The 57,671-nt window shown below is 40.4% G+C and carries 50 protein-coding genes, 1 pseudogene and 1 riboswitch (1 of these 52 only partly in view); of the genes and pseudogenes, 23 read left to right on the forward strand and 28 right to left on the reverse strand.

The features are described from left to right. The first annotated feature begins 126 nt into the window (after window positions 1–126). Both SR187_RS01175 and SR187_RS01180 read left to right on the forward strand, forming a co-directional pair. Window positions 127–834 carry a response regulator transcription factor gene (locus tag SR187_RS01175; protein ID WP_120171256.1) on the forward strand — a complete coding sequence of 236 codons (708 nt, stop codon included), beginning with the start codon at window positions 127–129 and terminating at the stop codon, window positions 832–834. After that, the gene (locus SR187_RS01180; protein WP_145981828.1) at window positions 818–2,131 is read left to right on the forward strand and encodes a HAMP domain-containing sensor histidine kinase; all 1,314 of its coding nucleotides are present in this window, start codon (window positions 818–820) and stop codon (window positions 2,129–2,131) included. Before SR187_RS01175 ends, SR187_RS01180 begins: the two co-directional genes overlap by 17 nt. A gap of 141 nt (window positions 2,132–2,272) precedes the next feature. On the opposite strand, the gene SR187_RS01185 is transcribed toward SR187_RS01180, so the two are convergent. The 6 genes from SR187_RS01185 to rnhC all read right to left on the reverse strand — a co-directional run bounded on the left by SR187_RS01185 (window position 2,273) and on the right by rnhC (window position 8,952). Continuing rightward, complete coding sequence (locus SR187_RS01185) at window positions 2,273–2,905, reverse strand: TlpA family protein disulfide reductase (protein WP_120171258.1); 633 nt, start codon at window positions 2,903–2,905, stop codon at window positions 2,273–2,275. Between the two features lie 40 nt (window positions 2,906–2,945). Then, window positions 2,946–3,641, reverse strand: coding sequence for a cytochrome c biogenesis CcdA family protein (locus SR187_RS01190; protein ID WP_024531587.1), 696 nt, complete (start codon window positions 3,639–3,641; stop codon window positions 2,946–2,948). A 364-nt stretch (window positions 3,642–4,005) separates the two neighbouring features. Then, entirely contained in the window at window positions 4,006–4,758 is a 753-nt protein-coding gene (locus SR187_RS01195; protein ID WP_120171259.1) for a CPBP family intramembrane glutamic endopeptidase, read from the reverse strand. Window positions 4,759–4,874: 116 nt separating this feature from the next. Further along, entirely contained in the window at window positions 4,875–7,370 is a 2,496-nt protein-coding gene (recD2, locus tag SR187_RS01200) for an SF1B family DNA helicase RecD2 (protein WP_120171260.1), read from the reverse strand. Between the two features lie 53 nt (window positions 7,371–7,423). After that, window positions 7,424–8,050 (reverse strand): signal peptidase I, encoded by a 627-nt coding sequence (lepB, locus tag SR187_RS01205; protein WP_029751262.1) that lies wholly within the window; start codon window positions 8,048–8,050, stop codon window positions 7,424–7,426. A gap of 14 nt (window positions 8,051–8,064) precedes the next feature. Further along, window positions 8,065–8,952, reverse strand: a complete 888-nt coding sequence (rnhC, locus tag SR187_RS01210) for a ribonuclease HIII (protein ID WP_120171261.1) — start codon at window positions 8,950–8,952, stop codon at window positions 8,065–8,067. A gap of 307 nt (window positions 8,953–9,259) precedes the next feature. Here rnhC and SR187_RS01215 point away from each other — a divergent pair, with 307 nt between their 5' ends. Beyond that, entirely contained in the window at window positions 9,260–10,564 is a 1,305-nt protein-coding gene (locus tag SR187_RS01215; RefSeq protein WP_120171262.1) for a LysM peptidoglycan-binding domain-containing protein, read from the forward strand. A gap of 229 nt (window positions 10,565–10,793) precedes the next feature. Here SR187_RS01215 and treC read toward each other — a convergent pair whose 3' ends face one another. Then, window positions 10,794–12,425, reverse strand: coding sequence for an alpha,alpha-phosphotrehalase (gene treC / locus SR187_RS01220; RefSeq protein WP_120171263.1), 1,632 nt, complete (start codon window positions 12,423–12,425; stop codon window positions 10,794–10,796). Window positions 12,426–12,547: 122 nt separating this feature from the next. Then, window positions 12,548–14,551 carry a PTS system trehalose-specific EIIBC component gene (gene treP, locus SR187_RS01225; RefSeq protein ID WP_120171264.1) on the reverse strand — a complete coding sequence of 668 codons (2,004 nt, stop codon included), beginning with the start codon at window positions 14,549–14,551 and terminating at the stop codon, window positions 12,548–12,550. Window positions 14,552–14,774: 223 nt separating this feature from the next. Between treP and treR the strand changes: the two genes are divergently transcribed. From treR to SR187_RS01245, 4 genes are all read left to right on the forward strand, one after another. Continuing rightward, window positions 14,775–15,488 carry a trehalose operon repressor gene (gene treR / locus SR187_RS01230; RefSeq protein WP_120171265.1) on the forward strand — a complete coding sequence of 238 codons (714 nt, stop codon included), beginning with the start codon at window positions 14,775–14,777 and terminating at the stop codon, window positions 15,486–15,488. A gap of 55 nt (window positions 15,489–15,543) precedes the next feature. After that, a complete protein-coding gene (locus SR187_RS01235; protein ID WP_024531596.1) occupies window positions 15,544–15,855 on the forward strand; it encodes a hypothetical protein in 312 nt (103 codons plus the stop codon). Continuing rightward, complete coding sequence (locus SR187_RS01240) at window positions 15,852–16,400, forward strand: CvpA family protein (protein ID WP_024531597.1); 549 nt, start codon at window positions 15,852–15,854, stop codon at window positions 16,398–16,400. The genes SR187_RS01235 and SR187_RS01240 overlap by 4 nt, the downstream gene beginning before the upstream one ends. A gap of 126 nt (window positions 16,401–16,526) precedes the next feature. After that, window positions 16,527–18,860 carry an endonuclease MutS2 gene (locus tag SR187_RS01245; RefSeq protein WP_120171266.1) on the forward strand — a complete coding sequence of 778 codons (2,334 nt, stop codon included), beginning with the start codon at window positions 16,527–16,529 and terminating at the stop codon, window positions 18,858–18,860. Window positions 18,861–18,996: 136 nt separating this feature from the next. Here the strand turns inward: SR187_RS01245 and SR187_RS01250 are convergent, their stop codons facing one another. Genes SR187_RS01250 through SR187_RS01260 form a run of 3 tightly spaced genes read right to left on the reverse strand, consistent with a single transcriptional unit; the run spans window position 18,997 to window position 20,154 of the window. Further along, window positions 18,997–19,221, reverse strand: a complete 225-nt coding sequence (locus SR187_RS01250) for a hypothetical protein (RefSeq protein ID WP_120171267.1) — start codon at window positions 19,219–19,221, stop codon at window positions 18,997–18,999. A gap of 8 nt (window positions 19,222–19,229) precedes the next feature. Next, the gene (locus SR187_RS01255; protein ID WP_145981829.1) at window positions 19,230–19,754 is read right to left on the reverse strand and encodes a hypothetical protein; all 525 of its coding nucleotides are present in this window, start codon (window positions 19,752–19,754) and stop codon (window positions 19,230–19,232) included. 7 nt (window positions 19,755–19,761) lie between these two features. Beyond that, window positions 19,762–20,154, reverse strand: coding sequence for a hypothetical protein (locus tag SR187_RS01260; RefSeq protein WP_120171269.1), 393 nt, complete (start codon window positions 20,152–20,154; stop codon window positions 19,762–19,764). Between the two features lie 193 nt (window positions 20,155–20,347). Between SR187_RS01260 and trxA the strand changes: the two genes are divergently transcribed. The 5 genes from trxA (at window position 20,348) to SR187_RS01285 (ending at window position 26,524) form a co-directional block, all read left to right on the forward strand. Continuing rightward, window positions 20,348–20,662 (forward strand): thioredoxin, encoded by a 315-nt coding sequence (gene trxA / locus SR187_RS01265; RefSeq protein ID WP_024532380.1) that lies wholly within the window; start codon window positions 20,348–20,350, stop codon window positions 20,660–20,662. A gap of 214 nt (window positions 20,663–20,876) precedes the next feature. After that, window positions 20,877–22,406, forward strand: coding sequence for an AMP-binding protein (locus SR187_RS01270; RefSeq protein ID WP_024532379.1), 1,530 nt, complete (start codon window positions 20,877–20,879; stop codon window positions 22,404–22,406). Window positions 22,407–22,797: 391 nt separating this feature from the next. Then, entirely contained in the window at window positions 22,798–23,736 is a 939-nt protein-coding gene (msrB, locus tag SR187_RS01275; protein ID WP_120171270.1) for a peptide-methionine (R)-S-oxide reductase MsrB, read from the forward strand. A 107-nt stretch (window positions 23,737–23,843) separates the two neighbouring features. Next, window positions 23,844–24,010, forward strand: a riboswitch (glycine riboswitch). Between the two features lie 166 nt (window positions 24,011–24,176). Next, window positions 24,177–25,508 carry an alanine/glycine:cation symporter family protein gene (locus SR187_RS01280; RefSeq protein WP_024532376.1) on the forward strand — a complete coding sequence of 444 codons (1,332 nt, stop codon included), beginning with the start codon at window positions 24,177–24,179 and terminating at the stop codon, window positions 25,506–25,508. A gap of 179 nt (window positions 25,509–25,687) precedes the next feature. After that, window positions 25,688–26,524, forward strand: coding sequence for a mechanosensitive ion channel family protein (locus tag SR187_RS01285; protein WP_120171271.1), 837 nt, complete (start codon window positions 25,688–25,690; stop codon window positions 26,522–26,524). 139 nt (window positions 26,525–26,663) lie between these two features. Here the strand turns inward: SR187_RS01285 and gdhA are convergent, their stop codons facing one another. Then, window positions 26,664–28,010 carry an NADP-specific glutamate dehydrogenase gene (gdhA, locus tag SR187_RS01290; RefSeq protein WP_120171272.1) on the reverse strand — a complete coding sequence of 449 codons (1,347 nt, stop codon included), beginning with the start codon at window positions 28,008–28,010 and terminating at the stop codon, window positions 26,664–26,666. A gap of 324 nt (window positions 28,011–28,334) precedes the next feature. Here gdhA and SR187_RS01295 point away from each other — a divergent pair, with 324 nt between their 5' ends. Further along, window positions 28,335–29,270, forward strand: a complete 936-nt coding sequence (locus tag SR187_RS01295) for a dihydroorotate oxidase (protein WP_120171273.1) — start codon at window positions 28,335–28,337, stop codon at window positions 29,268–29,270. 339 nt (window positions 29,271–29,609) lie between these two features. Here SR187_RS01295 and SR187_RS01300 read toward each other — a convergent pair whose 3' ends face one another. The 8 genes from SR187_RS01300 to SR187_RS01335 all read right to left on the reverse strand — a co-directional run bounded on the left by SR187_RS01300 (window position 29,610) and on the right by SR187_RS01335 (window position 36,261). Next, the gene (locus SR187_RS01300; protein WP_120171274.1) at window positions 29,610–30,392 is read right to left on the reverse strand and encodes an ABC transporter permease; all 783 of its coding nucleotides are present in this window, start codon (window positions 30,390–30,392) and stop codon (window positions 29,610–29,612) included. A 2-nt stretch (window positions 30,393–30,394) separates the two neighbouring features. Then, complete coding sequence (locus SR187_RS01305; protein ID WP_120171275.1) at window positions 30,395–31,174, reverse strand: ABC transporter permease; 780 nt, start codon at window positions 31,172–31,174, stop codon at window positions 30,395–30,397. Continuing rightward, window positions 31,167–32,150, reverse strand: coding sequence for an ABC transporter ATP-binding protein (locus tag SR187_RS01310; protein WP_120171276.1), 984 nt, complete (start codon window positions 32,148–32,150; stop codon window positions 31,167–31,169). The genes SR187_RS01305 and SR187_RS01310 overlap by 8 nt, the downstream gene beginning before the upstream one ends. A gap of 130 nt (window positions 32,151–32,280) precedes the next feature. Next, the gene (locus SR187_RS01315) at window positions 32,281–32,787 is read right to left on the reverse strand and encodes a phosphatidylglycerophosphatase A family protein (protein WP_120171277.1); all 507 of its coding nucleotides are present in this window, start codon (window positions 32,785–32,787) and stop codon (window positions 32,281–32,283) included. A 283-nt stretch (window positions 32,788–33,070) separates the two neighbouring features. Further along, entirely contained in the window at window positions 33,071–34,141 is a 1,071-nt protein-coding gene (locus SR187_RS01320) for a DUF4097 family beta strand repeat-containing protein (RefSeq protein ID WP_120171278.1), read from the reverse strand. Beyond that, window positions 34,138–34,902: a DUF1700 domain-containing protein gene (locus tag SR187_RS01325; protein ID WP_120171279.1), complete on the reverse strand. Its 765-nt coding sequence runs from the start codon at window positions 34,900–34,902 to the stop codon at window positions 34,138–34,140. The genes SR187_RS01320 and SR187_RS01325 overlap by 4 nt, the downstream gene beginning before the upstream one ends. Next, the gene (locus SR187_RS01330; RefSeq protein ID WP_120171280.1) at window positions 34,889–35,215 is read right to left on the reverse strand and encodes a PadR family transcriptional regulator; all 327 of its coding nucleotides are present in this window, start codon (window positions 35,213–35,215) and stop codon (window positions 34,889–34,891) included. Before SR187_RS01330 ends, SR187_RS01325 begins: the two co-directional genes overlap by 14 nt. 245 nt (window positions 35,216–35,460) lie before the next feature. Next, window positions 35,461–36,261, reverse strand: coding sequence for a formate/nitrite transporter family protein (locus tag SR187_RS01335; RefSeq protein WP_120171281.1), 801 nt, complete (start codon window positions 36,259–36,261; stop codon window positions 35,461–35,463). Between the two features lie 288 nt (window positions 36,262–36,549). Between SR187_RS01335 and SR187_RS01340 the strand changes: the two genes are divergently transcribed. Continuing rightward, window positions 36,550–38,070, forward strand: a complete 1,521-nt coding sequence (locus SR187_RS01340) for a helicase HerA-like domain-containing protein (protein WP_024532157.1) — start codon at window positions 36,550–36,552, stop codon at window positions 38,068–38,070. 191 nt (window positions 38,071–38,261) lie between these two features. Then, window positions 38,262–38,876: an NUDIX hydrolase gene (locus SR187_RS01345; protein ID WP_120171282.1), complete on the forward strand. Its 615-nt coding sequence runs from the start codon at window positions 38,262–38,264 to the stop codon at window positions 38,874–38,876. A 352-nt stretch (window positions 38,877–39,228) separates the two neighbouring features. Here the strand turns inward: SR187_RS01345 and SR187_RS01350 are convergent, their stop codons facing one another. The 5 genes from SR187_RS01350 to SR187_RS01370 form a co-directional block, all read right to left on the reverse strand. After that, a complete protein-coding gene (locus SR187_RS01350) occupies window positions 39,229–40,077 on the reverse strand; it encodes an IS3 family transposase (protein ID WP_120171283.1) in 849 nt (282 codons plus the stop codon). A gap of 31 nt (window positions 40,078–40,108) precedes the next feature. Beyond that, window positions 40,109–40,429, reverse strand: coding sequence for a transposase (locus tag SR187_RS01355; protein WP_120171284.1), 321 nt, complete (start codon window positions 40,427–40,429; stop codon window positions 40,109–40,111). An 88-nt stretch (window positions 40,430–40,517) separates the two neighbouring features. Next, on the reverse strand, window positions 40,518–40,925 hold the full coding sequence (locus tag SR187_RS01360) for a hypothetical protein (RefSeq protein ID WP_120171285.1): 408 nt from the start codon (window positions 40,923–40,925) through the stop codon (window positions 40,518–40,520). Between the two features lie 16 nt (window positions 40,926–40,941). Beyond that, window positions 40,942–41,781, reverse strand: a complete 840-nt coding sequence (locus SR187_RS01365; RefSeq protein ID WP_120171286.1) for a hypothetical protein — start codon at window positions 41,779–41,781, stop codon at window positions 40,942–40,944. Window positions 41,782–41,796: 15 nt separating this feature from the next. Continuing rightward, window positions 41,797–42,756 carry a hypothetical protein gene (locus SR187_RS01370; protein ID WP_120171287.1) on the reverse strand — a complete coding sequence of 320 codons (960 nt, stop codon included), beginning with the start codon at window positions 42,754–42,756 and terminating at the stop codon, window positions 41,797–41,799. Window positions 42,757–43,180: 424 nt separating this feature from the next. Between SR187_RS01370 and SR187_RS01375 the strand changes: the two genes are divergently transcribed. Both SR187_RS01375 and SR187_RS09995 read left to right on the forward strand, forming a co-directional pair. After that, window positions 43,181–44,239 carry a hypothetical protein gene (locus SR187_RS01375; RefSeq protein WP_323131749.1) on the forward strand — a complete coding sequence of 353 codons (1,059 nt, stop codon included), beginning with the start codon at window positions 43,181–43,183 and terminating at the stop codon, window positions 44,237–44,239. 17 nt (window positions 44,240–44,256) lie between these two features. Next, window positions 44,257–44,568 (forward strand): hypothetical protein, encoded by a 312-nt coding sequence (locus SR187_RS09995; RefSeq protein ID WP_231996440.1) that lies wholly within the window; start codon window positions 44,257–44,259, stop codon window positions 44,566–44,568. A 385-nt stretch (window positions 44,569–44,953) separates the two neighbouring features. On the opposite strand, the gene rpmG is transcribed toward SR187_RS09995, so the two are convergent. Next, entirely contained in the window at window positions 44,954–45,103 is a 150-nt protein-coding gene (rpmG, locus tag SR187_RS01385; RefSeq protein ID WP_002262412.1) for a 50S ribosomal protein L33, read from the reverse strand. A gap of 15 nt (window positions 45,104–45,118) precedes the next feature. Next, window positions 45,119–45,301: a 50S ribosomal protein L32 gene (gene rpmF / locus SR187_RS01390; protein WP_002937589.1), complete on the reverse strand. Its 183-nt coding sequence runs from the start codon at window positions 45,299–45,301 to the stop codon at window positions 45,119–45,121. Between the two features lie 615 nt (window positions 45,302–45,916). Here rpmF and hisS point away from each other — a divergent pair. Then, window positions 45,917–47,197, forward strand: coding sequence for a histidine--tRNA ligase (hisS, locus tag SR187_RS01395; protein WP_120171288.1), 1,281 nt, complete (start codon window positions 45,917–45,919; stop codon window positions 47,195–47,197). 646 nt (window positions 47,198–47,843) lie between these two features. After that, window positions 47,844–48,035 (forward strand): annotated as a pseudogene (locus SR187_RS01405) (IS1182 family transposase); the annotation flags it as partial. A 91-nt stretch (window positions 48,036–48,126) separates the two neighbouring features. On the opposite strand, the gene adhP reads toward SR187_RS01405, so the two are convergent. Then, a complete protein-coding gene (adhP, locus tag SR187_RS01410) occupies window positions 48,127–49,152 on the reverse strand; it encodes an alcohol dehydrogenase AdhP (RefSeq protein ID WP_024532149.1) in 1,026 nt (341 codons plus the stop codon). Between the two features lie 452 nt (window positions 49,153–49,604). Between adhP and adhE the strand changes: the two genes are divergently transcribed. The 4 genes from adhE to SR187_RS01430 form a co-directional block, all read left to right on the forward strand. Further along, window positions 49,605–52,256, forward strand: coding sequence for a bifunctional acetaldehyde-CoA/alcohol dehydrogenase (adhE, locus tag SR187_RS01415; RefSeq protein ID WP_120171290.1), 2,652 nt, complete (start codon window positions 49,605–49,607; stop codon window positions 52,254–52,256). A 1,326-nt stretch (window positions 52,257–53,582) separates the two neighbouring features. After that, window positions 53,583–55,067, forward strand: a complete 1,485-nt coding sequence (gene thrC, locus SR187_RS01420; protein ID WP_120171291.1) for a threonine synthase — start codon at window positions 53,583–53,585, stop codon at window positions 55,065–55,067. Window positions 55,068–55,253: 186 nt separating this feature from the next. Beyond that, a complete protein-coding gene (locus SR187_RS01425) occupies window positions 55,254–57,017 on the forward strand; it encodes an ABC transporter ATP-binding protein/permease (protein WP_120172447.1) in 1,764 nt (587 codons plus the stop codon). Continuing rightward, window positions 57,010–57,671, forward strand: partial view of an amino acid ABC transporter ATP-binding/permease protein gene (locus SR187_RS01430; RefSeq protein ID WP_120171292.1) — the 5' portion only. It continues 1,027 nt past the right edge of the window; only the first 662 of its 1,689 coding nucleotides appear in the window; the start codon lies at window positions 57,010–57,012; its stop codon lies beyond the right edge, outside the window. Before SR187_RS01425 ends, SR187_RS01430 begins: the two co-directional genes overlap by 8 nt.

Here is a 57,671-nt window from a genome sequence, read left to right on the forward strand (position 1 = left end):
ATATTGCTATAAAATGTAAATTTGCTGAGTCCAGTTGAGTTCTGGGTTCAGTTTTTTCTTTACGTTGAGGGGGAGGTATGCTATTCTAACTATTGAAAAGACCATAGAGACAAGTGGGGGTAAAAGATGCAAGATACCATTTTACTCATAGAAGATGATGCTAGTATTCGTGAAGGTGTTAGGATATTATTAGAAAGTGAGGGGTTCTCAGTAAAAGAGGCTGCCAGTGGTGAAGAAGGGTTAGACTATCTGACACCAACGATTGATTTGGTGATTTTGGATGTGATGATGCCAGGCATGTCTGGTTTGCGGACTTGCGAACAAATTAGAAAGCAGTCAACGGTTCCAATTCTTTTTCTATCCGCTAAGGCTCAGGAGTCTGATAAGTTAATTGGGTTGATGGTTGGTGGTGATAGCTATTTGACAAAACCATTTTCTTATTCGGAACTTTTGGGACAGGTCAAGGCTTTGATACGACGGTTTAAGGTCTATCAGGGTCAGGGGGGAGTGGAAAGCGAAGAACTTCCCTATATTGAATTGAGCGGTGTCAGGGTTCATAAGCGTTTCAATGAGGTTTTTGTGGATGGAAAAGAGATAGAGCTGTCAGAAATTGAGTACCAGATTCTTCTATTGCTAATGTCTCATCCTCGCAAGATCTTCTCAACGCAGAATATTTACGAGAGTGTATGGGATGATCTGTATTTTTACAACTGCAATAGTACGGTCATGGTGCATATTCGTAAGCTAAGGGTTAAAATGGAGCAAGATCCTAAGAATCCAAAGTGGATTAAGACTGTTTGGGGGAAAGGGTACAAGTTTGAAACGGGAGAATAAGGGGCATACGTCGATTTATGTGCAACTCGGGCGCTTATTATTGCTGAGTTCGGTATTGGCAGCAATCTGTTATGTTGTGCTAGATCGGATTGGAATGAGCGTGATAGATTATTATATCTATGATGGGAGATATGTTGAGGAACAAAATGCCCACTACATTTCCAAACTAGTAGAATTTGTAGATAAGGAAAAAATAGCGACAAGTGATAGCAAGAAGTTGGATGCCTGGGTAAAGGAGCAGGAAATCTTAACCTTGGAGATTTACAAGGACAATATTCAGGTATTCACCTCCAATGATCCTAACAAGGAGGAGTCAGCCAACAGGATAGAAATGTCTGAGGAATCTTGGATTGGTTACGCCCAAGTCCAATTTGCGGATGGGGCGGCTGATGTGATGGTGACAGGGATATATAGTTACCAACTGCGTCTCTATACTAGGATTTTTGTGATTATATTATCCTTTATCTTCCTAATAGTCGTTGTTTTGTTGGGAATTCGTCGAAAGGTAGAGGATATTCGTCGTCTGAGTCATGATTTGGAGATTTTAGAAGGTGGAAATCTTGACTATCAGATCCATGTGAAGGGGCGGGACGAACTGGCTGATTTGGCTCAGGGGGTTGAGAGTATGCGACTGTCTTTCCGAAATCTTGTGCAGACAGAGGCTGATATTGTGAAGAAAAATCAGAAGGTGATTACAGAGATGTCTCACGATCTTCGTACACCGGTCACCTCAATCTTACTCTATCTTGAAATCATCAAGAATAAACCAAACATGGAGCCTGATTTGCTCCAACATTATCTGGGGATTATTGAGCAGAAAGCGCAACAGATGCGTCAGGTTTCAGAAAATCTTTTTTCTTATTCCTTGGTTGCTGAGGAAATGACTCTTACACATCTTCTTCCTCTTTCTCATGCGGTGGAAGTGATGTGTGAAGGATTGACTCTTCAAGGGTTGAGTGTTGAGGTAGTGGCTGAAGAAGAACTGATGGACATTGAGTTGCCATCAGATAGTATCCTTCGGATTATGGATAATCTTCAATCAAATATTATCAAATATGGAGATCCTGCTTTTCCTGTCCGAATTGGCTTAAAGGAAGACGAGAAATGGCTGGAGCTATCTGTTTCAAATAAAATTGGGGAGCGTTCTCTATCTGCAAGTAATGGAATTGGTTTGCAGAGTATCGAACGGATGGTGGTCCAACTGGGGGGAGATTATGCTGTTCATGAAGAGCAGGGGTGGTTCTGTGTTTGCATTCATTTTAGTAAGTCGCAAGGAGAACTTCAACATCTTTCCTAGGTGGGACAAAAATAAAAAGGAGGCAGGTGCTTCCGATGATTGTAGTATAGAAGTATTTTTAAGTACTGTATGAAAACATAGCAAAGTGCGTTCTCAAATTACGAGAACGCACTCTTTTTTATATTCGCAGGATGTAACGGGTTATTTTAGAGCTTTCAGGCCTGCTTCTAGGGTTTCTTGATTTAATTCGCCGGCAAATACTTTGTTAACAGTTCCATCGCTATTGATGAATACGTGGCTAGGGAAGGCACGCAGAGAGTAGCTATTCAGAGCGCCATTATTTTGGTCATAAAGAACTGGATAAGTGATACCTGCTGCTTTTGCTGTTTCAAGGATTTTTTGTTCGCTGCTATCTGTTGATGAGGTGTTGCCATACTTGGCATCATTTGGTGCTACTACACTCAAAAAGGCGTAGTTTGGATCATTTTTGTATTTTTGATACACTTTTTCTAGGTGAGGCATTTCATCCTTACAAGGTTCACACCAGCTAGCCCAAAAGTTTAGGTAGATTTTCTTGCCTGCATAGTCTGCTAGGCTAACGTCTTTTCCATCTTTATCTTTTAGTTTTAATTCGGGTGCTTTCTGTCCTTCAACAACAGATTGTAAACCATTGTCGTTGCTATCACTTTGCGCATGTTGCTCGTGAGATTTTTCTGTTTTTTCCGTCTTCTGTTGGCTCATGTTAGTATCTTTGTTTTTACTGTTAGCATTGTTGACAGAGCATGCGGTTAATAAGCATAAGCAAGTTCCTAGGGTGAGGTATTTTTTTAACATAATATTGGGTTCTCCTTATATTGTAAATAGTGTTTGATGGTTATCTTCTGATTTTAAACAGGGTGCCGAAGCTTCCTGTTAGGATAGAAATACCGATAATGATGAGTATAACTGCTGAGATGGTCTTGGTGTACTGTAAGAAACGAGTCTGTTTTTTGAAGTAATCCAAGAGTTTTTGAGAAAAGATGGCAACCAGGATGAATGGCAGGATAAAGCCGATGCAATAAACGGACAGTAGGGCAATGCTCCAGATGCCTGATTGGCTACTTGCGTAGAAAAATACGCTGGCTAGGATAGGGCCGATACATGGAGTCCAAGAGAAACTGAAAGTAAAGCCCATCAGAAAGGCGATGATAGGTGTCACCGTTTTTCCAGCTTGGTAAACTTTTGTTTTAGCTGAAAGTTCTTTTGACAACATTGGTAGGCGAATCCAGCCCAATTGAAACAATCCCATGGCGATAATCAAAATACCGCTGATAATCTGAACAACTCGGATGTGTTGGTTCAGTAGACGACTGAGGAAACTACTGGTAAAGGCCAGTAGAAAGAAGGTCATTGCAATTCCCAAGACAAACATGGAAGTGTTAATCACAGTACGCATACGGTTGTTTTGAGAATGTTCACCATTATTCCCTCCTAGAACACCTATGTACACTGGTAAAATAGGAAGGATACAGGGGGAGAAAAATGACAGTAGCCCTTCTAGGAATAAAGCAAATAGCTTGAACACAATAATGTCCCCTTTCTTTGTTATTGATTAACTGTTAGGGTTATGATACAGTTAAAAGCTTAAAAAAGTCTAAATTGTAAATAGCTATTTTTGCTATGCCTAAAAACAGGCTATGTTTAGCTGTTTATTCAAACGGTAAAGAATGGTAAAAAGAAGTGTTCAGTCGCTATTTTGTGAGGACAATCTATATTTTTTCAGATCTTTATGATAGAAAAAAAGCCTTGCTTATGCAAGACTTGGGTTTGTGATTCGCTTCAAGAAGCTTATCAATATCTCTGTATATTTGCTGTGTTACGTTCTGTTAGAATACATGGCACAAGGTCTGCCTGTGATAAGTGGTATTAATGATGTCGGTTCTTTATTTCTACTTTTATTCCTTTGTCAACTCTGTTTGATTGGTTGTGTGTTGTTCTTGCAATAGTTGTTTTACACGGCGAGCCATGAGCAAGACCAGCACGATTTCCAATATATTCTGAAGAAAGAGTAGTCCAGAGAAGAGGGGGTGGAATTGTTTAGAAACACTAATTGCGATATAATCCCATAATCCATGGCTGACGATGCACCAGGAAATCTTTCTTGTAAAAATATAAAGATAACCGTACAGCATTCCCATGATGCTGGTTAGGATGACTTGGTACACTACTTGTCCGAATCCACTACCTGCAAAAATATTGATTGCATGAAATCCACCGAAGCACAAGCCAGATAGGACAACTGCCTTTTGAAGGGGCATTTTTTCTAAAAAATAGACGAGTAAGATGCGTCTAAATAGCAGTTCTTCACCGATTCCAACTAGGAGGGTTGCAAAAAGTGTTATAAAAAAGGTCTCATTGAGCTGGAAGTGCTCGAACCAGTAGGCTATGATCACTAGCAGTAAGGGGATAAAAAGGGCTAAGAAATAGCGTTTATCAATGGGAAGGAAGGTTTTCAACTGCAATGTTGCTCGATTTTTGATAACGTAAGCGATTGTTATTCCTGCTAAAACGAGTAGAAAGGGGAATTCTGAGGCTAAAAAACCATCGGATCCATAGCGAATCCCTCGCATGTAGTAGGTGTAGATGTAGCTTAGTAGCATGATTCCTACATAAAGTCCTGTGATAGTGTAAACTGATTTTGCTTTCATGTTGTCTCCGTTGCTTTGTATTTAACAGTGATAAAAAGGAAATAAATTAAAAAGTGTCTTTGTTACAGTGTGTTGATAACTGCGTGAGTATTGTGTGAAAGATGGAAGCTACTTATTCAGCTATCTATTTTGAAAAAAGTGGCGAGATCTGTCTGACTGATTCCGATCATAGGGTCAATGGTCAGGATATTCTCTGCGGTCAGGATGAATTCTTTGGGCTGGGAAGTGGTTGTTTCTGGTTGTTCTTCCTCAAGAAGGGAGAGTTGATGATGGGTTTGTTGTGGACGACTTGATTCTTCTTGAGTGACTGGTTGAGCAGGTGTTGGAGTCGAGTTTGCTTGAGCAGTTTTGCTGAGTTGACCGTCTGAGGGTGTTGTTTCGTTTTCCTGCTCAGCCATTTCCCCTTGGAAACGTGGGACTAGGTAAGTCTTGCGACTAGTTCCGGTGTTTTTGACGGCATAGTCAAAGGCGGCAATCTCACCTAGTAAAATGAGCTTGCTCCTAGAACGGGTAATGGCTGTGTAGATGAGGTTGCGTTGGAGCATACGGTGGCTGGAGCGAGTGATGGGGAGGATAACCACCTGAAACTCACTTCCTTGTGATTTGTGAATAGACATGGCGTAGGCCAGTGTGATTTTGTACCACTCGTTTCGAGGATAGGTGACTTCACTTCCGTCAAAGTCAATAGTGATTTCGTCCTGCTTAGAATCGGTATACTTGGCTGGAAGGAGGTCTGTAATATATCCTAAGTCTCCATTGAAGACATTGGCTTCGGCATCGTTGACTAAATGGATAATCCGATCTCCACAGCGAAAGACCAGTTCATTGTGAGTAAATTCCAATTCTCCTTCTTCTAAGGGATTTAGTAGAGTCTGTGTCATGGTATTGAGCTGGTCGATACCTGCTGCTCCACGGTACATGGGTGCAAGGATTTGCACCTCATTGGCTGGAATGCCGGACTTGATGGCAGCTCCGACAATTCGTTCAATCATAGCTGGGATTTGCTCGTTTTGGGCTTCAAAGTAGGATCGGTCGGCCTTTTTTTCTCGGAAGTCATCAGGCAAATTTCCTTGACGGATCTGGCTGGCTAGTGTGACAATGGTTGAGTCATCTGACTGGCGATAAATACGTTCTAGGGTAATACTTGGGAGTTTGTCAATCTTTAATAGATCGGCAAGGACTTGGCCGGGACTGACTGATGGGAGCTGTTCGGCATCTCCGACAATGAGAACCTGAGTCTGGGAGGAGATATTCTGGAAGAGCTGGTTGGCTAGCCAGGTATCTACCATAGAAAATTCATCAATGATGACAAAATCAGCTTCCAGATAGTCATCTCGGTAAGAGTCTTCCTGTCCTTCGACCAAACCTAGGTGGCGATGGATGGTCGCAGCTGGTAGACCTGTCAATTCGTTCATCCGTCTGGCGGCTCGTCCGGTCGGAGCGGCTAGGAGGACAGGGCATTCTTCGCGACTGCGGGTGAGGTCAATCTTGTGTAAGATAGCATAGACAGCGATAATTCCATTGATAACAGTAGTTTTTCCGGTTCCGGGTCCACCAGTTAGGATAAAGATGGGATTGGTAATGGCTTGAACAATGGCCTCTTTCTGAATAGTATCGTAGGTCAGGTCAGACATGGTTTCTAGTTCTGCTATGGCCGCTTCAACCTCCTTTCGTGGAAAGGGTTTGAAACCATTTTTTCCCATCAGGCGGGTAAGATTTTTATGGATGCCATGTTCGGCAAAGTAGAGGCTGTTGTCAAAAATTTTCGTTCCTTCTTGCTGGACTTTTTCATCTACAATCAGACCTGTCAATTCTTTGGCAACGGCGGCAGGGTCCAGTTCGATATGGCGGGATTTTTCTAGTAATTCCAGGGTTGCTTCCAATAAATCTCTAGCCTCAACATAGGTATCACCTGTTTCCATGGAGCGATGGATGAGGCTAAAGAGCATACCCGCTCGAAAGCGTTGAGGGGAGTCGCTGGCAATGCCCAGATTCTCCGCGATTTTGTCGGCAATGGTAAAGCCTAAACCTTGCACATCCTCGACGAGCTGATAAGGATTTTCTTCAATGATTTTTAGTGTTTTTTCCTTATACTGGTCTTGGATTTGGAAGGCTAGTTTATTCGGGATGCCGTATTCTGCCAGTTTGGCTAAGATCATTTCGGTGCCGTAATTGAGACGGAGCTTTTCAATAAAGGCCTGCTTATTCTTACTGGAAAGCCCTGTAATCTGGGTCAGTTTTTCTGGTTCGGCTAGTATCTTGTCGATGGTATCCTCACCGTAGAGTTGGACGATTTTCTCTGCTGTCTTGCGACCAATTCCTTTAAAATGCTCGCTAGAGAAATATTTGACTAGACCGGATGCAGTTGGTTTGCTGCGTTCGTAGCGTGTGATTTGAAGTTGTTGACCGTATTTTGGATGGGTGATTAGATTGCCATAGAAGCGGTAATCTTCTCCTTCGATAATATCTGCAATGGTTCCTGTAACAATAATTTCATAATCGTCATATTCGGTATTGGTTTCTTCAATTTCGAGGAGGAGAATTTTGTAAAAATTGCTAGGATTTTCAAATATAATCCGGTCAATAGTTCCGGTGAAATAGATTTCATCCATAGTTTATTTTCCTTGTGAAAGGTGTTTCACCTTTATTGAGTATCTGTGCAGTGCTATTTGATTGTTCCGATTCGGTTGAGTGGCCACATACGAAAGACGACTTCACCTTTAATATTTTCCCGTGTAAATGATCCAACACTTCGGCTATCGAGGGATACGAGGCGATCATCTCCCATTAGGAAGTAATGACCTTCTGGGACAGTGACTGTAAAGCTCGCATAGCCTTTAGCATCTCTGGTAAAGGCATTGGCAGACTGAGCGATAGCTTGGAATTGTTTGTTGTAGGAGTAGATGGTTTGTAGCTTGTCTTTTTTAAAGGCAGTCAGATATTCGGCTAAATAAGGCTCATCCACTTGTTTATCATTGACATAGAGGACATCGTTTTCGTAGCGGATGGTGTCTCCTGGCATGCCGATCACTCGTTTGACAATCAGTTTTTCACTGCCATTTTGATCGGTTTCGCCAGCTACGACAATATCAAAACGGTCGATAGAAGTTGTTTTTAGCATAATCAGTTTTTCTTGGTGCTGAAGGGTTGGATCCATGGAATGACCGTCAACCGACACAGGACTCCAGATAAAGTAGCGGCTAGCAAAAAATACCAACATGAAACATATAAAAAAGCCCCAGTCTGCTAAAAAATTCATCAATGGTGAGCGATTGGTCTGTTTTTTTCTCATAAATTTGGTTTTCCTCATTTCAGTAGTTTTTGTGCTTTTTTTGTGTTGGCAAAGTGGAGTTTTGCGGTTTCGTTTAAACCTGTCATGCCATATTTGTCCAAGATACGGGCAGCTACTTGATCAGATTTACTACCAGCACCGGACGGTAGGTTGATACCAAGTTTTTGGCTTAGTTGAGCAAGGTTTTCCAAAAACATGGCTCTGGCGATGATGGATGAAACAGCTACTGCCAGATACTTGCCTTCGGCCTTTTCTTCTAAAGTGACTGGCTTGGTAACATGATTGGCTTCATTCTTTAGATATTTGTTATAGTTCTTGTTGGTTGTAAAGGCATCAATGACAATCTTCTCGGGTTTGACTCCCTTTTGCAGGAGTAGGTAGATGGCCTGATTGTGCAGAGCCACCTTGACGGATACGGCATTGTAGCCTTGCTCAATGACCTCGTTGTATTTTTTCGGAGACAATAGCAGAGCCTGGTGGGGAATTTTTTCTTTTAAGAGCGGGGCGATCTGGCAGATTTTTTGATCTGTCATTTTCTTGGAATCATCTACGCCAAGTGACTTCAAAAAAGCATGGTCTTCTGGACAGACAAAACTAGCAACCACCGCTAGTCCTCCAAAATAAGAACCATTACCAACTTCGTCTGTTCCGATCATAGGCATATTTTGACCCATGGGTACTTGTTCGGACTGTTCTGGCTCGTAGCCCCAGAGTCTTGCTTCCTGCTCTGCCATTTCCCCTTGGAAGACGACTTTACCAGAGGTATAGATTGACAAGCTGGTGGTAGCAAGTTTGAAAAATGCTTGGATATAAGGATTTTTGCTGGTCTGCCGATAACAAGCATAATGGTTTATCATAGCTTCTCTTTGTTGGGCAGATACCTTTAGTACGACAGTATTCATGTTCTTATTGTATCACAAATGTTAGTGGGAGTGTGCAGAAAAGACTGTCCTTACTATAACAGTAGAAGAAAATGAGAAAGTCTGTAGAATAGTACGTATTATAAGTAGTTGACGGTAGGGATATTGGTCGTTGTGTGCAGTGGGGAAAGATTATGACAGACCTGTGACAATTGTATTAGTTGCATGACAGAAATCATCTAAGATTACATGGTGGAGTCAGTTTGTTTAAAAGATGAATTAGGTCCTTGTTTTTCAGTTTTGTTTCAGCTAAGATAGAACCATCTCAAAAGAAAAAGGAATAGGCATCATGAAGCGCAAGCGAACAAACAAACCAACTCACATGAGACGGAAGAGAAAAACACCGATCATAAAGACAAATAAGAAGATACTTTATACATCTTCACTGGCTCTCTCCTTGCTTACTACTGCCATGGTATCACCAAATGTATTGGCTATTGAATGGACTCCGCGTACGGTAGCTGACATCAGTCCAGAAATTATTCGAGAAGATGGGAAAGTAACCTATACTGTAAAGTATGGGGATACCTTGTCTGCAATTGCCACTGCGATGAATGTTGATATGAATCTACTGGCAAAAATCAATCAAATTGCGGATGTCAATCTGATTTTCCCCAACACAGTCTTAACAACGATTGTTGACCAAAATAATCAGGTAAGGCAGGTAGAGGTTGAGGCACCTGTTCAGGGTGGCGCAAGCGAACCCGTTCAAGCAAGGGTTGATTTGACGACTAATCAAATGACTGTTGATGACACCGTTATTCAACTGGACCAAGTACCATCAGTTGATGCTACTTCAACATCGACGGAGCCTTTAGTCCCTGAAGCCGATTCACCGGTTTCAGCTCCTGCGGCACTTACCAGTCCAACCTCAGAAGAGTCGTCGGTAGAGTCATCAGCCGATTCACCGGTTTCAGCTCCTGCGGTAATTACCGATCCGACCTCAGAAGAGTCGTCGGTAGAGTCATCAGCTGATTCACCGGTTTCAGCTCCTGCGGCACTTACCAGTCCAACCTCAGAAGAGTCGTCGGTAGAGTCATCAGCCGATTCACCGGTTTCAGCTCCTGTGGCACCTACCGATCCGACCCCAGAAGATTCACAGGTGGAGCAACCAAAGAATCACGTAGCAGTACCTTCGACTGAAGCAGAGCTACCGTCTGAGAAGGCCGATGAAGCGCTCGTTGAAACATCGAGTCAAGAATCCCCAGTGTTGGCTGTTGCTCCTGCTGTAGCAACGAACACCAGTCCGTATGATATTGGTTTACAACCACAAGTTGCTGCCTTTCGTTCAGAAGTAGCAAATGCTTTCAATATTACTTCTTTCTCAGGTTATCGTCCAAATGATCCTGGTGATCATGGTAAGGGATTAGCTATTGACTTTATGGTGCCAGAACGTTCCATCCTAGGCGATCAAGTCGCTGCTTATGCGATTGATCGTCTTCATGCCAAGAATATCAATTATGTCATTTGGAAACAACGTTTCTATGCACCCTATGATAATATCTATGGACCGGCCTATACTTGGAATCTGATGCCAGACCGAGGCAGTGTGACTGAAAATCACTATGACCATGTACATGTATCCTTTAAATAAAGCCGAAAAAAGCCATTTCAGTTTCATCTGAAATGGTCTTTTTGTGTGATATGTGATTCGTGCAGGCAAAATTCGTGTTCTCTTATAACCAAATTAGCCTGTTATATTATTTTAAAAGATAGATTAGGAACTTTTCCTAAAGGGTTCCCTAGTAGGGTTTGTCGCGACTATGTATGTATAAAACAGTCAGTGCAGGTAGGCTAAGAGAAGGCTACCTTTTTTCAGCGAATTAGTCCAAACTCACCAAAATCGCTAATGATTGATAAGGGTTCAAGGTAATTTTTTTACCGAGCTTATCAATGGGATAATTGCTGATGAGAGGTTGTCCATGAGCATAGTCGTCTGCTAATTCTAACTCGACTTTGTCTGCGAAGAAGTTGTTGAGGACGAGGAGTTTTTCATTCTGCAATAAGCGTTCAAAGGCATAGACTTTATCGCTATCATGATAGGCGGCTCTGTAGTCACCTTCAGCAATGATAGGCATTTCTTTACGGAGTTGGATGAGCTTTTGATAGAAGGTAAAGATGGGACCGGTCTTTTCCTTTTCAACATTGATCGTTTGGTAAGATTTTCCGACTTTCAACCAAGGTGTGACCGTTGAAAATCCTGCGTTCTGACTGGAGTCCCATTGCATTGGTGTGCGGGAATTATCACGGGACTTTGCTCGGATAATCTGGAAGGCTTCATTAGGTGTGTGACCTTGATTGAGAAGCATTTGGTAGGCATTGAGTGATTCAACATCAACGTAATCGTCCATAGAGTCGTAGTCGGGATCAATCATCCCAATTTCTTCCCCCATGTAAATGTAAGGGGTACCGCGTGAAAGGTGGATGGAAGCTGCTAGCATGGTCGCACCTTCCTTACGGAAATTCTCCACATCAACAAAGCGATTAAGGGCGCGTGGTTGGTCGTGGTTGTTATAGAAAAGGGCATTCCATCCATTGCCAACCGCCATTTCTTCTCCCCAGGTATGGAAGAGGCGCTTGAGTTCCTCAAAATCAAAGTTCATAATGGTCCATTTTTGACCATCCTTATAATCCACCTTTAAGTGATGGAAGTTGAAAGCCATGGACAATTCTTCTCGTTCAGGTGCTGTATAAAGGATGCAGTTTTCAATGGTTGTAGCAGACATTTCGCCAACGGTCATGAAGCCTTCCTCAGTACCAAAGGTCGCATTGTTCATCATTTTGAGATAGTCATGTGTAATTGGTCGGTCGGTGTAGGCTGGCTTTCCATCGTTGATAGGGCAGTCTTCTAGCACCTCGTCTTTACCAATCAGGTTAATCACGTCAAAGCGAAACCCTGTTACTCCCTTGTCTTTCCAGAAGTTAACGATTTTGAAAAGTTCCCTGCGAACATGGGGATTGCGCCAATTGAGGTCAGCTTGGGTTACATCAAAGAGGTGAAGATAATATTTTCCAGTGTCTCCAAAGGGGGCCCAAGCATTTCCACCAAACTTGGAAACCCAGTCAGTGGGCTGATTGCGCAGGATAAAGAATTCTTGGTAGTATGGATCGCCAGCCAGCGCTTTTTGGAACCATTCGTGGTCGGTAGAGCAGTGATTGAGAACCATATCCAGCATAAATTCAATACCCAGTTCTTTTCCTGTAGCAACCATTTCTTCAAAGTCGGTCATCGTCCCAAAATCAGGATTGATAGCTGTGTAGTTCGCAATATCATAACCATTGTCTCGTTGAGGACTTGGATAGAAAGGATTGAGCCAGATCATATCAATGCCCAGTTCTTTCAAATAGGGAAGTTTCTCGATAATTCCTCGTAGATCTCCCATACCATTTCCAGTTGTGTCTTTATAGGACTTTGGGTAAATTTGATAAACGACTTTTCGTTTGTCTATTGTCATGATGTAAGATACCAAGAACGTTGAGCCAGATCCGGTGAATGGACCATAACGTTCTGTTCCTTTCTTATAATGAAGTTACACAAGGATAGGAGGTGCAAGCTATCTTGCGCCCTCCTATGTCACTAATTCTTTTTGATTGTTAGAATCGTTTCACCTTGTGAAGTGGCACGTGGGAGACTTCCAACTATTTGAATATCAAAATCAGCTTGGTTTGTCACGATGACAGGTGTTTCAACTAGTAGACCAGCTTCTTTAATCATGGCAATGTCAAAGCTGATAAGTTGATCGCCTGCCTTAACTTGATCGCCTTGCTTAACATGAGCTGTAAAGCCTTTTCCCTCCAAGTTAACAGTATCCATGCCGATGTGCATGAGGATTTCTGAACCATTTGTAGCTGTAATACCGACAGCGTGGTGAGTTGGGAAGAGAACAGAGATTTCACCATCTACTGGAGCTACTAGGCTGCCTTCACTTGGGTTGATAAGGATGCCTTTTCCCATTACACCTTGTGCAAAAACAGGGTCTTGTGCCTGACTCAATTCTTTGATGTCGCCAGCCAAAGGACTAAGGAGGGAAATAGTGGTGGGAGTTGCTGTATTTTCTTTAACAGGAGGAGTATTATCAAGGTCGGCTTTGGTTTCATCTTCAGTCTTGGTTAAGATGCCAGCTTTGCGGAAGATGAAGGTCAGAATAAATGGAATAATAATTGCAACCATTGCAACCAAAGCAAATTGAATCATGTATTGCGCTTTGATGGCCAAGATTCCTGGTAGACCACCAACACCGATGGCATTTGCAGTGATGTTTAAGGTTGTTGATAGGAGACCGGCAATACCTGAACCAATCAAACCAGCGACAAATGGATAGATATATTTGACATTGACCCCGAAGAGGGCAGGTTCTGTAACACCTAGGTAGGCTGAAATTGCGGCAGGAAGGGAGATTTGAGCTTCTTTTTCACTGTGGCGGTTCATGAAGTAGTAGGCCAAAACTGCTGAGCCTTGTGCAATGTTTGAAAGGGCAATCATTGGCCAAAGCCCTGTTCCTCCAGCATCAGCAATCAACTGTGTATCAATGGCATTGGTCATATGGTGGAGACCAGTGATAACAAAGGGAGCGTAGAGAGAGCCAAAGATAGCACCGAAGAGCCATTTGAATGAACCAGTTAAACCAGCCAGCACAATGGATGAGAGTCCTTGACCCAACCACCAACCAAATGGACCAAGCACAGTATGTGCTAGGATAAGGGCTGGAAGCAGAGATAGGAAAGGTACAAAAATCATGGAGACAACTTCTGGAATACGTTTGCGCCAGAAGATCTCGAGATAGGACAAGCTGAGACCGGCTAAGAGTGCTGGGATAACCTGAGCCTGGTAGCCAATTCGGTTAATGGTGAAACTGCCGAAGTTCCATACCCAGTCGCTGGCTATTACCTCAGGAGCTGTGCCCGGTACTGCATAGGCATTGAGTAACTGTGGGGACACCAAGCAGATACCAAGGACGATACCTAGAATTTGTGTGGTTCCCATCTTACGAGAAACAGACCAGGTAATGCCGACTGGCAAGAAGTGGAAAATAGCTTCACCCGGTAACCAAAGGAAGTGGTTCACTCCGCTCCAGAATTGAGAAACATCTACAATTGTATTGTAACGTGGTGTCCCGTCAGGCATGAATTGTTTTACACCGTCAACAATCTTTTGTCCTAACCATTCCATTTGAACGCCTTCTAAAACATTACGGAAACCGAGGATCAATCCTCCTACAATGATGGCTGGAATGATAGGAGTGAAGATTTCTGCCAACATGGTCATCACGCGCTGAATGGCATTTTGATTGCTTTTGGCAGCAGATTTGGCAGCTTCCTTGGAAACTCCTTCAATACCAGACACAGCAGTGAAGTCATTGTAGAAAATCGGTACTTCGTTTCCGATGATAACTTGGAACTGGCCTGCATTGGTGAAGGTTCCCTTGACAGGCTTTAGTTTTTCGATTGTTTTAATATCTGCCTTTTTTTCGTCAACTAGGACAAAGCGCATACGTGTCGCACAGTGAGTGACTGCGGTAATATTATCTTTTCCACCGACAGCATCTAAGAGCTGCTGGGCTTCTTGTTTAAATTTTCCCATATATTTTTCCTTCTAGACGGTTACCCATCATTGTAATAGTTGATAGACATGTATAAAAAACATGTTTTCTGCAATTTGTACGTACAAATTGAAGTTTATAATTATTGTATCCGATTTCAAAAAATATTGCAAGCGCTTTTTCTTACTTTTTTTATTTTTTTACAATTTTTGTTATAATTAGAATAGTCATAAGCTATTGAACAGATGGAATTGTGAGGAAAAGATGAAAAAGTATCAAGAAATTTATAATGACTTAAAAGAAAAAATACGGACAAATGTTTACCTAGCGGAAACTTCCTTGCCTACAGAACAAGAACTTCAGAAAATTTACGGTGTCAGTCGCGATACTGTTCGTAAGGCCTTAGCCATTTTGACAGAGGGTGGTCTGATTCAAAAGGTTCAGGGACGTGGCTCCATGGTTCTCAAGCAGGAAATTCTTAACTTTCCTATCTCAGGTCTGACTTCCTATCAGGAATTAACAGATTCTCTTCAATTATCTACACAGACGAAGGTTGTTCACTTGGATATGATAACGGTTGATTCTAGCCTTTCCAGTCTGACAGGTTTTGAGACTTACAGTAAGGTATGGAAAGTTATCCGTACACGTTCTATTGATGGAAAAGTCTCTGTTGTGGATACAGATTATCTTTCTGTAGATGTGGTACCAAAGTTGACGGTGGATGTTGCTGAGAAGTCTATTTACGAATATCTGGAAAATGAGCTAGGCCTAGACATAGCATATGCACAAAAGGAAATCACCGTAGAGCCAACCAATCGAGAAGAACGCAGATTGTTGAAGGCGCAGGATGACTATTTGGTCTTAATCAAGTCGCGTGTCTATCTCGGTGATACCAAGCAGTTCCAATACACAGAAAGTAGACACAAGATTGATAAATTCCGCTTTGTGGATTTTGCCCGCAGAAAGCGAACTTTATAGGTATAGATTAGCAAAATGAACCATTTTGCGGTATAATGATAAGCGAGGTAATGTTATGGCAAACTTAAATCGATATAAATTTACATTTGGTGAGAGACAGCTGACACTGACGACAGAGCATGATAATCTTTTCATGGAAGAAATCGAGCGGATAGCTCAAGAAAAATACCAGGCTATTAGAGAAAAGATGCCAACAGCCGATCCTGAAACCTTAGCGCTCTTATTGGCAATCAATACCCTATCAGTCCAATTAACTCGTGAAATGGCCTTTGAGCAAAAAGAGCAGGAGTTAGCGGCTGTTAAGGAAGGCGCTCTAAAGAAAAATGTGACCTTGGTTGATTTGGATGAGCTTGAGGAGAATGTATGATTTCATTAGCAATTATCCTCATTTTGGCATGGAGTTTCTATATTGGCTATAGCCGTGGTCTGGTGTTACAGGTCTTTTACAGTCTAGGGAGTGTGATAGCGCTGGTGGTTGCGACAGCCACCCACAAACAGTTGGCTGGAGTTTTCCATACTTGGGTCCCCTTTGCTAATGCCACTCAGGGAAGCAAACTCTATTACTTCGATGAGAAGTATCTATTTGATTTGGATAAGATTTTTTATGCAGGTCTATCCTTTCTCTTGATTTATATTTTGGTCTATGCCTTTTTCCGTTTTCTGGGAATTTTTGTCCATTTACTAGAAGGGTTTAATCCAGGCACGCAAACAACCAATCTGATTAGCGGTGGGCTGGCGGTTTTGGTGACTTTTCTGTCCGTACAGATTGTTATGGTCTTACTGTCAACCATCCCACTAGCGGTGGTTCAGGACAAGCTCCATAGTAGCCTTCTTGCCAATATTATGATTCAGTACACACCATTCACCAGTGGTTTCCTTAAATCGCTCTGGTTGAGCAATATAGCAGGGTAGGGTTTTCCTACTCTTTTCTAATCAGTTATATCGTATCCTTTGCTTCATTGTTGGATGGATATGGGTAATTTTGATCTACCCAAACTTAAAAGCAAGTTGCAATCCTAGAATAAACATCGTAAAAATATGAACAATAAAATTATTGAAACCCTTGAATTTCACAAGGTAAGACAGAAAATTGCCCCTTACCTCCTGACAGAACAGGGGGAGGAAGAGTTGCGAAAGCTAGAGCCGATGATAGAGGCACGACGTATTCAGCAAGCCTTTGATGAACTGACAGATATGGCGCAGATTTTCATGGAAGCTCCTCATTTTAGTCTATCTGCAACCTCTGACATCAATCCAGCTCTGCGTCGCTTGGAATTGGACACCGATCTCAATATCGCTGAGCTGTTGGGAATCAAAAAAGTCTTGGAAGTTTCTAAAACTCTTTTAGATTTTTATGACAATTTGGAAAATGTTCGTCTGACTCAGCTAGATAAACTTTTTGAGAAAATTGAACTCTTTCCACACTTACAGGGGTCTCTCCAATCTGTCAATGATGCTGGTTTTATAGAAGATTTTGCTTCTGAAAAGTTGGCTCGTATCCGCAGAAAAATCCGTGAAGCAGAAGATCAGGTTCGTCAAGTTATGCAAGATGTTTTAAAGAACAAGAGCGACCTGTTATCTGACACCATCTTAGCTAGCAGAAATGGCCGCAATGTTCTTCCTGTAAAAAATACCTATCGCAATAAAATTGCAGGTGTTGTTCATGACATTTCTGCCTCTGGCTCTACGGTTTATATTGAACCACGTGCAGTGGTGAGCTTAAATGAAGACATCAGTCACTTGCGTGCAGAGGAACGCCATGAGCTTAATCGTATCCTGCAGGAATTGTCTGGTATGATTCGCCCACATAGTGGGGTCATCCGTAACAATGCTTGGGTGATAGGACATATTGACTTTGTCCGTGCCAAGCATCTCTTTGCTAGGGATTATAAGGCGATTGTGCCGACTCTATCGGAGGAGCAGGATATTGCCTTACTCAATGTCCGTCACCCTTTGATCGTTCAAGCTGTCCCCAATGACCTTTACTTTGGTCATCACCTGACTGCTATCGTTATTACAGGTCCTAATACGGGTGGTAAGACCATCATGCTCAAAACATTGGGTTTGACACATTTGATGGCACAGTCTGGTCTGCCTATTTTGGCTGACAAAGGCAGCAGAGTGGCGATTTTCAAAGAAATCTTTGCAGATATTGGAGATGAACAATCTATTGAGCAAAGTTTATCGACTTTCTCTAGCCACATGACCCATACAGTACAAATTTTAGCAGACGCTGATCAGGATTCTTTGATTCTCTTTGATGAGCTGGGAGCAGGTACAGATCCGCAGGAGGGGGCTTCGCTAGCAATGGCAATCTTGGATGATTTGCGCTTGCGAGGAATTAAGACCATGGCAACCACTCACTATCCTGAACTCAAGGCTTATGGTATAGAAACCTCAGGCATTGAAAATGCTAGCATGGAATTTGACAGTAGTAGTTTGCGTCCAACTTATAAGTTTATGCAAGGCGTTCCGGGACGATCAAATGCTTTTGAAATTGCCCGTCGTTTGGGACTGTCAGATTGTATCATCCAATCGGCTCAATCTTGGACAGATACGGACAGTGATGTCAATCACATTATCGAGAAGTTAGAAAGTCAAACAGTCGAAAGTCGCCGGCGTTTGGATACTATTCGTGAGGTGGAGCAGGAAAACTTCAAGATGAACCGAGCTTTGCGCAAACTTTACGATGAGTTGAACCGCGAGCGAGAAAATGAACTCAATAAGGCACGCTTGGAAGCTCAAGAAATTGTGGATAGTGCTCTTTCTGAAAGCGAAAGTATTCTTAAAAATCTTCACGAACAGGCTAGTCTTAAACCGCACCAGATTATTGAAGCCAAGGCTCAGTTGAGAAAATTAGCTCCAGAAGTGGTTGATTTATCTAAAAATAAGGTTTTAAAAAAGGCTAAAATGCAACGAGCGGCCCAAATAGGTGATGATATTATTGTCACCGCCTATGGTCAAAGAGGCACACTTATCAACCAGCTTAAGGATGGACGCTGGGAGGCTCAAGTTGGTCTGATTAAGATGACCTTGTCCAAGGAAGAATTTGAGCTAGTGAAGGCAGAAAAGACTGAGCCGATTAAGAAACGTCACGTTCATACTGTCAAACGAGCAAACATCCGTGGGCCGAAAGCTAGATTGGACCTTCGAGGGAAACGCTACGAAGAAGCTATGATGGAGCTAGATGAATTTATTGATCAAGCCCTGCTCAATAATCTTGCTCAAGTAGACATTGTTCACGGCATTGGTACAGGTGTTATTCGTGAAGGAGTTACCAAATACCTCCGCCGCAACAAGCAGGTTAAAGAATTTGGTTATGCTCCACAAAATGCAGGTGGATCTGGCTGTACTATTGTGACCTTTAAGTAAGAAAAAGTACCCGTAACATGTTGTTCGGGTACTTTCTATTTTGGTTAAAAGAGGGGACGAGTTTTAGTATATAGAAGCTAGAGTCATCGCAGATGGATAGGGTGCTTTGCACCCAAGCAGCATGAAAAAATTATTTCTAACTTTCATCGTCCAAGAGGGAAAGATACAGCTGCTTTCCTTTAAGTTCATAGACCAACCCTCCAGGACCGTTGATCTTTAGTTGATTATTTGGCAATTGCTGGAGTCTAGCAAATCCACCCAGAAGAAAGAGATCGGTTTTTTCTGGATTTGAACCAACCCCTGCTTCCGTCATCAGTTCGGGAATAAAAACGGTATACTCACCAACATGATACTCCTGCATATTCCCTCCTAGTAGTTAAAATTTGGATCATAGTCAACATAGATTTCTTTTTCATCAGTAAGAACATGTTCAAACCATACTCGCCAAGACACTAAGAACTTCAAAGATTCACGACTGGGTAACCAGCGGATAGAAGCAGCTAATGCATAGTCTTTTTCATTCATATAAATCAAAAACTCCGTCTCGTCGTTGCCGATGTAAACAAATAAGTCTTCGGGGACATGTATGGTGTATCCTCTAAACTGGTAGCTGTGGTCTTCTTCATCAATTTCATCTCCTGTATCGTATACGCTTTGGTAAATATAGACAGATTTTCCGAGCATTTCATATCTCATATTAAAAAATCCATCCAAGCGCAAGCGATTTGTTTCTATCAACTTTACAACAAAACAGATTGTGTGGTTGATAGGGTGGACAATCAAGAACTGGCTAGCAGTCGTATCAATGACTGGCCTTAGAGAGTCTGAAATGTAAAAGTCATAACCTGCAAAATGGTAATGGTGCATTTTATTTTTCTTTAACGTTTTCTCCATAAAGTTTCTACTTTCCTATATAGTTGCCATACTTATCATAGGTTCCGACACGTTTCGGTGTAGACTTATTTCCTATTCGCTTAAATAATTTCCAATAACTACCACCATGTGGCCCCTTTCCAGAATGGACAGCATGGTCTCTAACAATATAGCTACCTCTTGGTCCGTGATAGGTGCCTGATCTACCAGAAACAGCAGTTCCTAATTTATTTGAGCACAAAGACAAATTGATGTATGAAGGAGCACCTCCTCCTTCAAAATTAGCGTTGTGTCTTAAGCTAAATTCAATGGAACTATTGCTATCGGCGTTCGCGACCTCTGTTACGGGCCCTGCTATTGACATCAAGGTCAATAAAGCAGCAATAATATACGACAATTTTTTTAATAGATTCTTTTTCATCAGAATCCCCTTCTTATTTTTGTATATACTACGAGATTTAAACTATTCTGTCTATTGTCCATTTTTTGATAGTTCGTTTACAGTTTGGCAACAATTAACCCATACTATCTCAATTTCCAACCGTAGCAAATATTCGCATTCTATGTCTTTTTGTTGTAGAATGAAGGTATCAAAAACAGAAACGGAGAATTCTATGGTTCAAGTTATTACAGATGCAAACTTTGAAGCCGAAACTCAAGAAGGCGTAGTTATTGTTGATTTTTGGGCGCCTTGGTGTGGTCCATGTCGTATGCAGGCACCAATCTTGGAACAATTGGCGGAAGAAGTAAGCGAAGATGAACTTCGTATCTACAAAATGGATATAGATGAAAATCCTAATATAGCTAGTCAATTCGGTATCCTCTCTATCCCAACCCTCTTGTTCAAGAAAGATGGACAAGTAGTGAAGCAGGTGGCAGGTGTCCACACGAAAGAACAAATCAAAGCGATTCTAGCTGAGATTGGCTAATGGAAAATGATAGCGCTCAGTTTATTTTGTTAGCCCGTAACTTGAGTAGCTACAAAAGTAAACTGGGAGATTATGAAGCAAGTGGTGCAAGACTGCTTGCTTTTTTTCAAATAATATAGATAGAAGCAATGAGCCATTACAAGATAAGATTGTGAAGTATCATCCAAGATGATATAATAAACCTATATCTATTGTCTTTTAGAAAGGTAGTTTTATGTCAACAATTAGCTATAAACCGCTCAATCTTTATCGTCAATTTAAAGAAGCTGCCGAGACATTTCCAGACGTGGCGATTTACTTTGATCAGCCGTACGCTTCCTTTCCTGAATTAGGATTAGAAAATACCTATCAAACTGTCTTTGAGGCCATTCAGAAAAGAGCTGCACAGCTCGCAGCAACAGGTATTGGCCGTGGGGATAAGGTCATTCTCTACAAAAGTCCAACCTTTGACACCTATTTATTAGCTGTGGCTGTAACTGCCTTGGGAGCTGTCCCAGTAATGATTTCCTACCATTTACCATCTTCTAATTTGGATGTCTTTGCAGAACGTCTAGAAGGCTCCTATATCGTTTATGATGAGGAAACAAAAGGGCGTGTTGTTGGAATGAAACGGGTCGACCTAGTGACGAAACTGTCAGTATCTCAAGTTCTGTCTCAGGTTGTAGAAGCTGTCGAAGAAAATCTTCTACCAGAAGATGTCATTCAGTATATGACCCATACTTCAGGTACAACGGGTGTTCCAAAACTCATCTGTCACACTGCTCAAACCATGGGGTGGCGGGTTGCTTGGCAACAGACCATTTTTGACAAGATGGTGGAACGTGGACTTTTGGCCTTTCATATCTCGCCCGTTCATTCCCGTTACAATATTGGTGTATCTTCGGCGATTGGTCTAGGTTTTCCCCTTTACCCACTTTCATCTGCTAAAAAAGATGACGTGGAGCTTGCTCTGCGAGTTCACCGTCCAAGCGCTTTAGAAACTCATCCCAATAACTTTGTCCAATGGTCTCGTTTGGCCAAGGAAAAGCCAGAAATTTTTAGTAGTATCCGTTATTACCACTCGACCTTTGATGCTATCAATATTGGTACATTGCGTACTTTTTTGGAAGCCTCTAAGGAACAAAATCCTGTCTTTATGCAGGTGTATGGTCAAAGTGAATGCGGTCCAATGATTTTACGTTATCATCGATTGGAAAATTTAGGAACTGTTAGTGGACGAGATATGGGAATTGGTTTAGAAGGATATACCGAAGCGCGGATCACAGATGTTGAGGGAAATCCGGTACCAGCAGGAGAAAATGGTCACATCCAATTCTTATCAAGAGGACGGGCTATTACATACTATAAAGAAGAAAATCGTTTCCGAGACAATGTTCATGGTGCATGGTGGGATAGTGGTGATTATGGCTGCATGACTTCTGAGGGGACTCTTCTTTTGAAGGACCGTCAAGTTGATTTGATTAAAAATATTGATAGCAATCTAGCCCTAGAGGATCTTTTGTTGGATAAATTAGACTTCTTATCAGAAGTTGTGATTATTCGTGATGTCAATGGGGCACCGCAGCCGATTGTTGCAGTAGCAGAAAATGCAGAGATGAATTGGGAAGCATGGTGGGCGGCAGTTGCAGATCTACCACTCTTGAAAGAACCAATCTTAATGGCCTACGACGATATCCCACGAACCGCTACCATGAAGGTTCAACGTCTTAAGATGGAAGCTGATATGAAAGAAAAAAATCTATAACTTGCTTTCAGCATGTTTTGCTATATTGGTTCAATTTAGGTATTGTTTGTAGCTTTTAATGGAAGTAGGAAAGAGCTTGGTTGAAAAAAGTTTGTCGCAAGGTCTGTTTTTGTTGGCAAGCCAAGGCGGGTCATTCCTAGATTGTAATCTATGTAAACTGATTTCTGATCGTCTTGAATTTTAGCTATCCATCTTCTAGCAGTCTATCTTAGACTGCTATGTTGGCATGAGCTGCGTTTGCTTTATCTCTTGTCTCTACGGTTTATTCCTAGGCTAGTGGAGCTAAAAGACCTATGCTTATGAATTGTACAAAATTATCTATGTTGACTTTCTTTGAGACAAACTGAGGAGTCAATGCTTTGGCTTACTATAGATACAAAGGAGTAAGAAAATGAAAGAAATTTACTTAGCAGGCGGTTGTTTCTGGGGAATGGAAGGCTACTTTTCTCAGATTGACGGCATTTTAGAAACCAGTGTTGGTTATGCCAATGGGCAGGTGGAGACGACTAACTATCAGCTCCTCAAGCAAACTGACCATGCAGAGACAGTCTATCTGGCCTATGATGAGACGACTATCAGCTTGCGGGAGATTCTCCTCTACTATTTTCGTGTCATTGACCCGCTTTCTGTCAACAAGCAGGGACCTGATAAGGGACGTCAATACCGGACAGGTATCTACTATACTGATGAGGTGGATCTACCGGTTATCGAGCAGGTGATGACTGAGCAATCTAGCTTTCTTGGCGGTCGTCCCCTAGCTGTTGAGGTAGAACCCTTGGCTCACTATATTCCTGCCGAGGATTATCATCAAGATTATCTCAAGAAAAATCCCCAAGGATACTGTCATATTGACCTTGAACAGGCGAAAATCCCTCTTATTGATATTGCGGATTATCAAAAACCAGACCAACAAGTTTTGAAAGATAGCTTGACAGAACTCCAGTATCGTGTCACACAAGAGGCTGCGACCGAAAGACCCTTTGAAAACGAGTTTTGGAATAGCGATCAGGCGGGAATTTACGTTGATATTACGACCGGTGAACCCCTCTTTCTTTCCACAGATAAATTTGATTCAGGCTGTGGCTGGCCCTCTTTTACCAAGCCAATCAGTAAAGAAGTCGCAAGCTACTATCAGGACCGATCTCATGGTATGAATCGCATTGAAGTAAAAAGTCGAGCAGGTCAGGCCCATCTCGGTCATGTTTTTGATGACGGACCACTGGATAAAGGAGGACTTCGTTATTGCATCAATTCGGCTGCTCTTCGTTTCATCCCCAAGGAAGAAATGGAAGCCGCAGGTTATGGGGTGTTTTTAGAACTTCTTAGATAATTTTCAGAAACTATTCTTGATTTTTTCGGGGAAATAGTCTACAATGAAAGCAAGATAAAACTGAATAACCGGTTGATATTGGGTAGGAGGGAGACTGACTGTCCAAGGGACGGAACTCTGGAGAGACCATTATGGCACCGAAGGGGCAAGGTAGTATATTCTTTGAAAATCTAACTCAAACATTGTCAAGGGATTATTTCTCAGATAAGGAGTGGGTTGATTTTCATCGAGCATACTTGCTGAAACTCTCAGGTAAAAGGACAGAGCGAAGAAAGATAGGAACTCCTTGTATTTTTCGCATCGTTTCTAGAGGTTGAACAATTCAGCCTCTTTTTGTTTTCCAGCAGCTTTATCGGAAAATAAAGTTTTTTCAAAGTCAAATAGGATGTTTCTTTTGATGTTTGAAGACAGGTCACAAATCTGCTTATTAGGAGGAATATATGTTAGGAGTGATACAAAATATCAATAATATTATCTGGGGACCGCCTCTTTTGGTACTCTTAGTCGGAACGGGAGTTTATTTTACAGTCCGCTTGAGCTGGTTTCAGATGGGGAAATTGCCGACAGCATTTCGCTTAATCTTCTCAAGCAATCAATCCGGTCACGGAGATGTATCCAGCTTTGCAGCTCTTTGTACTGCTCTTGCGGCTACAGTTGGTACGGGAAATATTGTTGGGGTGGCAACAGCTATTACAACGGGAGGTCCTGGTGCCCTTTTCTGGATGTGGGTCGCAGCTTTTTTTGGCATGGCGACCAAGTATGCAGAAGGTTTCTTGGCCATTAAGTATCGGACAAAAGATAGTAACGGACAAGCAGCTGGCGGTCCTATGCACTATATTACTTTGGGGATGGGACATAGATGGAAACCCTTGGCAATTTTCTTTGCGGGTTCAGGAGTTCTTGTTGCTCTTCTAGGAATTGGAACATTCTCACAGGTCAATGCAATTACTTCTGCTTTGGAAGCAAGCTTTGGTCTGTCTCCTCGATTGATTAGTCTACTATTAGCTGTGCTAGTAGCCTGTATCATCTTTGGTGGGATTGAAACGATTTCAAAAGTGTCGACCAAGGTTGTTCCTTTCATGGCTATCCTCTATATTGTGGCTACCATTTGGATTTTGATGGTTCATATTGAACAGATTATTCCAACCTTGCAACTGGTTTTTCAGTCTGCTTTTTCTCCTGTGGCAGCCTTGGGTGGTTTTGCCGGTACAACAGTCAAAGAAGCCATTCAACGAGGAATTGCTCGTGGAGTATTCTCTAATGAATCCGGCCTTGGCTCAGCACCGATTGCAGCGGCAGCTGCTAAGTCGGATAATGCAGTAGAGCAGGGCTTAATTTCTATGATAGGTCCCTTTATTGATACGATTATCATTTGTAGTTTGACAGGTCTTTCTATCTTAGTGACAGGTCAGTGGACGGTAGAGGGCTTGGCTGGTGCTTCTCTGACTCAGGTAGCTTTTGCGACTGTTTTTGGGAATCCCGGTGCGGTTGCATTGGCAGTCAGTCTAGTTCTCTTTGCTTTTACAACTATCTTGGGGTGGTCATACTACGGTGAGCGCTGTATCGCCTTCCTTTTTGGCACCAAGTCCATCTTGCCTTATCGTTTAGTATTTGTAGTAATGGTTGCTTTGGGTGGTTTTCTCAAATTAGACTTAATTTGGACTTTGGCAGATATTGTAAATGGACTGATGGCTCTTCCCAATCTGATTGCCTTATTAGCTCTCTCTCCTGTTATCATCAAGGAAACACGTCAATATTTTAAAAAGAAGTAACTTAAGAGGTTGAAAAAATAGACTTACTGCTGAGATGGTTCTTTCTTGTCTCAGTGCGGTATTTGATTTGCAGTAGACTTTAAAGGTTGAAGATGGAAGTTTGTCGAGCAAATCTTGGTAATACACATTTCCTACTCCCTTTTCAGTTTTTTTGATAGGATTTCTGCTATAATGATTACATGAACAATTTTATCATGAAATATTTATCCCAATTTGACCTTGAAGTCATTGTTGTGTCTATTTTGAATAAAGTCTTATCCCTCCTTTTACTTTTTTGTGTTTTTTATATCATTAAGAAAATCACCAAGGCATCGGTCAAAAGACTTCTTGTGCCGTCTCTCAAGGTTTCCACTCAGGAAATAGGACGTCAAAAGACCATTAGCCGTTTGGTAGAGAGCATCCTCAATTATCTGCTCTATTTCATTCTCATTTATTGTATTTTGAGTGTTTTAGGTTTGCCAGTATCTAGCTTACTGGCAGGTGCAGGAATTGCGGGTGTGGCCATTGGTTTGGGAGCGCAAGGTTTTCTTTCAGATTTGGTCAATGGCTTCTTTATTTTGATTGAACGCCAGTTCAATGTTGGCGATGTAGTAAAGCTGACTAACGGTCCAATCACTATTTCAGGTACTATTATCAGCATGGGGATTCGGACGACACAGATACGGGATGCAGATGGAACCTTGCACTTTATTCCCAATCGGAATATCTTGGTCGTTAGCAACCACTCTCGTGGAGATATGCGGGCGCAAGTGGATATTCCGCTTAAGTTTAACACAGATTTAGAGCAGGTCTACCGAGTGGTAGAAGAGGTCAATAGTAGGGAGGTCACTCGGTTTGATCAGATTACGGGTGTGACAATTTTGGGACCTCAAAATACTCCTTCGGGTCAATTCGTCTTCCGAGTCAATCTTTTTGTAGCCAATGGTCAGCAGACAAAGGTTTATCATCAATTCTTTTGCTTTTATCAAGAGGCTCTGCGTCAGGCAGGCATAGATTTGCCTGCTGTGTCAAGATAAGTCGTTGTGTCATTTTGTCCATGAGGATGTTTGTGGACAGGTTTGATTGTAGAAGATATTTTGTAAGATAAAAAAATCCCGAATTGGTATGTCAATTCGGGATTTCGTATGAATATAATGTTGGAGGCTATTTAGTAGTTTACACCAAACCTTGAGTAATCATTGCATTAGCGATTTGTTCAAAAGCAGCAATGTTGGCACCTGCAAGGTAATCCGTACCAAGGTCATATTTTTCTGCAGTTTCTTTGGCGGTGTTGAAGATATTGGCCATAATATTTTTGAGACGATCATCAACTTCTTCACGAGTCCATGAAAGGCGTAGGCTATTCTGACTCATTTCAAGAGCAGATACAGCTACACCACCAGCGTTGGCAGCTTTGGCAAGACCATAGAGAACGCCATTTTCTTTGTACACTTTGATCGCTTCAAGGTCTGATGGCATGTTAGCACCTTCAGCTACACAGTAAACACCATTTTTAATCAAGGTAGTAGCCTGTTCCCCATTGATTTCGTTTTGGGTGGCACATGGTAGGGCAATATCTGCTTTTCCATCGTAATTCCATACGGAACCTTCAAAGTATTTAGCAGTTGGTTTTTCAGCAGCGTATGCTGTCAAGCGTGCGCGGCGTTTTTCCTTAACATCCACCAAGAGATCAAAGTCAATACCTGTTTCGTCAATGATATAGCCATTTGAATCAGAAACAGAAATCACTTTTGCACCGAGCTCGGTTGCTTTTTGAACAGCGTACTGGGCAACATTACCTGAACCAGAAATCAAAACCGTTTGATCTTTGAAAGACTTACCATTGGCGGAGAGCATGTTGTCTGTGAAGTAGACCAAGCCATAGCCCGTTGCTTCTGGGCGGATGAGGGAACCACCAAAACCAAGTGGTTTACCAGTCAAGACACCCGCATCGAATTGGCGAAGGCGCTTGTATTGACCATACATATAGCCAATCTCACGTCCACCGACACCGATGTCACCAGCAGGGACATCCAAAGAAGGACCGATATGCTTTTGCAGCTCTGTCATAAAACTTTGACAAAAACGCATGATTTCAGCGTCTGTTTTGCCCTTAGGGTCAAAATCGGAGCCACCTTTACCACCGCCTATTGGAAGTCCGGTCAAGGCATTTTTGAAAATCTGTTCAAAACCAAGAAATTTGAGGATGGATTGGTTAACCGTTGGATGGAAGCGAAGACCACCTTTGTAAGGACCTACCGCTGAGTTGAACTGAACACGGTAGCCACGGTTGACCTGAACTTTACCATCTTTGTCAGTCCAAGGTACACGGAAGCTGATAACCCGTTCAGGTTCAACAATACGTGCCAAGATGTTTTCTTCGATGTATTCTGGATGGGCTTCAAACACCGGTTCAAGAGAATTGAAGAGTTCTTCTACTGCTTGAAGGAATTCTGTCTCATGTGGATTGCGAGCCTTCACGGCCTCGAAAGATGTTTGGATATATGTTTTTACATTTGACATAAAGGAACCTGATTTCTTTCTATTTCTTTGCTCTAAAAAATCGGTTATCGGTCACTCTAAGACAGTTTATTGAACTCCAATACCGTTCTCACGGTCTTATTGTCGTGCCGATTACTAATTTTCTAGGACTTGATTAAATTATCAGACAATTTAATTTATCTGATAATATTATAACACCAAGATTTTTAATTGTAAAGAGAAACCTATCAAATTTTCTACACAAGAAGATGGCTACTATTGTAAAGACGAACGTTGACAGTCATTCGACCGAAATAGAAGAGAGGCTATGCTATAATGTAAGAAAATGATGGAAAAGGAGAAAAGATGGTTTCAACAGCGACAAGATTAGGTGGATTTGATTTTGACAACTGCTTGATGAATGCAGCAGGGGTTTGGTGCATGACTAGAGAGGAATTGGCAGCAGTCAAGGATTCTGCGGCAGGAACTTTTGTGACGAAGACAGCGACCTTGGAATGTCGTTCTGGTAATCCAGAACCTCGTTATCAGAATGTTCCGCTCGGTTCCATCAATTCTATGGGGCTACCAAACCATGGTTTGGCCTACTATCTGGATTACCTTTTAGAATTGCAAGAAGCTGAGCCAGAGAAACGCTTCATCTTGTCTTTGGTCGGGATGTCGCCCGATGAGACCCATGAGATTTTGAAAAGAGTCCAAGACAGTAACTTTAAAGGCTTGATTGAGCTGAATCTTTCCTGTCCAAATGTCCCTGGAAAACCCCAGATTGCCTATGATTTTGAAATGACAGAGAAGCTCTTGTACACGGTATTTACCTACTTTACCAAGCCGCTGGGAATCAAATTGCCACCCTATTTTGACATCGTTCATTTTGATCAAGCAGCTACTATTTTTAATCAATTCCCTCTTGCTTTCATCAATTGTGTTAATTCGATTGGCAATGGGCTTTACATAGAGGATGAGTCAGTTGTTATCAAGCCGAAAAATGGCTTTGGTGGTATTGGTGGTGAGTACATTAAGCCAACTGCTCTGGCTAATGTACATGCCTTCTATCAACGCCTAAGACCTAATATTCAGATTGTAGGAACAGGTGGTATCTTGACAGGACGTGATGCCTTTGAGCATATTCTTTGTGGCGCTAGTATGGTCCAAATCGGGACAACTCTTCAAAAAGAAGGGATCGTTGCCTTTGAACGTATTACTGCTGAATTACAAGCAATTATGACAGAAAAGGGTTATGAAACGATTGAAGATTTTCGTGGGAAATTGCAGTATATTGACTGAGATAACTGGGGATCTGCCCTCTAGCCTTTGTACTTTTCAGAAAGATCAAGCTATAAGATAGTAATGTGGCTGATTTTCAACTTCTAAAGGTTTCCCAAACCTTTGGAGCTCTCTACAGCATCAACTTTTGCCTGTCTTTGATTTAAAAAGTTCCAAAGCTTTTATTAACTCTGGAACTTTTTGTTGCAATTTTTTGTATCTTTTTTGATCATGTTTATAGGTCTTTAAAATTTCTTCTTTATAAAATCTACCTTTGCTTCACTTCAGTAGCTCTTTCAGATGATATGCACAGGTTAGCTTCCTGCCTTCGGTTCTCATCAGAAAAGTTTCCTGATCTTTTTAGTTGCCTACACTTGTGAATTTCGTCATTCCATAGCGGAAGAGCTTATAGTTAATTGCAAAGATTAGAGCTACTACGATTGGTAATGCCAAGCCCCACATAGATAGGTCGAAGAAGTAGAGAGCTGGGAGATAGGCTGTAAATGCGTAAGGGAAGATAAAAATTAACAGAAACTGGATAAGTCTTGGGTAAATATTAAGAGGATATTGAGCCATCTGGTTGAGGGAAAAAATTCCCATCGTCAGAGGGAAGGACTCTACAATCCAAAAGGCAAGCGCTGTTGGTCCAAGTTGAATAGCTGCGTAGAGTAGACCGATACAAATGGTAATGAAAATCAGTAACAATAATTTCCAGAAGGACCACTCCATACTAAGTTCATTGGAAGCCTGAATAAGGGCTAGAATACCGATGAGAGTCGTTCCGATTCCTTGGGGCTGGATTCGTTCGCAAATGAGCTGAAATAAGGGATTGACAGGCATGAGGAGCAGTCGTTCAAATTCTCCCTTCCGAATATAGCGACTGCCAAACAACCAAAGATTATCAAAGAAAATCAAATGAATGGATCGTCCTGCTGTTGCAATACCGTAGATAAAGAGCATTTGTCCATAGTTAAAGCCAGCAATTTCCTTGATATTACCAAATAGAATATTGAGGAAAACCAGGTAAACAATTTGTTCAATCAAAGAGGAGAATAGTCCGATAAAAAAATCCATCCGAAAGGACATTTGAGCCATCATAAAGACTTTGATATTATAGAAATAGAGGTTGATGTACTTCTTCATAATTAACCTCCAAAGATGACGATGCGGCGTTTGGCTTGGGACCAAAGCAAAGCGATAAAGCCAAATAAGATAGGAATCCATAAAGCCTGCAAACCAAGTGCAGTTAAGTTGCTTTCTTTTCCTAATAGGATAGAAACTGGGACGTTGACTGCATAATTGTAGGGCAGGAACCGAAGGATGTTTTCTACAGCCTGTGGATAAAAGCTAAGAGGCAAAAGTGCCCCCGAAGCTAGGTTGAAGAGACCATTTCTAAGTAGCATGACACCCCAAGCATTGACCGTAAAGAAAGCTAGAAAACCAAAAGCCATATCCAACAACTGAACGATGAACATACCTAGTAGCGAGCTGAGGAGGAAAATCAGAATGGTTCGGCCATCGGGCAGATAGAAATCTTGGTGGATCAGCACTATTCCGATAAATATAAAGGAGAACTTAAAGAGTTCTAAAAGTTTGTCGCCTAGGTCTTTGAAAAAAAGAGATACAATAAAGGAGTAGGGTCTCAGAAATTCTCCAGCGATACTTCCGTCTAAAATACGATAGGAAAGTTCTTTGCCTAGTGAAAAGGAGTTGAGACTGGCTAAAAGGTTGGCAAAGATGATGTAGGTGGTAAAGGTCTGCAATGTAAAACCGTTCACTTCTGGTTGAGTAAAGAAAATAGTTTTCCAAACATAGAGAGCCACTAAAATTTTCACCGCCAGAGAAACAAAGCTTGCCACAAAGAATGCCTTATACTGCAAGGCGGTCATCATCATGAGTCGAGTCAAGTAAAAATACTTACGCATGAATACCCTCCTCATAGATTTGTCGGATCATGGTCTCGATCTCTAGTTCTTTCATTGTTACATCTTCAATGACGAAATGATTGAATACCTGCTCAATGACTTGAGCGCTGGTCCATACCTTACTCTGGTAGCGGATTTCAAAGTGAAAATCATCTTTACGCTCAAATTCCAAACCTTCCAGCTTCAATTCTTTCTCAACTGGTTTCTCGGTAGAAAAGAGAATAGTTTTAACAGTTGAAAAGCGTTCTTTGAGGGCTGTGAGCGAACCATCATAGACCTTTTTACCCTCGTCAATAATGAAAATTCGCTCGCAGAGGCTTTCAATATCCTTCATATCGTGAGAGGTGATCAAGAAAGTCGTCTGATAGCGTTGGTTCATATAGCGGATAAAGGAACGAATGGTTTCCTTGACACTGGCATCTAAGCCAATGGTTGGTTCATCTAGAAAGACAACAGCAGGTTGATGGATGAAGATAGCTGCAAATTCACAGCGAACGCGTTGGCCTAAGGAGAGGTTGCGAACCGGCTGTTTCATGATGTCTGCTAAGTCTAGTAGTTCAATTAAGCTAGCCAGTCTTTCCTTGAAGACTGCATCTGGAACATCATAGATTTTGGCATGAAGGATAAAGGATTCCTGTACGGGCAAATTCCAATCCAGATGAGATTTTTGACCGAATAGAACACCGATTTGCTTGTTGACAGTTTTGCGATTTTCCTGAGGGTTGAGTCCATTGATGTAGACCTGTCCTTGGTCAGGATGGAGAACACCCGTCAGCATTTTGATAGTGGTTGATTTTCCAGAGCCATTAGATCCGATATAGCCGATGATTTCTCCCTTTTTTACTTGTAAAGAAATGTCTTGGACAGCCGGAATGGATTTTTTCTTAGGTTTAAAAAAAGCCTTAATAGAACCCTTTAGTCCGACTTCTTTGTCAACGACAGAATAGGTTTTTGAAAGATGTTCTGCTTGAATCATATTTGTTCCTCTTTTTTTATGGAAAACGTTTGCGCGTGTATTATAACAGAAAAAAGCTATAGATGCAAGAGGAGTTTGTATCAAAAATAAATAGAACCAACTGTTCAATTTGAGCAGTTGGTCTTTCATGTTATTTCTGATTGGTGATGGCACTCTTTTCCGGATCGTTATGTGCAATGCGACTGGCAGCCGCAGCTGCAATGGCACAGATGATGTCGTTAAGGAAGGTGTGGCAATGCGGACTATCTTTTCTGTTGAGCTTGGCAATAATACCTGGCTTGGATTTGTCTAAATATCCATAGTTGGTAAAACCAATCGTCCCATAGAGGTTGACAATAGATAGGCCAAGAATTTCATCAATACCATATAGGCCTTCATCATTTATCAAGATTGACTGGAGAGGTTGAGAAATGAATCCCTGCTCAGCTAGTTTATCAATCTCAACTCCAGTCATAATGGCATTTTGTACTTCTCGCTTGGCAAGAACAGCTTCGACATTTTCTAAGCATTCTGCTAGAGTCAAATCGGAGATGTATTTATTTTGTAAGTGCATAACTAAGGTAGCAATATCTTCAAGTTGAATCCCTCTTTCTTCCAACAGGTCACGGGAGTAGTTTTGTAGGTTATCGCTTGTCATCTCTGGACGTCTCCTTTCTCATAATGAAATCTATTGTACCAGAAAAATGTCCCCTTCGCGAATGATTGTATTGTAATATAGCATAATGCTCTAATTATCAAAGAAAACCAGCCTAGTTCATACACATTAAGCTGGTTTTTATCATACTGCAATACTAAAAATCAGTCATGGACAGGCCTTCTAGGAGGGGAATGAAATAAAGCAGTTTGTGTTTTTATTGTTTTTGATAGCAGATTGGAAGGCTCTACCATTTTTTCACATGACAAGGTATTGTCTCGATTTATTAGTTTGGTGTTCGTAGGTTGATGGTAGCATTTGTTGCTCCAAGAGTCAGCTTATTTTTACTACCCTTTTTTTCAAGGGTTAAGGTCTGTTTATCACCTTCTTGTTTTACAGTGAGTTTTTCGTACTTGTCTTTAGTAAAAATACCAACATGTTCAGCCTGTTCTTTGAAGTAACTCGTATTCCCAACAATGTCCTTCAATTCTTCTTCTGTATTGTAGTGATAACCTAGGTGTTTTGCTAAACTCTTCATATCTGTTTTCGTGCTGATATTGAGATTAAGATCTTGTAAACTCTTATCGGTCAAGTCGAGATTGGTGACGGTCAGAGCTTGATTTGTTGTCGGAGTAAAGATGTTTTCACCTAGTAAGGTTGCATTGGACACGTGTAGATTTTGGTAGCCTTGGATTTTCACATTTTCCAAGCTAGTATCAGAAAGTTTGGCGCTTTCTTCGGAGTTTGAGACTGAGACGCTAATGTTTTTCAGTTTTGATTGATCTACGGAAACATAAGAGGTATCAATTGTGCCACCATCCATTTGAACATTATTGAGATGCAGTCTAGCTGATAGGTTAACTTCTTTGATATGAACATTTTCAATTGTCAAGGGGCTAGAACCATAATAGTAGGGATAGTGATTTCCTTCTAATTTTGCTAATCCCTTGTTCTTAGGGACTCGAATGATAACGGTCTGTGCATCTGTCCTGTTGGAGGCCAGATGTTCTCCAAAAAATTGCATGATTCCTGTGATAGAAAGTTCCCGATCTTTTGCTGTCAGAGTTAGGACGCCGTCTTTTTCAGAAATTTTGAGTGACGGAAAGATATGGTTTTTAGAGTTGGTATAGGTTATGTGGTAGTTATCATCGGTAGATTCCCGGATGGTAATATCGCGGTGGATAAAATCAAGCTTGAGTGTATGTAGATTCGTATAAGTTTGATGGATTTGTTTAGGTGTAGCGATTTTTTCCAAGCTGGTGATGCCGCCAGAGAAAAATCCGATTCCTGCTAAAATTAAGCCCGTAATTAAGCTAACAAAACCGGCAATAATTGCCATTGTCAATTTCTTTTTCATGCTCGTTTACCTCGTTTCAATATCCATTTAAAGCAAGCCTTAACCAGCCACCAAGACCAGTAAGCGAAAAATCCTGTTAGGATATAAAGAAGAATGGAACCACCGATGAGAGAGAGGCCGGAACCAAAACCCATGAGGAAGACATTAAAATCTTGAGAAAGCAGGCTAAATCCTTCCCAAATCAAGTAGGCTCCTCCGATGAAAAGTCCTATGCCTAACGCTAGCCCACCAATCAGAAAGCCTAGAACTAGGAAAATGAGAAAAATCAAGGCTCCGCCTAAAAGAAGTGTAGCTGGAATAGCGATTGGAAGAGATAGAATGGCTAAGAAAGCTAACCAGACAGTCTTTTTGACCGCTCGAAATTCCTGTAAGTTTTTCCCAAGGTAGAAAGCTCCACAAATCGCGCCAATGAAAATACCAAATATTCCTAGAACAGATCCAGAGGAGAGAAAGAACCAGGACAACAGAAAAGTGAACGCAAGGGCAACAAAGACATAGATCGGATGGTTATTTGGCTTCGTGCTATCTATCAGTTTGTCGCTATCCTTTGTTTCTCCTTCAATATGTCGACTGAGCATGTTATTGATTAGCTCACTGGCAGCCTCTTTAGGAGAGCCTAATTCTTCTATGATAGCTGATTCTTTTTCTGGACCAGCTTCATCAAAATATTCGTTGAAAAAAGTAATAGCTTCTTGGAATTCTTTGTGTGGTAATTTTTTCAAGTATTTTTCCAACTGAGCCATGTATTCAGATCTTGTCATGACGGATGCTCCCTTCTATGATGCCGCTTATTGTATTGGTATAGGTATCCCAGTCATCTTTGAGGCGAATCAATTCTTCGTGACCTAACTGGGTCAGACTATAGTATTTCCTCATCCTTCCCTGATATTCACGGGAATAGGTAGTCAAAAAGTCATTTTGTTCTAATCGTTTTAGAATGGGATAAAGGGCTGATTCCTTTATATTGGAGATCAGTTTGATTGTCTGGCAAATTTCATACCCATAGGAATCATCAGATTCCAATATGGCCATGATGAGAAATTCTGTCAGCACCGCAGGAACTGGAAAATGCATGGCAGTCACTCCTTTCTCTCGTTTTGTTAGCAGTGGATATAGAATTGACATATATATAAAACAACCATATATCAAAAAATGCTATATATAAAATATACACCTACAAGAAGAAATTGTCAAGCAGATATATAAAATAAATAAAAAAATACGGTCGAAGTTCCGACCGTAAGGGTATCTTTTGTTTTGGTAGCCTTCAAGGCTATGCTTGGAGTTCCAGCGGTTAACAGTAAAGAAAAGCTAGGAAATTAGTCAACGTATAATTTTGACTTATTGCTTAGCCAACTATAAAGAAGACCAATCAAGAGACCACCGCCGGCATAGTTTCCAAGTCCGGAGAAGAGGAAGTTGCTTAGGATACTGAGGACGTTCATCCCTTCAACAGGACCGCCATTTGAAAAGAAGGCGAGTGAGAAAGTAGAGAAGTTGGCTATAACGTGTTCAAAACCAAGGAAGGCAAAGATAAAGATGATGAAAATCAACGAAATAACACGACCAGCGTCATCCTTCATACGCATAGTAACAAATACGGCGATGTTCACGACAATATTGGCGAAAATCCCTTCAACAAATTGAGTCAATGGTGTTTTTGCCAATTTAGCCACAGTAGCCTCGAAAAGGTAACTATGCTGGTCAATATGCTGATATGGTGAGGTTAGTGATAAGAGGAAGCAGACAAGTACTGCACCGACAAAGTTGAAGAAGATACAGGTTGCCAAGATTTTCAAAGCTGTTTTTGTAGGAATGACCTTGCGGTGAATGGCAGAAGTCATATACATCATGTTGGATGTACCAAGCTCAGCGTTCATGTATAAAATCATTACCAAGCACCAGCCGAACATGAGTCCATAGCTGAATTTTCCAAGACCATCAACGATATGGTTCAGTTTATCGGCTGTATAAACCGAAATGGCTAAACCAATCGCCAGATAAACACTTGCCATGATGGAGCGAACGGCATAAGCAAAATAATTATTTTCAATCAAGTCTGCTTTTTTCCTGATGCTTTTGTCGATATTATAAATTAGCGTGTCTTGTTGTGCTGCCATAATAATCCCCTTTTACTATATTTATTAAAACGTATTTGCGAAAGTTCTCACAATAAGAGAGTATAACAGAAAAAGTCTGAAAATGTAAGTGTTTTTCGGCAAAAAAACCAAGTAATCGCTACCAATTTGCAGATATTGAGGAAATGTTTACAGAAGTCCAGAAAGTTAGAGTTTTTTTGCCCATATAATATGAAAAGTATGAACTATCATTTTTAGGGTTCTGCTCTGCTATTTTTCTAGAAACTGTGCTACAATAAAGTTAGAAATAATCGGAAAAGAGGATAGACTATGTCAGAAGTAATCGCTTTTGGTTATGGACGTAATCGAGCGGAAATGCAGCTCAAACGTCTCAACCGTCACGGGATTATCGCAGGAGCTACTGGTACAGGAAAAACAGTGACATTGAAAGTTTTGGCAGAACAGCTGAGTGATGCTGGGATTCCCGTATTTTTATCGGATATTAAGGGAGATTTAAATAGTTTAGTGCAGGCTAATAGGAAGGAAATTGACCCTAGTCGCCTTGAAAAAACTCAGTACCTAGACTACACACCGACAAGTTATCCAGTTGAGTTGTGGGATGTTTTTGGAGAAAATGGTACACCGGTTCGCATGACTATTTCAGAATTAGGTCCTGTCTTGTTGACCCGTTTGTTGGGATTGAATGATACGCAAGAATCTATTCTTAATATCGTGTTCAGTGTGGCAGATGAGCGTGGTCTCTTGCTCATTGATTTGATGGACTTGAGGGCTATGCTCAATTTTGTGGCAGAGAATGCAGCAGAGCTGAGTCAGTATTATGGCAATATTCCTTCTCGTTCGATCGGTGCTATCTTGCGTAGTCTGGTCGTTCTAGAGCAACAGGGTGGAAAAATTTTCTTTGGCGAGCCTAGCCTAGAGATTGCAGACCTTATGCGAACAACCACAGATGGGCGAGGTGTGATAAATGTACTTCAAGCGACAGAACTCTTCAATCAACCAACTCTTTATTCCACAGTTTTGCTCAGTCTTTTATCAGAACTCTATGAGGTCCTCCCTGAAGTGGGCGACCTTGATAAGCCTAAGATGGTCTTTTTCTTTGATGAAGCCCATATACTCTTTAAAGATGCTCCTAAAGTTTTGCTCGAAAAAATTGAGTTAATTGTCCGCCTGATTCGCTCCAAAGGAGTTGGTATTTTCTTTGTTACACAGAATCCGACTGATATTCCAGATAGCGTGGCGTCTCAACTAGGGAATCGTATCCAGCATGGTCTACGAGCCTTTACTCCAAAAGAACTCAAGACGGTTACTACAGTCGCTGAAACCTTCCGTCAAGAAGGGAGCGAAAACCTAGCCAAGGTTATTCAAGAATTGGAGGTCGGCGAGGCTGTCGTTTCAACCCTTCAAACAGATGGAACACCAAGTTTTGCGGATCGGGTCATGATTTACCCACCAAAGAGTCAGCTGGGAACTGTGGAGTCTAGTCTTATCCTTTCAGCTATCAACAGTTCTTCTTTGATGGAAAAATACGCTGACGCAGTGAATCGGGAGTCAGCCCATGAGCAGATTTTGGCTATGACGCAGGAAAAAGAAGCCGAACTAATCAAAAAAGCTGAACAGGCCGAGGCAGAAAAACAAGCTGAAAAAGCTGCAAGAATGGAAGAAAAAGCTCAAAAAGAGACCTCTAAAACTGCTCAGAAAGCTAACCAATCAGTTGGTCGGAAAACAGATTCCATAATGGATCGCTTTGCTAAAAATTTAATGAGCCAAGTTGGACGAGAAGTTGGACGTGTGGTGACACGAGGCATTATGGGCATGTTAAAAGGAAAATAAGAAACTCAACGCCCTAGCAACTTGTTTGACTGGACATCAGTTTTCTGGTCTGATAGATCTTTGATTTTCATTGAATATATAGACAAACTGAGAACGAAACTCTCAGTTTGTTTTCAATCAAAGCTCTTGCCATTTTCATAAAAATTCGATAGGATGAGAAAAAAGAAATCACTAGTTAGCAAGGAGTTGTCATGACAAAGAGGGTACGGGCATTATTGGAACACTACCACCCCCAGCCTTTGGGAGAAAAATATACTTATGCAGTCTGTCTGCCCTTGGTTTGGACTGATGGGCAATGGCAGGTTCTTTATGAAATTCGTAGTGAGTTCATTTCCCAGCCAGGTGAAGTTTCTTTCCCTGGAGGAGGAATTGAAAGTGAAGAGACAGCCGAGATGGCTGCTATTCGTGAGTTAGTAGAGGAGCTTAATATTCATCACAGTCAAGTAGAGTTACTGGGAGAAATTGATTATCTGGTCTTGGCTGGCTCAACCATTCGTTGTTTTGTGGGGTGTCTACATCTAGATTGGCATACCATCCAGCCCAATGAAGAAGTAGAGCGACTTTTTACGGTTCCTTTGACTGCCCTGTTAGAGACAGATCCAGTTTACTATCAATTAGACTCAAAAGTTGTTCCTGATTGTAACTTTCCCTTTGAACGCCTGAGGGCTGGGATCGGTTATTCTTTCAGCCATCATAAGCGTTCTATTCCCTTTTACGAAAATCTTCCGGAGAATATCTGGGGCATGACCGCTCAGTTCACTCATCGCTTCGTTGAAATTCTCAGAAGTGAAGGACAGAGTGAGTGATTTTTCTTAGATTGGCAGGATGTTTCCTCGTCAAATAAAAAACTAAGTACCTTTTACGTATGAAGATAAGATATTAGATTGGTGAAACACATGAAATGAGTCTAATCTGAAAATTCTAGATTTAGAGGAACGGATAAAACAAATCGTTTATCATATCAGATTGTGGAATAGTATGGATTAATGTACGGATAGCATGAACAACTTGTAAAAGGGGAGATTGGGGCTAAAAAATATATTTAAAAAGCTCTCCTAGAATTCTCACCTTCCTGAACCGTGTAAAGGCAGGAATTTTAAATTGGTGTAGAAGAATTATGTCAAGCCCCGTCTAAAATAGACAGTGTAAAAAAGAATATTAGTTAGTAAGGTATGACTCCCTGAATTCCATAGGGGTCATACCTTTTAATATTTCTTGTGGTCTATCATAGTTATACCAGTCCATGTATTCTTTAATTTGTTGGCTGAGTTCATCTCTGTTATTAGGAGGAAAGAGTCGTAAGGACTCACTCTTGAGATGGGAAAAGAAATTTTCACAAGAAGCATTGTCATAACAATTCCCTTTTCCAGAATGGGAAATCGTAACACCATACTGATCTAGTTTTCTGAGATAAAGTTGGTTGGTGTACTGAAAACCTTGATCAGAATGCAAGACACAAATGTGTGTGGCATCCCAATTTTCATTGAAGACGAGGTCTAAATTTTCAAAAACGAGCTGATTATCGTTATAATCTGAAAGAGTATATGCTAGAATAGAGTTGTCATAACAATCTTTTATGACGCTAAGGAACATCCTTCCCTGTTTGTGGTAAACATAACTGACATCCGTTGTTAGTTTCTGGAGAGGACGTTCTGCTTTAAAGTTTCGAGCAAGCACGTTGTAGTGGACGTGTCTTGCCTTTTCATTTATCTCACGCTGTGTGCAAGAATGATAGCGTTTCTTTCGAATTGGCGACTTCAAACCCAGAATACGCATATAGCGTAGGACAGTTTTAGGATGACAGAAAATATCGTATTTTCTTCTCAGTTGATAACAAATGAAACGATAACCTTTCTGAGTCTCATTAAAAACAGCTGTAATGCCCTGTGCTAGGTCAGGGTTAAACCGCTTGTGTTCAGGTTTTCCATTGCTTAACCAGAGGTAGTATGATGACCTAGGGAAACCCAAATAGGCACATAAACGGGAGATGGAATAACGTTTTTCAATTGTTCAACGACTTGATAAAGGTGGACTCTTCTCACTTTCTGAGGAGAGTCCTTAAAGTTTTTAAAATGTCATTCTCCATACGAAGAAAGGCATTCTGTTCCTCTATTGTCATTTCATCAAGATTGGTTGATTTTGGGCGACCAGTTGATTTAGCACCTCTTAAATCTTGGTGGAGCAATTGTGGATTTTCGCGATATTTTCTAGTCCATGTGAGGACTTGATTGTTTGATTTCAAGCCATACTTTTTTACAATTGAGTCCATACCACCACTTTTCCCACTAAGATAGTCCTCGACTACTTGTATTTTGAATTCAGGTGGATACTTTGTAAATTTACTTCCTTTTTTAGCCATGAGAAAAGAACCTCCTTATAAGAACAGTATAGTACTTTTTATACTGTCCATTATAAGGGGTTCTTTTCAATCAATTGCTCATCTTTTTCTACTCTTTTGTTAAAGTTACAGTATCCCCTGTATCTCCTGCTAAATCAGGTATTGTTACAGAATCTCCTGAAACTGAATATTTCAGTTCAGTACCATTGCTATCACTGATAATCTGTTTGTCCGTATCAATAGTTACTTTCTCTGAATAGAGGTACTTCACATTATTTCCTCTCTCTGAAAGGAGATTGATATTAAGTATGTTTTCATCACTACTTACTTTTAGTTCGTAATGCAAAGTTAATTCTTCGTCTTCGAATCCCATTTCAGAACCATCAATACCGCTTTTTTCGTATGAATATGTTCCTGATAGCTGACTATCATTAGCATTCGATTGATTACCACAAGCACAAAGGACAATTGTTAGTGTTAGAGTTAGTAGGGTCAAAATTAGTTTCTTTATATTCATTAGTCTGCTCTTTCTTTTAATTGTTTGAAATTATATTTTCCAGCTCAGAATCATTTGGAGCCGTAGATGGGTAAGTTTCAAATACTAGCTTGGGTACGATGTAGATATTCGTAAGGCTAGATAATACTATTTGTTCTGAAACAATCTCTTCTCCCATTACTTGGTCTTTAGTAATGTCCCATAAGGAATTTCCGTAATTGGTTGATAGTAAGTAGTATTTAGAATCTAACTCACTATTTTGAAATTTTTTAGCATAATCAGTTTGACGATTTGCAAGAGCGGATGGAAGAATTTCGAGTTGAATAGACTCCCCAGCTGGTAAATCACTAGCAAGAGCAATCCGAGCGATTTTTACCCTCTCAGAACGTCCTGACAAAGTTGTGTAGCCATATAGAGTGAAATATGTCCCGTACAAGTTGTTATTGTTTGAATTGGTTGTTGTTCCAATCAGTGTTTCATCATAGTTGTTAGTAACAGTAACTTTCAATCTTCTAGTTGCTTCATCATAACCGTCAATCGTGACATTTAGCTTTGTCAATTCAGAAGGTAGGTAGTCATTAGTAACATTTAGACTAGCCTGTCCATTGAAGATGTTGGTTTGATTCTCATTCCATGCTTTTTGACTACGTTCTTCAATCTCATTATGATAGTTTGAACCATCAGTCTCAGCTACTTCTTCATAAAACTCCTTCAACCACTTATTTCTTTGTTCCTCGGAGATTGCATCCTTTGAAGAAGATGAGGCTTCAACAATCTTTTCAGAGGATTTTGTGGTACTTTCATTACTCTGACAAGCAAATAAGAGTACTGTAGATACCAATAGTGTAAAGCTTGCTAAAATTTTCTTTTTGTTCATAGTGTGTCTCCTTTTTTATAGCCAACGGTTTTTCCTAGCAATATCATCATTAAATCGTTTTAACTCTTCAGCGACTTTATTTTGAGTCTCAATATTGTCTCTAGCGTTACGTTGCTCTTGTGCGTGTTGTTCTGCACGTTGTCTAGCCAGACGAGCTTCCGATTCTCTTGTCTCTTTTATGACAGCTTTCGATGCCTGCTCAACCCTTCTAGTTGATACTTCTATATCCCAAAGATTCAAAGCTTTTCCGATGGTCTTCGCTTGCCCATATTCTAATTTTTGTATGAGGAAATTTATGACTTCATCATTAGTCCAATACTGATTGGGAATGGAAATGGTATTCATAATATTCATCATTTCATTTTGATGGTTCAGTAGTTGAGCTTCAGTGGATTTCAAGATATTTTTCAGATTATCTACCGCTAATTGTTGTTTTCTACGCTTTCCAGGGACGAGAGCGTTTTTCTTTCGATTCTCTGGAATAACAACATTTTCATAGTAGATTTTATTTTTTTGAACCTGTCTGATACTATATAAAACCCAGACAATCAAAAGCCCAACCACAATCGGAACAGGAATTGAAGGTGGATAATAGATAAAGTCTTCAACCGCTTTTATTGGGATGTAGAAGAATGTATCCTCAAACTCAAAATCTTGGAAAAGTATAAAAGTTCGAATAAGTGTTTCTACAATGACACCAATAATGGTACCCCCAGCTAAGGCTAATAATACAACTATAAGAAAGATTATAAACGCAATCAGGGACGGTAGATGAATCAGATTGAAAATAGTAAATCCTCTTGTGCGAATATCCCATTTAAAATCTTCTAAGAATACTTTTTCATCTGAAATACCATTTAGAGTAACCTCAGCTTGAAAAATTTCTCTTTCAAGTTCTTTTATTCTATTTTGTGTTGAGGGGATTAGATTATTTTTTAATATTAAGTACCTTCTTAATGAATTAGCAATATCCATCTGGACTCCTATATTATAATTTTTATTACATTATAACGTAATAATACATAGTTTGTAATGCAAAACGCAATGCATATTTAATGTACAAAATGCTATATCCTAAAAACAAAAGAGGAGAAAAGATATGGCATTTCAATTAAAATCAAATCGCAAGGAAACAGAAAATAAAACAATTCGTTTTCCAGTACCACTTATTGAAGAAATAGAAAAACAATTCAAAATAAGGATGTAACTTTTCGAGTTCGTGATTCAAGCATGTGTATATGCATTGAGGGATATGGAAGATAAGAAATAGTCTAGAACAAGAACTTACTTTTTTTAGAAGTATAATATTTAGTAACAAGTAAGAAATGAGGGAAAAATATTGGTCGAATGATATATCTCGGAATTATTACCAGCCAAGTATATAAAACGTCATCAATTGATGCTTTATTTGTATGATATTTTAGTTGATATATTGGTTAAGGCTGATAAATATAAATTGTCAAGCCTATCTTTTAAATTTACTAATGAGGTAGATGAGCAACTTGAACTTTTTGATGAGTTAGAAAGACGAAAGGATAGAGATATTTCTGAAAAAGTCTTTATCCCTCATATATTCTTTTCAATTCTACGAGACTTAAATTACTATCTTTTTGAATCACTGAGCTGTATAGAGAGGGGAAAGGTAACAGTTGCTTTTTCACTTGCTAGGAAACCTTTACAGGATAATTTGTTCTATTTAAGTTGGATACTAGTTCAACCACATGAATTTTTAGGAAAAATGCAATATGGAAGCCCTAAAGAATATGATGTTAGTGATTTAAAAGGAAAGAAAGATTTTGTTATTGATTTATTCTCAAAAGCGAAGGTATTAGTTCAATCTAAAAATAGTTCACTGGATTTTAGTCAAGAATTACTTGATCCAGAATTGTTGTATGATGTAATATACAATAGAAAGGCTGAAAATAGTTTGACTAGTGCATTTGATAAATCAATTCATTTGGTGACCAGAAATAAAAATTATCCCACTGAGAAGCAAAATCTTAATTTTATATTTGCAGATGATGAAATTTGGGATGAATTCTGGAATTTGTACTACAAAAAAATCCCATATATTCTACTATATTTGGTGGAGGCTATTGTTGCTATTTTTGAAAAATATGTAGATATAGATGAGGAAACATCAGAGTTTAACCGATATATCAGAAATTTAAAGATAATATTAGCATTATCAGAGGATGATAATAAAGAATTAGAGAGCATTTTTGATTTAATATTTAGCAGTGACCATCTTAGTATGAACTGTGATGAGTGTGGCAATCAATTTGAATTCAATATAGCTTTAGTGAATGAAATAAGAGAAGATTATCTTTATACTTGTCAGAAATGTGGGTTTGTAGAACGATTAGGACAATATTTTGTGAGTGACGAATTGCTAAGTAATCGTAGAAAAATTATGATTGATAATTCAGATGCTAAGAATTGGAAATTAGTTAAGTAAAAGAAGGAGGATTATTTATGGTTAAAGGAATACTTATCAAAGTTCCAGAACTTTTTACGGATGATGAACAACTAGAAATTCAGGAAAAGTTTAAAAGTAAGAATATAGAGGTAATTTTTTTTGATAAGAGTCAAATTCAAGCTTCGTTTGATTCTTTTATTGAATTAATATTAAGTAGAGAGTTTGTAGAAATGCTTGTTTTAGGGCTAACTGTGGACATATTAAAGGAACTAGTTTTTAAGATTGTTGGCTCAATTAAAAAGAAAAAAGTAGTAATTATTGATTCTAATCAACAAGAAAACCTGCTAAACTATAAAATCTACAACTGAAAAGGGACAATATATTTAGAAATTCCAAATGATATTTCTGAAAGGTTATCAAAAGTCAATAGAAAAAATAGTTGATGCTAAAAGAATACTTGATAATAGTAGTGAAAGGTATTAATGATTTGTATATTGTAGAAGATAAGGTTGGAAATTTATCAATAATGACATTGAACGAGTATATTATTTATCGTAAGAATAAGAATAAAAGAACACCTCATACGAAGTGTTCCTTTCATTATCTGCATGTTCTACTTAAATTTTATTATCTAAAAAGTGTAGAGAAAAATGTAGAGATTCGATTGATTTGTACTGCAATCTACTGAAATTCAGAATTTCAAGAATCGCATAAAATCAAGGTTTCTACCGTCTATTGACGTGTAGTGAAAACCTACTTCACTTCAGTAAAAATCACGTGCTTACGCAATTTTGGTGAGTATTTTTTCAATTGAAGACGGTCTGGAGTGTTGCGTTTGTTTTTTGAAGTAAGGTACAAGCGTTCACCAGATTCTTTGTGTTCAAGTGTAATGTTTACGCGCATGGTATCTCCCTTCTATTATTCAGCTGAAGCAGCTTTAGCGATTTTACGTCCCTTGTAGTATCCTTTCAAAGATACACGGTGAGAACGTGAGTAATCTCCAGTAGTTTCATCAAATTTCACAGTTGGAGCTGCTACTTTATAGTGAGTACGACGTTTATTTTTCTTCGCTTTTGAAGTGCGACGTGCAGGTACTGCCATTTTTTTCTTCCTCCATTGAGATATAAGGGCATGAAAAAGCGAAGAAAAAATAGGGAGCCGATGCTGTACAACTTGCGTACAAGTCGGATCATTTCTTTTCTGAACTTTTGGCCCAAATTCGATTTAATTTAATATGACATTCGTCAACCTCAATAGTATATCAAAAGTTTTTTGTAAAGTAAAGTTACTTGACAGATTTTTTTGAAAAAATTAGTGACATTACCACAAAATAAGTATAGCTCGGTTGATTTCAGTGAATTTAGTGGAAAGAAACAAACAGGGTGACTGCAAAACTCAAAAGCCTGACAAAGTTCAATTTATCGGAAGGCTTTTTTGAGAAATAGCGGAGCTTTTATGGTAGAATAAGGGAGATTGCAAGTTATGTTTGGGCAACGTCTTCACCTGTATACTTAAGAAAAGTAGTTCGTCTATTTTCTGGAGAATGCAAGCTTCAACCTTCACAAAGTGAGCTATTTGCCAAAAGATTATCTTAACCTAGAAAGGAATGAGCGCAGGCTAAACACTATATAAGAAAGATAAATTACTTTGACAATCGATATTTTCAGCGATTTATCCCTCTTATTTTGTCTTTGAGCCTTCTGCATCTTTTATATTATGAAACTTCAAAAACCTAAAGGGACCCAAGATTTATTACCACAGGATACAGTCAAGTGGCAGTACGTGGAAAATTTTGCTCGTACCATTTTCAAACAATACAATTACGCAGAAATTCGCACGCCGATTTTCGAGCATTATGAGGTTATCAGCCGTTCAGTTGGTGATACCACTGACATTGTTACTAAGGAGATGTACGACTTTTACGATAAAGGGGAACGCCACATTACCCTGCGCCCAGAAGGAACAGCGCCGGTTGTGCGCTCTTATGTAGAAAATAAGCTTTTTGCTCCGGAAGTGCAAAAACCAGCCAAATTCTACTATATGGGACCAATGTTTCGCTATGAACGTCCACAGGCAGGACGCCTGCGTCAATTCCATCAAATTGGTGTAGAGTGCTTTGGTTCCAATAATCCAGCTACAGATGTAGAAACGATTGCTATGGCTTATCATTTCTTTGAGGAGCTTGGTATCAAGGGAATACGTCTCCATCTCAATAGTCTAGGGAATCCGGAGAGTCGTGCAGCCTACCGTCAGGCCTTGATTGACTATTTAACACCACTCAAACACCAGTTGTCTAAGGATAGTCAGCGACGCTTGGAAGAAAATCCTCTCCGAGTCCTTGACTCCAAAGAAAAAGAAGATAAACAAGTGGTGGAAAATGCACCATCCATTTTGGATTACTTGGATGAGAAGAGCACAGCACACTTTGAGACAGTCAAGTCTATGCTGGATAGTTTGGGAATTTCTTATGTCATTGATACCAATATGGTACGGGGGTTAGACTATTATAATCACACCATTTTTGAGTTCATGACCGAAGTGGGAGGGAATGAACTGACTATTTGCGCCGGCGGTCGTTACGATGGCTTGGTCACTTATTTTGGAGGACCTGAAACACCAGCATTTGGTTTTGGCATGGGGATTGAGCGTCTCATTCTCGTCCTTGATAAGCAAGGTATTGAGTTGCCTCTTGACACTCGATTGGATGTCTATATCGCTGTTCTTGGTTCGGAGGCCAATAGCGGAGCACTGGAGTTGGTTCAAGCCCTGCGCAAGCAAGGTTTCCGTGCGGAGCGCGATTACTTGGATCGCAAGCTCAAAGCCCAATTTAAGTCAGCGGATGCGTTTGGAGCTAAGGCCATTATCACCTTAGGTGGTAGCGAGATTGAGTCAGGTCAATTGATTGTCAAGCACAATCAGACTCGTAACCAAGTAGAAACAAGCTTTGAAACAGTCCAGACAGACTTTGCAAATATTTTAGAAGAATTAGAAAAGTAGTGGCAAAATGAAAAGACCTACCTATAAGGAACAGTGCAAAAGTAAGCTTCTGTTCTTAGTAGCAAGGTTTTTTTATTATTGCTCTTTTCAGTTATACTACTCATTATCCTGACCGAATTTACTATCATGTAGAGCAACTCTATAAAGGTATGAAAATAAGGGGTTATGTTTGCATCTATAGTGAGAGTACCTGAGAGCGATCCACGTTCTTTTTTTGAGGATGACAGCAACAGCTTACCAAAAGTTTTTGTCTGAATCCGGAAAGATAAAAGCAGTAGAGATAGTCTATAGAAAAACGTTGTACATCATGATGTTTGACTTCAGTGAGGTTAGTCCTAGGAGTGATATTCTTCTAGGTTTTTTAAAATATTTTTTGGTAAGTGTGTCTGAGGTTGCTATTGCTGTGCTGAGATGGTGATATGAACGTTGGAGGGATGCTGGATCTTTTCTTGACTGCATTAAAGGTTTGCTAATGGTAAATCTGCCCAATACTACTTGTCATCAGTGAGGCGATAAAAAACGAGCTTGGGACAAAAGTCTCTCCGGTTCAACCAAAAAGCAACGGATTTGGTGCCGTTGCTTTTTGCATTAAAGAGATAGACTTTGCAAAATAAAGTTGTCTAATCCTATTTAGAAAGGCTATCTCATGCACATTAACTATAACACAAATCAGACGACATTGCCACTAGAACTTTCTGCTTGTCTGCTCCAAAACCACGTTGTCTTTACGATTGAGCAGGTGGTCAATGAGTTGAGCGATGGCCACTATCAAGCCTTCTATCATGACTTTGGTCGTCCATCCTATCACCCTAAAATGCTCTTATCTGTGCTGCTGTACTAAAACAGAGACTCACAGCAAGGTGAGTCTCTGTTTTATTTTGGAGCTGAGAACGACTTTTGTCCCAAGCTCTTGGAATTAGTGGGACATATCAGTGAGAATAACAGAAGTCTAACACCATACGACCTTGGATAGTGCCAGCTTCCATTTCCTCAAATACTGCCTCAGCATCTTCAACAGGACGTTTTTGGACAACTGGAACAACTAAACCAATCGCACCGAAGTGGAAGGCTTCTTCCAAATCTTTTCGTGTACCAACTAGGGATCCAACGACCTTGATACCATCTAGGACAGTTTTTACGATACTGAGATCCATATATTCAGACGGCAGACCAACAGCAACTACGTAACCACCAGCACGAACGCTATCAATTGCTTGGTTGAAAGCAACTTTTGAAACAGCAGTTACAACAGTTGAATGGACACCGCCTCCGGTGATTTCCTTGATAAAAGCAGGGACATCTTCTACCTCAAGGCCGTTAATAGCAACATCTGCACCAACTTCTTTTGCTAGTTCTAGTTTATCATTGTTGATATCAACAGCGATAACATGAGCATTGAAAACTTTCTTGGCATACTGAATAGCGAGATTTCCTAGTCCACCAGCACCGTAGATAGCAATCCACTGACCTGGCGCAAGATGAGCTTCTTTAATAGCCTTGTAGCAGGTGACCCCAGCACAGGTGATGGAGCTTGCTTGAGCAGGATCAAGTCCTTCAGGAACTTTTACAGCATAGTCTGCAGTTACAATGCATTGCTCAGCCATACCACCATCGACAGAATAACCCGCGTTTTTCACTGAGCGACAAAGAGTTTCCCGACCGGTAGTGCAATATTCACACATGCCGCATCCTTGGAAGAACCAAGCGACACTGACACGGTCACCAATCTTGAGACTTGTCACATCTGGTGCAATTTGGGTAACAATCCCGATGCCTTCATGTCCGAGGATCCGACCAGGAACTTTTCCGAAGTCACCATTGGCAACATGAAGGTCAGTGTGGCAGACACCACAGTACTCAATCTGGACCAGAGCTTCACCAGCTTCGAGTGGACGAAGTTCTTTTTCAACAACGATAACACCAGTAGATTCTGGATTTACTACGACTGCTTTCATAGCAGACCTCCTGTTTTATATGTTTATCATTCACTTATTGAATGTGTTAATATAATATATTTTATATTGTTAATAATATCACAAAAAAAGCAAAAATGCAAGAGGAAATGGAAGCGCTATAATGAATGAAAAATTGAAAATTATCATGTAATTATTATTTTTTTTCAAGAAAGTTCGTTGATTGGAAGTGTTATTTTGATAAAAAAATAAGCATTGAGGAAGGAAAAAAGAATTGCAGGGCTGACATGTCTCTTCGTCTGTACTTTTATTGTTTCAGTTTCAGGGATAAATCACAATATTTTCTGAAAACGAGAAAAAGAGAACGCTTTCAAAAATAAAACAGAAAAAATGTGAAAAAATTAACAATTTCTCTTTACAAATGAAATAAAAAATAGTAGAATAACATTGTGAAAAAGTTAACAAATGTTGACAAATATATTTGGAGGAACACAATGGCTGATAAAAAAGTAGTATCACCAGAAGAAAAGTTGGTAGAAGCACGCAAGCATGTTGACGAGCTTGTTCAAAAAGGTTTGGTTGCTCTTGATGAGTTTCGTAAACTCGGTCAAGAAGAAGTGGATTATATTGTTGCGAAAGCTTCTGTAGCAGCACTTGACAAACACGGTGAGTTGGCAATGCATGCTTTTGAAGAAACCAAACGTGGAGTGTTTGAAGATAAGGCAACCAAAAATCTATTTGCCTGTGAACATGTTGTCAACAATATGCGCCATACCAAAACGGTTGGTGTTATTGAAGAAGATGAAGTAACTGGTTTGACCTTGATTGCAGAGCCAGTAGGTGTTGTCTGTGGTATTACACCAACGACTAACCCAACATCTACAGCGATCTTTAAATCATTGATTGCCTTGAAGACACGTAATCCAATCGTCTTTGCCTTCCACCCATCTGCTCAAGAATCCTCAGCTCATGCAGCGCGTGTTGTGTATGAGGCGGCTGTGGCAGCAGGTGCTCCAGAAAACTGTATCCAGTGGATAACAAAACCATCTATGGAAGCGACATCTGAATTGATGAAGCATGATGGTATTGCAACCATTCTTGCGACCGGTGGGAATGCCATGGTTCGTGCAGCTTATTCTTGCGGTAAACCAGCGCTTGGTGTAGGTGCAGGTAACGTTCCAGCCTACGTTGAAAAATCAGCAAACATCCGCCAAGCCGCTCATGATATTGTGATGTCAAAATCATTTGATAACGGTATGGTCTGTGCATCTGAACAAGCAGTTATCATTGATAAGGAAGTGTATGACGAATTTGTAGCAGAATTTAAGTCCTACAAAACTTACTTCGTTAATAAGAAAGAAAAAGCTCTTCTGGAAGCATATTGCTTCGGTGTGAAAGCTAATAGCAAAAATTGCGCAGAGGGCAAGTTAAATGCAGATATCGTTGGTCGCCCAGCAGCATGGATTGCTGAGCAAGCTGGTTTCTCAGTGCCAGAAGGTACCAACATTTTAGCGGCTGAGGTAGCTGAAATCGGTGAAAAAGAGCCATTGACTCGTGAGAAATTGTCACCAGTTATCGCAGTCTTGAAAGTTGATGGCCGCGCAGAAGGTCTGGAAGCGGCTCGTCAAATGGTTGAGTTCCACGGTCTTGGTCACTCAGCAGCTATCCATACTGAAGATGCAGAACTGGCTAAAGAATTCGGAACCATTGTGCGCGCTATCCGTGTTATCTGGAACTCTCCATCTACTTTTGGTGGTATTGGTGATGTTTACAATGCCTTCTTACCATCATTGACACTTGGTTGTGGTTCTTATGGACGTAACTCAATCAGTGATAACGTAAGTGCTATGAACTTGCTCAATATCAAGAAAGTAGGAAGACGTAGAAATAATATGCAATGGTTTAAAGTTCCTTCTAAAACATACTTCGAACGTGACTCTATCCAGTACCTCCAAAAATGTCGTGACGTTGAACGCGTCATGATTGTTACAGACCGTGCTATGGTAGAACTTGGATTCTTGGATCGGATTATTGAACAATTGGATCTCCGTCGTAACAAGGTTGTCTATCAAATCTTCTCAGACGTTGAGCCAGATCCAGACATTACTACAGTTTATAAGGGTACAGAACTCATGCGTACCTTCAAACCAGATACTATTATTGCCCTCGGTGGTGGTTCACCAATGGATGCTGCCAAAGTAATGTGGCTCTTCTACGAACAACCGACTGTTGACTTCCATGACCTTGTTCAAAAATTCATGGATATTCGTAAGCGTGCCTTCAAGTTCCCAGAACTTGGTAAGAAATCTAAGTTTATTGCGATTCCAACAACATCTGGTACAGGTTCAGAAGTAACACCATTTGCTGTTATCTCTGATAAGGCAAACAACCGTAAGTATCCAATTGCTGACTATTCATTGACACCTACTGTGGCAATTGTTGACCCTGCGCTTGTATTGACAGTACCTGCACATGTTACAGCAGATACTGGTATGGACGTATTGACTCATGCAACTGAGGCGTATGTATCAACAGTTGCTAATGACTTTACAGATGGTCTTGCTCTTCAAGCTATCAAGTTGGTCTTTGAAAATCTTGAAAGTTCAGTGAAGAATGCAGACTTTGTATCACGCGAAAAAATGCACAATGCCTCTACAATGGCAGGTATGGCCTTCGCTAACGCCTTCCTAGGTATTTCTCACTCAATGGCGCATAAGATTGGTGGACGATTCCATACAGTTCATGGTCGTACAAATGCTATCTTGCTTCCGTACGTTATCCGTTACAACGGAACTCGTCCAGCTAAGACTGCTACATGGCCAAAATATAACTACTATAGAGCAGATGAAAAGTACCAAGACATTGCTCGCCTTCTGGGCTTGCCATGCTCAACGCCAGAAGAAGCTGTAGCAGCTTATGCTCAGGCTGTTTATGATTTGGGTGAGCGTATCGGTATTCAAATGAACTTGAAAGCACAGGGTATTGACGAGAAAGAACTCAAAGAGCATTCTCGTGAATTAGCTCTTCTTGCCTACGAAGATCAATGTACACCTGCAAACCCACGTTTGGCGATGGTGGATCACATGCAAGAAATTATTGAAGATGCTTACTATGGTTACAAGGAACGTCCAGGGCGTTTGAAATAATTTTCCCTTGACTTTCTTGGTTGGCTAGGTTCGTTTAGAAAACTATGGCAAGAATATAATTGGAAGAGCCTCCAAAATGTTCTCAAATATCAGCTTATGTGATATTCATTGTGTGATAGATTAAATGGACCCAAGAAAAGATTGAAAACTAATACTCTGTGAAAAGTGAATTCAGATATTGTCGGTTTGATGCACTTCAGTTCTATTAGTATCTGTATCACTTAGTCCGATTTTAAGCATTAGCCTTGTTAAGAGGGAAATGAGAATTGAGAACAGATATATTCTCCTTACAGTGGAAAATCAGCGAATAAGACGATCTCAACAAAAACGTATTACCTGTATTCTCGATAAATTTACTTAACTGATAACATCCACTTTTTGAGGGATTATCAGGAGATAAAGGCAATAGGAGTTGTCAATTGAAAAAATTATCCAATTTGATTTTTCAATTGCGTTTTGCTATAATTATAAATGCCTATAAGACTGTGCTTATAGTAGTTGAGATTTTACTGTAATTTGTGGTATGATATTCTTGTTGAGGTATATTCATGCGCAGACTTCCTCTGCCGATAGACTTTCCAAGAATGTTGCGTTCAAATCTCTGGACGTCCAGAGGTTGCAACCTCTTCATTCAAAGATGAACGTTTTGTATTTTATACTTAAAGCTGGAGGGATAATGATGTTACAATCTATGTTTGACATTAGTTTTCAACTAAAGCTAACTACGAACGTGAATTTTATACTCGGTGTTTAAGGGAAGAAGTGTGCAATACGATGTCAAGAAGTTAGGATCACCGACCTAAGGACTCGTATTGCTCCTTTTGTTTTATAGATATGCCTAAATTATTCACATATACTTCTAAGCAGTATAAACACATTGATAAAAAAATTTCTTTTAGTAAAGTAAGAAACTATGTCTTAAATCCTTTGTGCGTGGCAAGACATAGTTTTTTACCATTTATCCATTATGATCTCATATTCGAAAAATATGCTAGGCAATCAAGGAATGGAGAGATAAAAGCTGTTGTAAAGGAAAAGAAGCGCTCTATTTACTATGCGGGACATTTAGACAGTTATATCTATCGCTATTATCCAGAGCATCTACGTTTAGGGAGAAAAACATACTGATAGTCATCGCTGAATCCCCCGTTTTTCGACAAGAAACAGACGATTCCTCAGCAGACTGATACTCTAGCTGAAGAATTGTAAGGATATTGGTGAGAGGTTTGATGCAGTTGCATCAAATTAGTATCACTTTTGTTTATCTCGCCAATTTTCTGTCAATTTATGATAGAATGGAAAAAATAGATTTTTATGAGGGATACTATGACATTAGTTTATCAATCAACGCGCGATGCTAAAAATAGAGTTTCAGCAAGTCAGGCGATTTTGCAGGGGCTGGCAACGGACGGCGGACTTTTCACACCGATTTCCTTTCCAAAGGTGGATTTAGATTTTTCATTTCTGAAAGACGCCTCTTATCAGGAAGTGGCAAAGCTAATTTTGTCGGCCTTCTTGGATGATTTCACAGCAGATGAGCTAGATTACTGTATCAACAATGCCTATGATATCAAGTTTGATACGCCAGTTGTTGCCCCGGTAGTCAAGTTAAAGGGACAATATAATCTGGAACTTTTTCATGGCTCAACTATTGCCTTTAAGGATATGGCCTTGTCAATCCTACCTTATTTGATGACAACGGCTGCAAAAAAACATGGTTTGGAAAATGAAATTGTTATTTTGACAGCGACATCTGGCGATACAGGTAAGGCGGCTATGGCAGGCTTTGCAGATGTGGCTGGTACGCAAATCATCGTCTTTTATCCACGCGATGGTGTGTCTAAGGTACAAGAATTGCAGATGACTACACAGGTGGGAGAAAATACACATGTAGTAGCCATTGATGGAAACTTTGATGATGCCCAGACCAATGTTAAACAAATGTTCAACGATGAGGGACTCCGTGCAAAATTGGCTGCAAAAAAACTCCAGTTTTCATCCGCCAATTCTATGAATATCGGCCGTCTGGTGCCACAGATTGTTTACTATATCTACGCTTATGCCCAGCTAGTTAAGACTGGCGAGATTGAGGCAGGTGATAGGGTCAACTTCACCGTCCCAACAGGTAATTTCGGAAATATCTTGGCGGCTTACTATGCTAAACAAATCGGTCTGCCTGTCGGTAAGCTCATCTGTGCTTCAAACGATAACAATGTTTTGACGGACTTTTTTAAAACAGGTATTTACGATAAGAATCGTCCTTTCCGTGTGACGACTAGTCCATCCATGGACATCCTTGTATCTTCTAATTTGGAGCGTTTGATTTTTCATCTCTTTGGAAATGATGCTGAAAAAACGACTGAGCTGATGGCAGCTCTGAATACTGCTGGACAGTATGACATTCAAGGGGCTGACGCGGATAGTTTGTCTTTCTTTGCTGCTGCCTTTGCTACAGAAGAAGAAACAGCTGCGGAAATCAAACGAGTCTATGAAGAATCAGCCTATATTGAAGATCCACATACGGCCGTTGCCTCGTCCGTCTATAAACGGTACGTTGAACAGACAGGAGATCAGACTCCAACAATCATTGCCTCCACAGCCAGTCCTTATAAATTCCCAGTGGTTGTTGTGGAAGCTGTGGCTGGTCAATCGGGTCAATCAGATTTTGAAGCTCTTGCCAAATTACATGAAATTTCAGGTTTAGCCTTGCCACCAGCAGTGGACGGTTTGGAGACTGCATTCGTTCGCCACACGACAGTTGTTGCAGCTGAGCAGATGCAAGCAGAAGTGGAACGGTATTTGGGTGTTTAAATCAGATTCCGATAAATTGGAAGTTGTATCAAGTATGATTTTTAAACTGAACAAACTGCTCACGAGAGTAGTTTGTTTTATTTTTTAATTAAAATTCACAGATAATTCAAAGAATGATATAATAGGATACAGAAATAGTCGTTGCAACGAATTATTTTAAACAAAATAGTAGGATGAGGGATGGATATGACAGATAAACAGGATCGTATATCTCGTGAGAAGAAAAAGGCCTTGTTGGGTCGTCTAAAAGAACAGATAAGACCCAAGATGTCAATAATGTATCTGGCTGCTTTTTTGGCTTGGATCCAGTTTTTGATGAGGATTATTTCTTTTTATCTGATTGCTCAAGGTGTTGCTGGTTTGTATGCTGGTAAGAACTTAGATATGTTCCGCTTTATGAGTTGGCTGGTGGGATTGAATGCCTTTGGTTTTGCAGTATCATTTCTAGCTAAAAAATTGCAGGGGGTAGGCTCTCAATATGCTAGAGATTCGTTGAAACAGACCTTTTTCCAAGCTCTAGTCACTCGAGATGGACAGTTTGCTTCTCAGGCAACGGCTGCTGATGTTTTCAATATTGCATCGCAGGGAATAGATAGCCTAGATACGTATTATTCCTACTATTTGTCAATGGCTTTGCGAACTCGTCTCAACTGCTTGACAGTTCTCGGGTTGGTTTTTGCCATTTTTCCTCTGGGAGCTGTGATATTTATCCTAGCTTTACCTCTCGTTCCGGTATCAATCATGGCTATGCAGAAACGTTCCAGACGGATTATGAATCGTTACTGGGGTTCCTATATGGATGTGGGTAATCTCTTCTTGGATGATCTCAAAGGACTCAATACCCTCTACTCTTATCAAGCAGATGCCTTATATGAACGTTCCTTTAATGAACAAGCAGAGGATTTCCGTGATGCGACTATGGAATTACTCGGTTTTCAATTGCAGTCCGTTGGTTATATGGATGCGGTCATGTACCTAGGAATTGGTCTGTCTGGTTTTGTGGCTGTCAACAGTCTAGCAGCAGGTAATCTATCACTCTTGAATATGATTTTCTTTATTCTCATTGCGACAGAGTTTTTTGCACCGATTCGTGAGCAAGGTTATGGTATGCACTTGGTTATGATGAATACCAAGATGGCGGATCGCATTTTTGGCTTTTTGGACAGCATAGTAGCCGAACAAGAGAATTGTCTTGGTCATCTATCTGCTTTTGATAAGTTAGAACTTGAAAATTTAACCTTTGCCTATGATGAAAAAAGAATTTTTGAGAATCTATCAATGACCATGACTGCTGGTCATATTTATGCGTTGGCAGGTGAGTCTGGTCAAGGGAAAACGACCTTGGCTCAGCTACTGTTGAAACGTTTAGTACCTAGCGAAGGACGGATTTTGCTGGGAAATCAAGATAGTACGAAACTTAGTCAAGCGGCTATTAATCAACAGGTGCTTTATGTATCTGGACAGTCATATTTGTTCAATCAGTCCATCTATGACAATCTTCGTATGACTTGTAGTTGGACCAAAGAAGAGATATTGGGATGGATGGCAGAGCATGGTGTTTTACAGTTTGTTCATCAATTGCCAGAAGGTTTGGATACGCTAGTGGGTGAGGATGGAGCTTTCTTATCACCGGGTCAACGTCAACAAATTATCTGTGCTCGTGCAATTCTAGCTAAGCGTTCGCTCTATATTTTTGATGAGGTGACATCAAGTGTAGATCAGGATAATGAAGCGGTAATTTATAGCCTGATTGAATTGGTATCTAAAGACGCCATCGTTATTGTGATTACCCACAAAATGAAACAGGTCCAAGGAGCAAAGCAAGTTCTCTTCTTAGCTCAAGGAGAGAAGCCTAGAATTGGAGAGTCCGAACGTTTGTATGCGGAAAGTTCAGCTTATCGCTCTCTAGTGGATCAACAAAGAGAATTGGAGGAAGCGATCTATGGATAAGGAACAAGAACAATACTCAACTGGAATGCTCATTTTACGACTTTTGAAATCGATGAAGCATCTCCTATCTTGGATTGGTCTGGCAGTTTGTTTTGCTGTTCTTGGACAGGTTGTGACAGTGGCAATTCCAGTTATTTTGGTTTCCCTAGCATTTGCTGGTCTTGCTGGGCAGAAAATTTCCATGATGTGGCTAGTCTTGCTCCTAGTCTTGGCTCTCCTACGAGGAGCCTTTCGCTATGGAGAACATTATTTTGGACACTACGTAGCTTTTCATACCTTAGCCACCTATCGTAAGACGGTATTTGCCAAATTACGCCGTCTAGCACCTGCTAAGTTGGATAGACAGGATGGTGGTCAGCTACTCAAAATGATTAGTGAAGACATTGAGGCTTTGGAGGTCTTTTTTGCCCATACCCTCGCTCCTATTTGTACAGGAGTATTAGCAGCAGTTGGCTTGGCTATCTATTTTGGTGTAGCCGACTGGAAATTAGCCCTTCTTGCTCTGCTAACATATGTTTTTTTAGCTATTTTTATTCCAGTTTGGTTTGCCAAGGGATTGGAATCTTTACTTTATCAACAAAGTATGAGTCGTAAACAGTACGTTTCTTACTTTATCGAAGGTTTGAAGGGGATGAAAGACTTGCTCCAGTTTCA

Origin of the sequence: Streptococcus ruminantium, from assembly GCF_003609975.1 — a bacterium.
GTDB classification, from domain to species: domain Bacteria; phylum Bacillota; class Bacilli; order Lactobacillales; family Streptococcaceae; genus Streptococcus; species Streptococcus ruminantium.

Bases quoted from the DNA above. Each gene is read 5' to 3' on its own strand.
- SR187_RS01175 (WP_120171256.1), top strand. From the start codon at position 127: ATGCAAGATACCATTTTACTCATAGAAGATGATGCTAGTATTCGTGAA.
- SR187_RS01185 (WP_120171258.1), bottom strand. From the start codon at position 2,905: ATGTTAAAAAAATACCTCACCCTAGGAACTTGCTTATGCTTATTAACC.
- SR187_RS01195 (WP_120171259.1), bottom strand. From the start codon at position 4,758: ATGAAAGCAAAATCAGTTTACACTATCACAGGACTTTATGTAGGAATC.
- recD2 (WP_120171260.1), bottom strand. From the start codon at position 7,370: ATGGATGAAATCTATTTCACCGGAACTATTGACCGGATTATATTTGAA.
- lepB (WP_029751262.1), bottom strand. From the start codon at position 8,050: ATGAGAAAAAAACAGACCAATCGCTCACCATTGATGAATTTTTTAGCA.
- rnhC (WP_120171261.1), bottom strand. From the start codon at position 8,952: ATGAATACTGTCGTACTAAAGGTATCTGCCCAACAAAGAGAAGCTATG.
- SR187_RS01215 (WP_120171262.1), top strand. From the start codon at position 9,260: ATGAAGCGCAAGCGAACAAACAAACCAACTCACATGAGACGGAAGAGA.
- treC (WP_120171263.1), bottom strand. From the start codon at position 12,425: ATGACAATAGACAAACGAAAAGTCGTTTATCAAATTTACCCAAAGTCC.
- treP (WP_120171264.1), bottom strand. From the start codon at position 14,551: ATGGGAAAATTTAAACAAGAAGCCCAGCAGCTCTTAGATGCTGTCGGT.
- treR (WP_120171265.1), top strand. From the start codon at position 14,775: ATGAAAAAGTATCAAGAAATTTATAATGACTTAAAAGAAAAAATACGG.
- SR187_RS01235 (WP_024531596.1), top strand. From the start codon at position 15,544: ATGGCAAACTTAAATCGATATAAATTTACATTTGGTGAGAGACAGCTG.
- SR187_RS01240 (WP_024531597.1), top strand. From the start codon at position 15,852: ATGATTTCATTAGCAATTATCCTCATTTTGGCATGGAGTTTCTATATT.
- SR187_RS01245 (WP_120171266.1), top strand. From the start codon at position 16,527: ATGAACAATAAAATTATTGAAACCCTTGAATTTCACAAGGTAAGACAG.
- SR187_RS01250 (WP_120171267.1), bottom strand. From the start codon at position 19,221: ATGCAGGAGTATCATGTTGGTGAGTATACCGTTTTTATTCCCGAACTG.
- SR187_RS01255 (WP_145981829.1), bottom strand. From the start codon at position 19,754: ATGGAGAAAACGTTAAAGAAAAATAAAATGCACCATTACCATTTTGCA.
- SR187_RS01260 (WP_120171269.1), bottom strand. From the start codon at position 20,154: ATGAAAAAGAATCTATTAAAAAAATTGTCGTATATTATTGCTGCTTTA.
- trxA (WP_024532380.1), top strand. From the start codon at position 20,348: ATGGTTCAAGTTATTACAGATGCAAACTTTGAAGCCGAAACTCAAGAA.
- SR187_RS01270 (WP_024532379.1), top strand. From the start codon at position 20,877: ATGTCAACAATTAGCTATAAACCGCTCAATCTTTATCGTCAATTTAAA.
- msrB (WP_120171270.1), top strand. From the start codon at position 22,798: ATGAAAGAAATTTACTTAGCAGGCGGTTGTTTCTGGGGAATGGAAGGC.
- SR187_RS01280 (WP_024532376.1), top strand. From the start codon at position 24,177: ATGTTAGGAGTGATACAAAATATCAATAATATTATCTGGGGACCGCCT.
- SR187_RS01285 (WP_120171271.1), top strand. From the start codon at position 25,688: ATGAACAATTTTATCATGAAATATTTATCCCAATTTGACCTTGAAGTC.
- gdhA (WP_120171272.1), bottom strand. From the start codon at position 28,010: ATGTCAAATGTAAAAACATATATCCAAACATCTTTCGAGGCCGTGAAG.
- SR187_RS01295 (WP_120171273.1), top strand. From the start codon at position 28,335: ATGGTTTCAACAGCGACAAGATTAGGTGGATTTGATTTTGACAACTGC.
- SR187_RS01300 (WP_120171274.1), bottom strand. From the start codon at position 30,392: ATGAAGAAGTACATCAACCTCTATTTCTATAATATCAAAGTCTTTATG.
- SR187_RS01305 (WP_120171275.1), bottom strand. From the start codon at position 31,174: ATGCGTAAGTATTTTTACTTGACTCGACTCATGATGATGACCGCCTTG.
- SR187_RS01310 (WP_120171276.1), bottom strand. From the start codon at position 32,150: ATGATTCAAGCAGAACATCTTTCAAAAACCTATTCTGTCGTTGACAAA.
- SR187_RS01315 (WP_120171277.1), bottom strand. From the start codon at position 32,787: ATGACAAGCGATAACCTACAAAACTACTCCCGTGACCTGTTGGAAGAA.
- SR187_RS01320 (WP_120171278.1), bottom strand. From the start codon at position 34,141: ATGAAAAAGAAATTGACAATGGCAATTATTGCCGGTTTTGTTAGCTTA.
- SR187_RS01325 (WP_120171279.1), bottom strand. From the start codon at position 34,902: ATGACAAGATCTGAATACATGGCTCAGTTGGAAAAATACTTGAAAAAA.
- SR187_RS01330 (WP_120171280.1), bottom strand. From the start codon at position 35,215: ATGCATTTTCCAGTTCCTGCGGTGCTGACAGAATTTCTCATCATGGCC.
- SR187_RS01335 (WP_120171281.1), bottom strand. From the start codon at position 36,261: ATGGCAGCACAACAAGACACGCTAATTTATAATATCGACAAAAGCATC.
- SR187_RS01340 (WP_024532157.1), top strand. From the start codon at position 36,550: ATGTCAGAAGTAATCGCTTTTGGTTATGGACGTAATCGAGCGGAAATG.
- SR187_RS01345 (WP_120171282.1), top strand. From the start codon at position 38,262: ATGACAAAGAGGGTACGGGCATTATTGGAACACTACCACCCCCAGCCT.
- SR187_RS01355 (WP_120171284.1), bottom strand. From the start codon at position 40,429: ATGGCTAAAAAAGGAAGTAAATTTACAAAGTATCCACCTGAATTCAAA.
- SR187_RS01360 (WP_120171285.1), bottom strand. From the start codon at position 40,925: ATGAATATAAAGAAACTAATTTTGACCCTACTAACTCTAACACTAACA.
- SR187_RS01365 (WP_120171286.1), bottom strand. From the start codon at position 41,781: ATGAACAAAAAGAAAATTTTAGCAAGCTTTACACTATTGGTATCTACA.
- SR187_RS01370 (WP_120171287.1), bottom strand. From the start codon at position 42,756: ATGGATATTGCTAATTCATTAAGAAGGTACTTAATATTAAAAAATAAT.
- SR187_RS01375 (WP_323131749.1), top strand. From the start codon at position 43,181: ATGCTTTATTTGTATGATATTTTAGTTGATATATTGGTTAAGGCTGAT.
- SR187_RS09995 (WP_231996440.1), top strand. From the start codon at position 44,257: ATGGTTAAAGGAATACTTATCAAAGTTCCAGAACTTTTTACGGATGAT.
- rpmG (WP_002262412.1), bottom strand. From the start codon at position 45,103: ATGCGCGTAAACATTACACTTGAACACAAAGAATCTGGTGAACGCTTG.
- rpmF (WP_002937589.1), bottom strand. From the start codon at position 45,301: ATGGCAGTACCTGCACGTCGCACTTCAAAAGCGAAGAAAAATAAACGT.
- hisS (WP_120171288.1), top strand. From the start codon at position 45,917: ATGAAACTTCAAAAACCTAAAGGGACCCAAGATTTATTACCACAGGAT.
- adhP (WP_024532149.1), bottom strand. From the start codon at position 49,152: ATGAAAGCAGTCGTAGTAAATCCAGAATCTACTGGTGTTATCGTTGTT.
- adhE (WP_120171290.1), top strand. From the start codon at position 49,605: ATGGCTGATAAAAAAGTAGTATCACCAGAAGAAAAGTTGGTAGAAGCA.
- thrC (WP_120171291.1), top strand. From the start codon at position 53,583: ATGACATTAGTTTATCAATCAACGCGCGATGCTAAAAATAGAGTTTCA.
- SR187_RS01425 (WP_120172447.1), top strand. From the start codon at position 55,254: ATGACAGATAAACAGGATCGTATATCTCGTGAGAAGAAAAAGGCCTTG.